This is a genomic window from Pseudomonas sp., from assembly GCF_048265905.1.
Lineage (GTDB): Bacteria > Pseudomonadota > Gammaproteobacteria > Pseudomonadales > Pseudomonadaceae > Aquipseudomonas.
Genome location: NZ_JBLXAP010000012.1, coordinates 57672 through 115342 on the forward strand (window position 1 = coordinate 57672; position 57671 = coordinate 115342).

The window sequence follows — 57671 nt, forward strand, 5'->3', positions numbered from 1 at the left end:
TGCTGGTTGGTTTTCTGAAGTAGCCGCAACCTGTTGCTCTTTACCGGTTTTGTCAGTGGCAGTTGGCGCTTCAGCGGTTTTTGCTACTTCTGTGTTCGCTGGTACAGGTTCAGGCGCTTGTGGCTCAGGAGCAACCTCGGCCACGTCTTGTGGGGTTTCAGCCTTGTTTGCTGCTGCGTCAGATGGTTCGGCGGTTGTCGCAGCGGCTGGTTTTTCCGGGGCCTTTTTAGGCTCGGGTTGGCTGGCAAAGAGTTTTTGCCAATCCAGTTCGCCATCGGCTTCACGACTGGCCCAGGTTTCGAGTTTCTGGCTGCGAATCTTGCCAACCACAACCTCTTGTTTAACCAAATCCAAGGTTGTATCGCTAACTTCAAGGTTCTCAAGATTGACCAGCGGACGCCCGTCCGGTGCTTTGATGGCGAAAGGGGAGACCTTTAGTTCGAGATTGTTCAGGCGCAGCTCTGTGCTTTTGGCCAGATCAAGCGTGTAGTCACTCGACAGATTAAGCACGCCTTTTTCCAGATCAAGCGGCACGGCATCACGCACGTATGGCCAGAAGCCTTTCATCTGCGCATCGGTGACTTTAATGCTGCCTGTTGACGTGATGGGCACCAAGCTGACTTTACCGGTCCAGTCGATGCGGCCGCCCCGTGGCCCCGTGGCTGACAACGTCATCGCTGCGTTGTCGTCGGGCAGGGTGCTGAGGTTGTTCAGCTCAAGGTTTAGCGCGTCGTAAACAAAGTTGATCGGCTCGCTTGGGCGCAGGTCCTGAAAGTGTACATAGCCATCAACCAGCTTGATCCGGTCGATACGCACCGGGAAAGGTTCGCCAGCTGGCTCTTCGGTTGCAGGTTCTGGGCTTTCAGGCAGTTTGAATAACTGCGTCAGGTTGAGCCCGCCCTCTTTGTCGAAAAGAATTTCGCTGTGGGCTTTATCCAGTTCAATGTCGGCAAGGTGCAGCGCTTTAGTCCATGCGCTGTCGGTTTCGACATTGGCATACAAGCGCTCGAAGGCAATGTGCTTGGTTTCACCGGCACCAACGCTCATGCCCCAAAGTTTCAGCTCCAGGCTGAACGGGTTGAACTGTATGCGTTCAAGCTTGGCCGGTTGTGTGGCGTACTGCGCCAGCTGTTGATTGATCACGCGCAGGCCAACGCCAGGGATGACCAAAAAGCCCAGCAGGGCATACAGGCCAATGCCAAAAATCAGGGTGCCAGCGGTGTATTTCAGTCCTTTGTACATAGCTAAGCGTCATCTATCCCGACAAGAAATGCTTTTGAGTATGGCACGCTTGGATGGGTTGAATGAAGTCAGTGCGAGTTTGCCAAGTGATGCAATGCCCTTAAAACTGCAAAATCAGGGTTTTCAACGGTGGTTGGCCATCGTTTGATGGGAAGTCAGCAGCCGGGCTGATTACTTGCCAGTCACGCACGGGGCGCCCCAGTTTACTGGCGCAGCGCAGAACTTGTTCGCGCCAGTCGCTGATCGCCACTTTGGCCAGATTGTTACAGCAGATAAGTACACCTTCGTCTGCAGTGGCCAAAATGGCAGGCTTTAGCAAGCTTTGGTAATCACGCAGCAGATCGACTGTGCCGAATGCGCTTTTCGCCCAGGCTGGTGGATCAAGCAATACTAAATCGAACTGCTGTGGGGCGAGTCGTGGATAGCTCGGTAGTTTTTGCCCGCGCCGCTGGGCAATAGGTAAGCCGGCGAGTTGGCGGATAGCTGGAAAGTAGTCCGATTGGATAAATTGCATCGGTACCAGTTCTGGATTGAGTGCGCTATTTTCACGGCCAACAGCAAGGTTGCCTTCAGCGAAATCAAGATTGGTCACCGCATTAGCGCCACCAGCAGCAGCCGCTAAACCCACGCCACAGGTGTAGGCGAATAGGTTGAGCACGCTTTTACCCGCGCTGTGTTGTTTGACCCAGCCGCGAGCATTACGCAGGTCGAGAAACAGCAGCGGGTCTTGCCCTGCGTGGCGTCCGCGCACTCGGTACTTAAGGCCCCATTCATGGCCGACCAAGTCTTCTAGTGCTGCGTCTTGTGCTTTATAAACGGGGTCTTGGCGGTCGATCCGCGAATTGCCTTTTGAGCGATCGTTGTAGACCAGCAGCAGTGGCTGCTCAAGGAATTCATTGCACTTATCAGCGAGCTGTAAAAGCTCTTCTGTGGTCAAGCTCTGATGAAAACTCTGAACCAGTAATTGCGGGCCGTAACGGTCGATGGTCAAACCGCCTGCACCTTCTTGGCTGCCGTGAAACAAACGATAGCAATCTGTGCCTTGGCTGTGCAGCTGTTCGATTAGCGGTTTACGGTTTGCCAGTGCGGCGCGCAGCGCCAAGATGAGAGCGGACATGCGCGACGACTCAAGAGGGGAAAGTGAGCTAGTTTATCAATAAAAATGCCGGTGCTGAGTAACAGCACCGGCATTTAGGGGGAGGAGGGCGTTAGTTAATTGCGCTCAATGGCAAGTGCAACACCTTGGCCGCCACCAATGCACAGAGTGGCCAAGCCTTTTTTCGCATCACGCTTGATCATTTCGTGCAGCAGGGTGACCAGCACGCGGCAACCGGATGCACCAATCGGATGGCCGAGGGCAATGGCGCCGCCGTTAACGTTGATCTTCTGAGCATCCCAACCCAGCTCCTTGTTAACCGACAGAGCTTGCGCTGCAAAGGCCTCGTTGGCTTCGATCAGGTCGAGGTCTTCAATTGCCCAGTTGGCTTTCTCCAGGCAGCGGCGAGTTGCGGAAACCGGACCGATACCCATGATCGCTGGGTCGACACCGGCGTTGGCATAGCTGGCAATACGCGCCATAACGGGCAAGCCGAGCGCCTTGGCCTTGTCTGCGCTCATCAGCAGTACCGCAGCGGCGCCATCGTTGAGGCTGGAAGCATTACCGGCAGTCACGGTGCCATCTTTTTTGAATGCGGCCTTGAGTTTGCCCAGTGATTCGGCAGTTACCCCGGCGCGTGGGCCTTCATCCTTGGCGAAGGCAATAGGGTCGCCTTTGCGTTGAGGGATCATGATCGGGGTGATTTCAGCGTCAAAGCGCCCGGCTTCAGCGGCCGTCACGGCTTTTTGCTGTGACGCGGCGGCGAAAGTATCTTGCTGTTCACGGCTGATGTCGTATTTTTCGACCAGGTTCTCGGCGGTTATGCCCATGTGATAGTCGTTGAAGGCATCCCACAGACCGTCGGTAATCATGCTGTCGATGATTTTCGCGTGGCCCATACGCAGGCCCGTGCGTGCAGCCGGCATGACGTATGGCGCGAGGCTCATGTTCTCCATGCCGCCAGCGATGATTACATCGGCGTCACCGCAGCGAATTGCCTGTGCGCCCAGGTGCAACGCCTTGAGGCCAGAACCGCAGACCTTGTTCAGGGTCAGCGCCGGTACTGCATTTGGCAGCCCGGCAAGGATCGACGCCTGACGAGCCGGGTTTTGGCCGGAAGCTGCGGTCAATACTTGGCCGAGGATGACCTCGTCAACTTCAGCCGCATTAATGCCGGTTTGCTCAAGTAGACGGCGAATAACCGCTGCGCCCAGTTCTGGCGCTGGAATGCTCGACAGCGCCCCTTGAAAGCTGCCAATTGCGGTACGTGTGGCGGCGACTATTACGACTTCTTGCATGGTTCTGTCCTCATCCTCAAAGGGTGAACAAGGTGATGCTTGTCCACCATAATTGCGCGACTAACCTAGGTGTTCGCAGGAGCAAATGGGCCATATCTTGGCATACTGCTCGGCGATGCGACCAGCCTTAGACTTATTTGACAATGCCCAAGCGGCGGCGAGCGCGATGGATTGAGCCGTTGCGCACAGCCCAGCGCAGCAAGGGTGCAAGCCGGTTAATGCGCAGACGAATCCAACGGCTGCGCCGCTCGCTGATAGATTGTCCAAACATGGTTTGCGCCCAGTCTGGCAGTAAATCAATGCCGCCTTGCATAAACAGCTTTGCGACAATCCCGGCCAGCATGTTTGGTGCGGGGGCGTTGAGTAAAATTCGCAAAATTTCCCTTGAGCGCTCATCACACAACAACTGCGGCTGCATTTTGTCGAGGTATTGGCTGATCTCTGCTCGCGAGCGCGGCACATTAATGGCACCCAAGCGTTCGGCAATCTGCGCAGTTTCGGTGTAATAACGATCCTGATCCGCGCCCGATAATTCTGGGTTGCGATAGCGCAGATGCGACTGCAGAAAGCTGTGCACTTCGGCCACATGAACCCAGGTCAGAAGCTCTGGGTCGCTGGCTGCGTAAGGGCGCCCATCCGGGGCAACGCCGGTGACTTGCAAGTGAATGGTTTTGACCTTTTCGATCAACCAGTCGGCATCGGCTTTGGCGCCATAGGTGGTGCCGGATATGAATAGCCCGGTACGGCGCAAACGGCCGAGCAAGTCTTCACGAAAGTTCGAGTGATCCCACACCCCAGCCAGTGCCAGCGGATGCAGCGCCTGCAATAACAGGGCGCTGATACCACCGACCAGCATGCTGGTGAAGTCGCCATGAATCTGCCAACTGACTGACTCTGGGCCAAATAAACCGGGGTCGCCTTTTGGCTTTTCAAAGTCAATTTGCCTCAGCGCGAGACCGCTGAGTGCTAAAACCTGACTTTCGATTTTTCGGCGAATATATTCCATGGCGCGAGTGTGCGGCTTATATGCCTGAGCTACAAGATAGGCCTGTAACCCGGTGTGCCGCTTAAGACCTGATCCCCTTCACGGCCGGTGACGGATTGGAAGGGGATCATATGCCCAGCTTTAGCGATTGAGACGCTTATCGATCAAGTCATCGACTACCGATGGATCGGCCAGAGTTGAGGTGTCGCCCAAGGTATCAAGCTCATTGCAGGCAATTTTACGCAGGATACGCCGCATGATTTTGCCTGAGCGGGTCTTCGGCAAACCTGGCGCCCACTGCATCAGTTCTGGCTTGGCGAAGCTACCGATTTCTTTGCTGACCAGGGCCAGCAATTCCTGCTGCAGGGCGTCGCTGACTTCGACTCCGTTCATTGGGGTGACGAAGGCGTAGATGCCCTGACCCTTGAGGTCATGGGGATAGCCGACGACTGCGGCTTCTGCGACCGCGTCGTGCAATACCAGTGCGCTTTCGACTTCTGCGGTACCAATGCGATGGCCGGAAACATTGATCACGTCATCGACTCGCCCGGTTATCCAGTAATAACCATCTTCATCTCGACGGGCGCCGTCACCGCTGAAGTAATAGCCGGGATAGGCTGAGAAATAGGTATCGATCATGCGTTGGTGATCGCCGTAGATACTGCGAATCTGGCTCGGCCAACTGGCTTTGATCGCCAGAACCCCTGAGCCTGCACCGTCGATCTCCTTGCCTTGCTCATCAAGCAAAACCGGCTGTACGCCAAAGAATGGTCGTGTAGCTGAGCCGGGCTTGAGATCAGTCGCCCCCGGTAGCGGCGTAATCATTATGGCGCCGGTTTCGGTTTGCCACCATGTATCAACTACAGGACAGCGCTGGTCACCGACCACATTGAAATACCACTCCCAAGCTTCAGGGTTGATCGGCTCACCCACGCTGCCAAGCAACCGTAAGCTGCTGCGCGAGGTACTTTTGACCAGATCGTTTCCTTCACGCATCAGCGCGCGCAGGGCGGTTGGTGCGGTGTAGAAAATATTGACCTGGTGTTTGTCGATCACTTGCCAGAAACGAGAGGCATCAGGGTAATTGGGTACGCCTTCGAAAATCAGGCTGGTTGCAGCATTTGCCAGTGGGCCGTACACGATATAGCTGTGGCCTGTGACCCAGCCAACATCGGCGGTGCACCAGTAAATCTCGCCCGGGTGATAATCAAACACGTATTTGTGGGTCATCGCCGCTTGTAACAAATAGCCGCCGGTGGTGTGCAGCACGCCTTTGGGTTTACCTGTGCTGCCGGAGGTGTAGAGGATGAATAATGGGTCTTCAGCATCCATCGGCTCTGGCGGGCAGTCCGCGCTCGCGTCGTGCATCGCTTCGTGATACCAGATGTCGCGGCCTTTAACCCATTGCACATCGCCTTCAGTACGTTGTGCGACGACCACGGTTGAGACGTTCGGGCAACTTTGCAACGCTTTGTCGACATTGGCTTTAAGTGGAATATATTTCCCGCCGCGCACCCCTTCGTCAGCGGTTATTACGGTACGGCAGTCTGCATCGAGAATGCGGTCGCGCAGGGCGTCCGGGCTAAAACCGCCGAATACCACCGAGTGCACGGCGCCAATCCGTGTACAGGCCAGCATGGCGTAGGCAGCTTCCGGGATCATCGGCATGTAGATACACACCCGATCACCTTTTTCCACGCCGCGGCTCTTCAATACGTTGGCCAGGCGGCAGACGTTATGGTGCAGTTTGTTGTAAGTGATATTGGCCGACTCTGCGGGGTTGTCGCCTTCCCAGATCAGCGCAATTTGCTCGCCGTGCTTGGCAAGGTGGCGGTCAATGCAGTTGAAGCTGACATTCAACTTACCGCCCTTGAACCAGCTGGCATGGCCCTTACGCATGTCAACTTTATGCACGCTTTGCCAAGGCTCGAACCAGTCGAGGAAAGTCTTGGCTTGCTCGGCCCAGAAGGTTTCAGGCTCATCGATTGATTGCTGGTACAGGCGCAAGTAGTCGTCGTTGTTGATGTGTGCACGCAAGCGAACATCATCGGCAACCGGGTGGCGAGTGATCTCAAACATGGCGGGTTCCTTATTTTGTATATCCGCGACTGTTTTAGGTTAGCACCCCATGGCTGGTGATTGTCGATGTGCGCCGCGCTTCACGCTAAGTGGTAGCGTCTGGGTACAGGCTCAGCGCAGATAGCAAAACCCCGGCAATTGCCGGGGTCTGGATTGACGCAAATACCGCTTTTAACCGCGGTGGCGGGCGCGGAAAAAGTCGATCAAGCCTTGAGTTGATGGGTCTTCAGCGACGTTTTGCTCGGCGCCTGTGAGGCGTGAGTAAACTCCTTTGCCGAGTTCTTTACCCAGCTCTACACCCCACTGATCGAAGGCGTTGATGCCCCAGATCACGCTCTGGGTGAAAACCTTGTGCTCATACAATGCAACCAGCGCGCCGAGGCGACGAGGGCTGATACGCTCCAGCACCAGCGTGTTACTCGGGCGGTTGCCGGGAATCACCTTGTGCGGTGCCAGCTCGGCAACTTTATCTTCGCTCAGGCCTTGGTTGCGCAGCTCCGTTTGGGCTTCGTCAAAGCTCTTGCCGAGCATCAGCGCCTGGCTTTGCGACAGACAGTTGGCGTACAGCCATTGGTGATGGTCGGCTACAGGGTTGTAACTGACCACCGGCACAATGAAGTCAGCTGGGATCAGTTGTGTGCCTTGGTGGAGCAACTGATGGTAGGCATGCTGGCCATTACAGCCAACGCCACCCCAGATCACAGGTCCAGTCGCGCAGTTTACCGGGCTGCCATCTTGCATCACCGATTTACCGTTGGACTCCATATCGAGCTGTTGCAGGTGCTTGGTGATGTTTCGCAGGTAATGGTCGTACGGCAGAATCGCTTGGCTCTGGGCGTCCCAGAAGTTGCCGTACCATACGCCTAGCAGCGCCAATAGCACCGGCATATTTTCTTCAAAAGGTGCGGTCTGGAAGTGCCGGTCCATGCTGTAAGCGCCGGACAGTAATTCCTTGAAGTTGGACATGCCGATGGTCATCGCAATGGGTAAACCAATCGCCGACCACAGCGAGTAACGACCGCCCACCCAATCCCACATCGGGAAAATATTCTCTTCGCGAATACCGAAGGCGACTGCCGCCGTGGTGTTACTCGACACTGCAATAAAGTGCCGGTAGAGCTCGGCCTCACTGCCGCCCTGCGCCAGATACCAGGCGCGCGCTGCTTGTGCGTTCTTCAATGTTTCCAAAGTGCTGAACGATTTTGACGAGACGATAAACAGCGTGGTTTCGGCGCGCAGTTTGGCGGATAACTCGTGAAACGAGCTGCCGTCGATATTGGCTAGGTAATGGCAGCGCACGCCGCGCTGAGCGAAAGGTAACAACGCTTCGGACACCAGTTGCGGGCCAAGGAAGGAGCCGCCGATGCCGATGTTGACCACGTCGGTGATCGGTTTGTCGGTGTAGCCGCGCCACAGGCCGTCGTGCACGCTGCCGACCAGGGCTGTCATTTTGTTGAGTACCTGCTGAACCTGCGGCATGACATCGACGCCGTCGACCATGACCTTGTCGCCAATTGGGCGGCGCAGGGCGGTATGCAGGGCCGGACGACCTTCGGAAGCATTCAGGTGCTCGCCACAGAACATTGCGTCAATGGCCGCTTGCAGATCAACATCGCGCGCCAGTTTCACCAACAGGTCGCGCGTTTCAGTGGTCATCAGGTTCTTCGAGTAATCGAGGAACAAACCGCATCCGCTCAGGCTAAAGTTTTCAAAACGCTGAGGGTCATTGGCAAATGCATCGCGCATGCTGAAGTTCTGCAAGCTGGCTCGATGTGCCTGAAGTGCTTGCCAAATGGGCTGGGCAGTAACATCGAGGGGCTGCTGATAATACGGCATTTGCGCGGGCTTCCTTTTATGATGGTTGTAGATTTGTCCACGGTTGGCGGTAGCAGGTTCAACGCGTCACGCTAAACCCAGCCAACTCCGAAGTTACTACGTTACTGCTAGAGCAGGGCGTGTTACCAGCAGCATACGCGGCTTTTTCGTCTGAGTTTGTTTGCGGTACAGCCGTTGAAATGCTGACGGGGCTCATCCATGAGCCGGCAAGGCGAGTCACGTAGGTGTGGCTCGGGAGTTATGCAGGCTTGTCCAGATCAACCAAAAGGTTGTCGATCAGCCGGGTGTTACCGATAAATGCAGCCACTAAAATAACCAGATGACGATCTTCTGCTGTTACCGGGCGCAGGCTGTTCGCTTCGCGTATCTCAAGGTAGTCAGGACGAAAACCTGCCGCCGCATGTTGGCTTTGCGCGTGTGCAATCAACTGCGCGTGATCATGCTCGCCGTTTTTCAGGCCGTTCGCAATTTCTTGCAGTGAACGATAGAGCACGGTTGCGGCATTGCGTTGTTCATCATTCAGATAACCGTTGCGAGACGACAGCGCCAAGCCATCTGCTGCGCGTACTGTAGGCTCACCAATAATCTGGATCGGCATATTCAGGTCGTTGACCAGTGTGCGGATGACCGCCAGTTGCTGGAAATCCTTTTGACCGAAGATCGCCAAGTCAGGCTGTACCATGTTGAACAGTTTACTGACCACGGTCGCGACACCATCAAAGTGCCCAGGGCGGCTGGCACCACACAGGCCTTCGGATACACCAGGCACGCTGATCCGGGTCTGCATGTCCATGCCGTGCGGGTACATCTCTTCAACGCTGGGCGTGAACAGCAAGTGGCAACCGGCTTTGACCAGTGTTTCTTGGTCAGCAGCGAGAGTGCGCGGGTACTTGTCGAGGTCTTCGTTGGCCCCAAACTGCATCGGGTTCACGAAGATGCTGGTCACTACAAAGTCGCTACGTTGAGCGGCTTTTTCGACCAGCGCTGCGTGGCCAGCATGCAGGTTGCCCATGGTTGGGACCAGACTGATGTGTTTACCTTCAGCACGCGCCGCTGCAACAGCAGCGCGTAATTCGCGGACGGTTTTAACCGTGTTCATGCAGAGAATCCATGTTCGGTAGTTGGGAAACTTTGGTCTTTTACAGCCCTGACGTAGGCGGTAAGCGCACCTTGAATAGAGCTTTGCCCAACCATGAAGTTCTTCACGAACTTTGGCGTGCGGCCCGTGAGGGAAAGGCCAAGCATGTCATGTACAACTAACACTTGGCCGTCTGTACCACCGCCAGCGCCAATACCGATTACTGGAATATTGACCGCTTGAGTGATCTCAGTCGCAAGTTCACTCGGTACGCATTCGAGCACCAGCATCGCCGCGCCAGCTTGCTCAAGAGCCATGGCATCAGCCCGCATTTGCCGAGCCTGTGCTTCCTGGCGGCCTTGCACCTTGTAGCCGCCCAGAACGTTTACCGCTTGCGGTGTAAGGCCCAGGTGGGCGCATACCGGAATGCCGCGCTCGGCTAAAAGACGGATCGGTTCAGCCAGCCAGACCGCACCTTCGAGCTTGACCATATGCGCACCGGCTTGCATTAGGGTTGCTGCATTGCTCAGGGTTTGCTCAATGGTGGCGTACGCCATGAACGGCAAGTCAGCGACAATAAGCGCGCCTTGGTTGCCGCGTTTGACACTGGCGACGTGGTACGCCATTTCAGCAGTGGTCACAGGCAGCGTGCTGTCGTGTCCTTGCAGGACCATTCCCAGTGAATCGCCAACCAATATCACATCAACGCCAGCCTGGCAGGCGGCGTGAGCGAAGGTCGCGTCGTAACTGGTCAGCATGGCGATTTTTTCGCCACTTTGCTTGAGGCTTTGCAGGGTAGTCAGGGTTATATCAGGCATTTAGATTGTCCTCACTCAGGCATTATTAAGCAGAAAGCTGCTCTAATTTGGCCTGCATTGGCCTCGGTTTGCACCGGTGCTGGGCAACGGGACGCCTATAGTCCTGATGACGAAGCGTTAAGTCAATTGCAGGTGTTACCGTCTTGTTACCGAGGCGCATCGCACGGAATGGCTTTAACCGGTCTGAACGCCAGAAAAACTGCTTGTACAGGGCGTTACCTTCGTCTGTGTTATAGGTAATAGAGCGGTAACAACTTGCTTGGGCTTAGCCTGCGTTGTTCAGGCGTTCAAGACCTTCGAATGGGCAGGCTGCCAGCAAATCTTGTAGCGTTCGACCGTCGGGAAGTTGCAACCCCGGGGCGATTTCGGCAAGTGGATAAAGGACAAATGCGCGTGCATGCATGTGATAGTGCGGAACCACTAGGCGTGGTTCATTAAGCACCTGTTGACCAAACAGCAAAATGTCCAGATCAAGTGTGCGCGGTCCCCAGCGCTGTTCTTTACGCTCGCGACCTTGTTCAAGTTCTATCGTTTGCAGGGCGTCGAGTAACTGCAGAGGGCCCAGTTGGGTGTCCAGTGCTGCGACAGCATTGAGGTAGCGCGGCTGGTCTGCTGGGCCGAGTGGGTCGCTGGCATAGAAGCTTGATTGTGCGACCAAACGCGTTTGTTTAATCCCGGCGAGCGCCGACAACGCAGCATTTAGCTGCTGTTGCGGCGTTGCCAGGTTACTGCCCAGGCCAATATAAACGCGTGTCATTAGTCGTTGCTTGGGGTTGGGCTGCTGTCGGCCGCTGGGCTGCGCTTGCGGCGATTGTTGGTGCGCCGACGTTTGCGCGGTGCGCTGGCGCTGTCATCTTTGCTGCTGAGGTCGCGAATCATGTTGCGGCGTTCGCTGTCACTTGCATCCTGATAAGTCGTCCACCAATCGCCGAGGCCATTGGTTTGCTCGCCCGCGCTTTCACGCAGGAGCAAGAAGTCATAGCCAGCACGGAACCGAGGATTTTCGAGCAGGGCGTCAGCGCGTTTACCGCTGCGGCGCGGCAAGCGTTCCTGCATGTCCCATATTTCGCGGATCGGCATGGTGAAGCGTTTTGGGATAGCAATGCGCTGGCATTGCTCGGCGATCAACTCGTGAGCTGCTTCTTGCATTGCCGGAATCGGTGGCATGCCACGTTCCTGCAAGCGCAGTACCCGAGCTGGTAATGCAGGCCAGAGCAAGGCTGCAAAGATAAATGCAGGGGTAACCGTTTTGCCCTGTTTAATCCGCAGGTCGGTGTTGACCAAAGCATTGTGGATCAGGTTATCGGTGTAATCCGGGTCTTGTTTAAGTGCAGCGGCAGCGGCCGGGAACAGTTGGCCAAACAGGCCGTAATCCACCAGTAATTCGTAGGTGTACACCGCGTAGCCTGCGAGAAATAGCTTCAGCACTTCATCAAACAGCCGTGCAGAAGGGATTTCATTCAGCAGTGGCGCCAGTTTGTAGATTGGCGCGGCGCTGTGCTTCTCGATGTCGAAGTCCAGTTTGGCGGCGAAGCGAATCGCGCGCAGCATGCGCACTGGGTCTTCCTGATAACGTTGAGTCGGATCACCGATAAGGCGAATCAGGTTGTTGCGAATGTCATGCGCACCGTTGGCGTAATCAAGAATCCGCTCGTTTGACGGGTCGTAGTACAGCGCATTAATGGTGAAGTCGCGGCGCTGAGCATCGTCTTCAAGATTGCCGTACACGTTGTCACGCAGAATTCGCCCGCTCTCGTTGCGCGAAGACAGGTTGCTGTTTTCCTCCTCGTCACCTTGTGGGTGATTTGCACGGAAGGTCGCAACCTCAATGATCTCGCGGCCAAAGTGCACATGCACCAGTTTAAAGCGACGACCAATGACTCGGGCGTTACGAAACTCGGCACGTACTTGCTCAGGCGTGGCACTGGTTGAGACATCGAAGTCTTTCGGGTCGACATCAAGCAATAAATCGCGGACACAGCCCCCTACCAAAAACGCTTGATAGCCAGCGTTTTGGAGGCGCTCGACAACACTGATCGCGTAGCGGCTGATTTGTTTGCGCTCGATAGGGTGTTGGTTGCTATTGAGCACAACGGGAGTGCTGTGCGCTTGCTTGGCATGGCGCACTGGTGGGCGTAACGACTTGAACAGCTTTTTCAGCATGGGATGCACTGTATAACGAAATGGCCGGCCAGAATTAATGATGACCGCAGGAGTGGCGCGGATTCTAGCATTATGCGGGGATATGGTGTAGGAGAGAGGTGAATCATTCTGGAATCCCAGAAAGCACTGAGGGAGCCGAAGCTCCCTCTTAAATTGTTGCGTGCTTTATTTTTATTATTATTTCGGGCTTGTTGTTTTTGTTGAATTGCCCGTTCCTTCTGGTCAAAGACCTTAGGAAAACCTCTCAAGTTGAGAGTTAATAGCAAACGGATTTCTTTGGATGCTGACAATGCGATGATCATTCCGTGACCCAACCAGTTCAGGTGCTGCCTAAGAGCAGTTTTGTTGTTCTCTACCTGGTCGCGGGGCAAGCCCCAAAAGCATATCCTCTACCAAAAGAATCAGTTTTCTGCGCCTCCTGTCCTATTGTTTTTATTGTACTGGAGTCGTTACGTTTTATTTTTATTGTCTTGTTTGCTGCTTGTTATTGTTGTTGTGCAATAGATAAAGCATTCGCCGTGCCAGTTTTTTCAAAGCCTTTAAAATCAACGACTTAGAGATATTTGAGATTCTTGGTAGGCAGAAAAAAGCCGGGTGACGTTACCGTAACTCCCGGCTTTTGTTACTAAGTATTGAAACGGTAACAGTCTGTGGATCCCTTTTGCTGCTCCCGTGTCACGCAGGGTCGAGCCTGTTACTCGCTGGTCGCACCGGATTTGCGCCGTGGAATGCCGAGGCGTTGTCGACGCTCCCACAGGCATTTGCGACTTATACCCAATTTGCGCGCCAGTTCGGTTTCGGTCATGTGGTCTTGATGTTCCAGTACGAAGTGCTGGAAGTAGTCTTCCAGCGACAGGTCTTCGGTTGGTTCATGACTGTTGCTACTAGGCTGGCCGTTGCTTTGCAGGTTGCTGGAGAAGTCATCGTCTTCCATGTCATCCAGTTCAACATCGATACCGAGCAGTTCTGCAGTAATCAGTGGGCTTTCGCAAAGGATCACCCCACGCTCGATAGCGTTTTCAAGCTCGCGCACGTTACCCGGCCATGGGTATTGGCGAATGGCGTGCTCGGCATTCGCTGCAAAATGCAGGTCTGTGCGGCCAATGCGAGTGGACTGGCGCTGGAGAAATGCCTGGGCGATTTCGAGTACGTCTTTGCCGCGTTCACGCAGAGCTGGAAGCTTGAGTGCAATGACATGCAGGCGGTAATAAAGGTCTTCACGAAATTGGCCGGTTTTAGCCAGGGTTTTCAAATCGCGGTGGGTCGCTGCAATCAGGCGTACATCAACCTTTTGCGATTGCACCGAGCCAACTCGGCGAATCTCGCCCTCTTGCAGTACCCGTAATAGTCGCGCTTGAGCCTCAAGCGGCAACTCGCCGATCTCATCGAGGAACAGGGTGCCGCCGTCAGCCGCCTCAACCAAACCTGCACGTGCTGCACTGGCGCCGGTGAATGCGCCCTTTTCGTGACCAAAAAGCTCAGACTCGATCAGGGTTTCAGGAATCGCCGCGCAGTTAACCGAAATCAGCGGTGCCTTGGCGCGCTTGGATAGGTTGTGCAGGGCGCGGGCGACCAGTTCTTTACCGGTGCCCGATTCGCCCTGAATCAATACATTGGAGTCAGTCGGCGCGACCTTGCGGATCTTGCTGTAGAGCTCAAGCATGGATGGCGATGAGCCAATGATGCCGATCTCGCCATTACTGTTGTCGGCGCTCTTGTCGGCAGTGGATGACGCGCCAGATGTGCGTATAGGAGCGTTACTCAGATGGCTTTTGAGTGCCTGGTGGTCGCGTAAAATCCGTGCGACGGCCTGAAGCATTTCGTCATGGTCAAATGGTTTGGCAATGTAGTCGACGGCCCCCATCTTCATCGAATCGACAGCGGAGCGCAGGCTCGCGTAGCTGGTCATGATGAGTACAGGTGTGCCTTCTCCGAGTTTTATCAACTCGGTACCGGGTGCGCCGGGCAGGCGCAAGTCACTGACAATCAGGTCAAAGCTGGGAATACTGAAGCGCTCTTGCGCTTCTTGTACTGATCCGGCTTCGCTGACTTCATATTGGTTGCGCTCGAGTAAACGGCGCAAGGCAGAGCGGATAATGGTTTCGTCTTCGACGATCAAAATATGAGGCATTAATTCGGTCTCTCGACGGTCTCAGGTCGCTGGTTTAAGTCGCTATTGACGTCGCTTCAACATGCCGCGGCAGAGTCACCCTGATTCGGGTACCCCGTTGCAGTTCGGTATCAGCCGGGCTGTCGATTGTTATTTGTCCATAATGCTCTTCCACGATGGAATAGACCAGTGCAAGGCCAAGTCCAGTTCCACTGCCTGGGTCTTTGGTCGTGAAGAATGGCTCGAATAAACGGTCCATTATCGCCTTGGGAATGCCGCTGCCTTCGTCCTCTACGATCAGGTCCACGGTATGCTCGAAAGCCTCGCTCTTGACCCGGATAGCGGTGTTCGCGGAGGAGGCGTCGCGGGCGTTGGATAATAGGTTGATCAGCACCTGTGCCAGACGTTGCGGGTCACCCACGACCCAGTGATCGGAATCGCATAAATTATAAAAATGTACTTCAACACTTTGCCGGTTTAATGAGAGCAAGCCAATGGCATCTTGCGCCACTTCGGCTAAGCACACCGGCTCGTCGGCGTGTTGATGGGAGCCTGAGTGGGCAAAACTCATGAGTGACTGAACAATTCTGGACACGCGCTTGGTTTGCTCAATGATTTGTTGGCTGATCTCGGTCAGCTCATCATCATCTTCGCGCTCTTCACGCAGGTTTTGCGCCAAGCAAGCGATGCCGGTGATCGGGTTGCCAATCTCATGGGCTACGCCAGCGGCCAGCCGACCAATACTGGCCAGGCGCTCGGAGTGCACAAGTTTGTCTTCAAGCACCTGGGTGTCGGTCATGTCTTCCAGCAGGATCACCAGCCCACTGTTACCGGGAGCAAGGGGTTCGATAATTGCGGCTTTGTGCAGGCTAAGCCAGCGGATCAGGCCGTCCTCACTTAAGCGGTGTTTGTGCAGGTGCTGGTCGGGCAGGTCGACGAAGTCCATCAGCAGACTGCGCCAAGGTTCACTCAGGGTGCTAAGGCGTGAACCGACCACGCGCTGCGCCGGGATATCCGTGAGCTCCTCCATGGCCTTGTTCCACATCAGGATTTCTTGATCCTTTGCGAGTGAACATACGCCCATTGGCAGTTCTTGCAGAGTTTGCCGGTGGTAGCGGCGTAAGGCATCAAGCTCGGCTGCCAGCCCGGTAAGCCGTGAGTGGTAGTCTTCCAGCCGACTCTCTATAAAGTGTATGTCTTCGGTCACATAGGCTTCGCTGCCAGTCTTGAAAGGCAGAAAGGTTTCGACGATATCCTGTGACACGCTCGGGCCCATCAAACCAGATAAATTGGCTTCAATGCGGTCACGCAGGCGGCGCAAGGCATATGGGCGGCTTTCATCGAAAGGCAGATGCAGGTCGCGTAGTGCTTGTTCAATTTCACGTTGAGCCGTCTTGGCGCCTAGCGGCTTGGCCAACTGGGTTGCGAATTCTTGTGGCGATGTAGCCAGCAGTTCACGCCGCTGCGGGCGGCGCACGTTGTCTACTGCACAGGCCTGGGCAGCACTTTTTTCTTCTTCACTGGCATCGCTGAACAATGAAACCAGAGTGAATACCAGCACGTTAGCTGCGAGTGAGCCGGTAGCGGCAAGGTGCCAACTACTGTCGTTGAGCACATAAACCATATTGACAATAGGCAGGTAAATGTTCTGCAAGTTGCCGAGTAGCGGCATCAGCATGCTGACCGCCCAGACTGCGATACCTGCAAGGAGCCCGGCAATGAAACCGCGTCGATTGGCTGTTGGCCAGTAAAGGACCGAAAGCACACCCGGAAGGAACTGCAAGGTGGCGACAAAGGCCACAATGCCCAGATTGGCCAGGTCTTGTTCGGCGCGAAGCAGGGCGTAGAACCCGTAGCCGGCCATGATGGTGACGACTATCAGTGCGCGCCGGGTCCATTTCAACCAACGGTAGATATTGCCCTCAGCCGGTGGCTGGTACAGCGGTAACACCACGTGGTTGAGCAGCATGCCCGAGAGGGCTAGTGTGGTCACAATGATCAACCCGCTGGAGGCTGATAACCCACCGACATAGGCGATCAAGACCAGCACCGGGCTGTCCACCGCCATGCCCAGGCCCAGGGTGAAATATTCCGGGTTGGTGGTTACACCGAGCCTTAACCCTGCCCAGAGAATTAACGGCACTGCCAAACTCATCAACAATAGAAACAGCGGCAAGCCCCAACTGGCGCTGACCATCGCCCTTGGGTTGAGGTTCTCGGTAAAGGTCATGTGATACATGTGCGGCATGACAATCGCAGAGGCGAAGAATACCAACAGCAAGGTCCGCCACGGCCCTTCTTGCAGCGGCGTGTGCAGACTGGCTAGCGCAGCCTGATTCTGTACCAGCCACTGTTCAAGGTCATGAGGACCATTAAACACGCCATATAGGGCATAGAGCCCGATGGCGCTGATTGATACCAGCTTGACCACTGACTCAAACGCAATCGCAAAAACCAGGCCTTCGTGTTTTTCACGTGTTGCGATGTGGCGTGCACCAAAAAGAATGGTGAAGAGGATCATCAGCACACAGAAACTGATCGCAACGCGGGCCTGCATGGGCTCGTGGGTGAGAATGCTGATGGTGTCCGCAACAGACTGAATCTGCAGGGCAAGCAGAGGTAACACCCCAATAAACATGAACAGGGTGGTCAGTGCGCCAGCCCATGTGCTGCGAAAGCGAAAGGCAAACAAGTCTGCAAGCGATGACAGCTGGTAGGTCCGGGTGATGCGTAAGATCGGGTAGAGCAGCACCGGAGCCAGCAGGAATGCGCCAGACACACCTAAATAGCTGGCTAAAAAACCGTAACCATATTGGTAGGCAAGGCCGACTGTACCGTAGAACGCCCAAGCGCTGGCATAGACTCCCAGCGACAGCGTGTAGGTCAGCGGGTGACGGATGATTTTGCGCGGGATCAATCCGTGTTCACTGGCCCAAGCCACGCCAAACAGCATGAGCAAATAAGCCGCACTGATGAGTATCAGTTGGCTAAGACTAAAGCTCATCGGCATCTCGCTGACTCTGCAGAATAAATGTCACCACGATCAGAATCAGCCAAAGCAGATAAGGTCGGTACCACGCACCATTGGGGTCAATCCACCAATCCATGATGGCCGGGGAGAATAGGTAGATCCCGACCACCAGAATCAGCACGAGTCGATAGATATACATGCCGCGTCTCTTTTCGTGAGTGTGCTGATGTTACCGGATGCGTGAGCGGCTGCGTAGTTTGCTGGTGCCTGATTGCTCGCTCGTTCAAGGCGCAGGCTTGAATAATCTGCGGACAATCTTTTGTTGAGAGTGTTGCGACAGACGTTGGACCCTAATTTGTGCGTATGATCGGTAGCAGATGTGTTGCTGCGCGATTCTGGTGCTTGATGGATTAGCCCTGGGCTCGAACCCCAAGTGAATAGGGCTCTGGCATAAGTTTTGCGCAGCGTGTTTATCGCTCAGGCAAGCAGGAGGCCCGCTGTGTCGATCCATATCGCATTACATCACGTTACCCATTACCGGTATGACCGAGCCGTCAAGCTAGGTCCGCAAATTGTGCGTTTACGTCCAGCGCCGCATAGCCGGACCCGGGTGCTGTCTTATGCGCTGAGCGTCGAGCCGGGCGAGCACTTCATCAACTGGCAGCAAGATCCACAGGGCAATTACCTCGCGCGCTTGGTGTTCCCGGAGAAAACCCGAGAGTTGAAAGTTGAGGTTGATCTGGTCGCTGAGATGGCGGTCTTCAACCCGTTCGACTTCTTTCTGGAGCCCTACGCGGAAAAAATCCCGTTCAACTACACCGAGAGCGAACAGCGCGAGCTGGCTCCGTATCTGGTGACCTTGCCAGGTACGCCGCTGTTCGATAAATACTTGGCGGGTATTTCTCGCGAGCCGCTGCCGAGCATTGATTTTCTGGTGGCGATCAACCAGCGCCTGGCGGGTGATATCAAGTATCTGATCCGGATGGAACCGGGGGTACAGACACCTGAGCAAACGCTTAAAAATGCCTCGGGCTCATGCCGCGACACCGCTTGGCTGATGGTGCAACTGTTGCGCCAACTGGGTATGGCTGCGCGCTTTGCTTCAGGTTATCTGATTCAGCTCACGGCTGATGTGAAGTCGCTGGACGGGCCTTCGGGTACTGATGTCGACTTCACTGATCTGCACGCATGGTGCGAGGTTTATTTACCAGGTGCGGGCTGGGTTGGCTTGGACCCTACCAGCGGCTTGTTTGCTGGCGAAGGGCATATTCCATTGGCTTGCAGCCCTGAACCGTCATCAGCTGCGCCCATAAGTGGCGGGGTCGATGAATGTGAGTGCGAGTTTTCTCACGAAATGCGCGTCGAACGGATCTGGGAGGCACCGCGTGTCACCAAACCCTATAGCGAAGCGCAGTGGCTGGCTATTAATAGCCTTGGTAAACAGATAGACACTGAGCTTAAAGACGCTGATGTGCGTTTGACCATGGGCGGTGAGCCGACGTTTGTGGCGCTTGATTATCCAGATGATGCTGAATGGAATACCGCGGCGCTGGGGCCGAATAAGCGCTTACTGGCGGCTGATTTATTCCATCGGCTGCGCGAGCATTACGCGCCGCATGCGTTGGTGCATTTTGGCCAGGGTAAGTGGTATCCGGGCGAGCAATTGCCGCGTTGGTCGTTGAATTGCTTCTGGCGGCGTGACGGTCAACCAATTTGGCGCGATGCCAAGCTGTATGCTGACGAACATCGTGATTACGGTGCGGATGAAGCGCTTGCTGCGACGTTTTTGCAGACGCTTGCCAAGCGCCTGGGTATTTCGGCAGAGCACCGTTTCCCTGCGTATGAAGATGGTTTCTACTACTTGTGGCGTGAGCGCAAGTTGCCCAGCAACCTTACGCCGGACGACCCACGCCTGGCTGATCCATTGGATCGCGAGCGCTTGCGCAAGGTTTTTCAGCAAGGTCTGGATAAGGTCATCGGTCATGTCTTGCCATTGGCGCGTAACGCCGCTGAAACCGAGTGGCTGACCGGCAGTTGGTACCTGCGAGAGGAGCATTGCTGGCTGATTCCCGGTGATTCGCCATTGGGTTACCGCTTGCCGTTGGAGTCTCAGCCTTGGGTCAGCAAAGCTGATTATCCCTATGTGAATCCAGTCGATCCTTCGCAGCGCTTGGCGCCTTTGCCAGCAGCTGCGCAGGTTCAAAGCCAACTGCGCGGCGTGTGGCAAGGCGGTCAAAAGGCTCCGGCAAAGCGTCCGCAGTTGAACACCTCGGCCGACGATATTGTGCGCACCGCTTTATGTGCAGAGCCACGTGAAGGTCGGCTGTACCTGTTTATGCCGCCATTGGTGCGACTTGAGGATTATTTAGAGCTGGTGGCAGCCATTGAAGTAACTGCCGCTGAGCTTGATTGCCCAGTGGTACTTGAGGGTTATGAGCCGCCAAATGATCCACGCTTGCAGTTTTTCCGGGTAACCCCAGACCCGGGCGTAATTGAGGTCAATATTCATCCGGCTGCGAGCTGGGATGAGCTGGTCGAACGCACGGAGTTTCTCTATGAGACAGCGCGCCAGTGTCGCCTGAGTAGCGAAAAATTCATGATTGATGGTCGTCACACCGGAACCGGGGGCGGAAATCACTTCGTTCTGGGTGGTGCGACGCCGCCGGACTCACCGTTTTTACGTCGCCCTGACTTGTTAAGAAGCCTGATCAGCTATTGGCACAATCATCCGTCGCTGTCGTATCTGTTTTCGGGTTTGTTCATTGGCCCGACATCGCAAGCGCCCCGTGTGGATGAGGCGCGTAACGATGCGCTGTATGAGTTGGAAATTGCCTTTGCGCAAATGCCCGAACCGGGCAAAGACTGTGCACCGTGGCTGATCGATCGCTTGCTGCGTAACTTGCTGGTCGACGTTACCGGTAACACCCACCGTTCCGAGTTCTGCATCGATAAGCTCTATTCACCAGATTCCGCCTCGGGACGCCTCGGTCTGCTGGAGCTACGCGCCTTTGAGATGCCGCCCCATGCGCAAATGAGCTTGGCACAGCAGTTGTTGCTGCGTGCCTTGATCGCGCGTTTTTGGAAGCAACCTTATCAACCTGCAAGATTGGTGCGATGGGGCACTGAGCTGCATGATCGGTTCTTGCTCGCGCATTATGTTGAGCAAGACTTTAATGATGTATTGCAGGAGTTGGGCGCAGATGGCTACAAATTCCGCGCCGAGTGGTTTGCGCCGCACTTCGAGTTCCGCTTCCCGAAAGCCGGTGACTTTAATGTCAAAGGCATCGACTTGGAGTTGCGTCAGGCGCTTGAACCTTGGCATGTATTGGGCGAGGAAGGCACGGCAGGCGGCACTGTCCGCTATGTCGACTCATCCCTTGAACGCATGCAGATCAAGGTGCGCGGCATGGCTCCGGATCGCTATGTGATTACTTGTAATGGCGTGCCTGTGCCGCTGCACTCAACCGGCAAGGTGGGAGAGTATGTCGCAGGTGTTCGTTATCGTGCCTGGCAGCCTGCCAACTGTTTGCAGCCGACAATTGGCGTGCATGCGCCATTGGTGTTCGATGTGTTCGATACCTGGATGAATCGCTCATTGGGTGGCTGCCAATATCATGTTGCCCATCCGGGGGGGCGCAATTATGAAACCCTGCCGGTTAATGCATATGAGGCTGAAAGCCGGCGCTTAGCGCGTTTTTTCAGGCTCGGCCATAGCCCGGGTAAGCGTGTGCCAATGCCGGTGGTTGCAAACGGTGAGTTGCCGATGACTCTTGATCTGCGGCTAAGCCCAGCAGGCCGCAAAGACTAGCGTATAGGCAGGTCTGAACTTTAGATATATGCAAAACACTCAGGTCGGTTGCTGGGATCTGAGTGTTTTTCAGGCCAATCGCAATGATTTCAGCCAGCGTCGTCTTTCTAGCTAGGGCGCATCTGGTTAAGCAGGCGCATGTCTGTTGCTGAATTCTGTACAAGCCTCAAACCTAACGACGCGCAAATGCTAAAGTTTGCGCATGTAAATGACTGCCCGAGATTTTGATGGCTGACCTACTTGCCGATTTTTCGCCCAATGATGCGGTTTACCATGAACTGCTCGATACCGACGGGCAGGTTCGCCCGCATTGGCGGCGCATCGTCGAGCAATTGCAGCGCAATACGCCGTTTCAGTTGCAGCTACGTCAGGATCTGCTGTCACGGCAAATTCAAGAAAACGGCATCACTTACAACGTGTATGCCGACCCCGATGGCGCAGATCGGCCTTGGGAATTGGACCTGCTGCCGAATGTGATCGCTGCAGATGAATGGCAGGTAATTGCCAAAGGTGTTGCGCAGCGTGCTGGCCTGCTCAATCAGGTTTTGGCTGATATTTACGGCTCGCAAACCTTGCTTGCCGATGGTCTGCTTCCGCCCGAGTTGGTCTTTGGCCACAATAACTTCCTTTGGCCTTGCCAAGGCATCGACGTGCCGGGCGACACGTATCTGCACATCTATGCAGTTGATCTGGTGCGCGCCCCGGATGGTCGTTGGTGGGTCACCGCTGACCGGACTCAGGCTCCCTCTGGCGCAGGCTATGTACTGGAAAATCGGCAGATTGTTTCACGCGCATTCCCCGATATCTTCCGAGATATGCGTGTGCAGCACCTCGCGAGCTTCTTTCGCACATTGCAAGAAACCATCGCTCGGCAAGCCCCAGCTGATGGCGAAACGCCGTTGGTGGTTGTGCTAACTGCGGGGCGACACAACGAAAGTTACTTTGAGCACCTGTATCTTGCCCGGCAACTAGGTTATCCATTGGTTGAAGGCACTGACCTGACCGTACGCGATGCCACTGTTTACCTGAAAACCTTGGCCGGATTACGTCGAGTCCATGCGATTTTACGTCGTCTGGATGATGACTTCTGTGACCCGCTGGAGCTGCGCATCGACTCGGCACTTGGTGTGCCTGGTCTGCTCGATGCAGTGCGTCAGGGACGTGTGCTGGTCACCAATGCATTAGGTAGCGGTGTACTCGAGTCACCCGGTTTTTCGAGCTTCTTGCCAGCCATCAGTGAAAAATTACTGGGTGAGCCTTTATTGCTGCCGAGCATCGCCAGTTGGTGGTGCGGAGAGCAGGCGGTGCTTGAAGAGGTGCTCAATAAGCTACCCAAATTATTGATTCGCCCCAGTTTCCCCTCACAAAGTTTCACCTCCGTATTTGCAGGAGATCTTGATGGGCCGCAGCGAGAAGCGCTAGCGCAACGCCTTAAGGACAGGCCTTACGCCTACGTTGCGCAAGAAGTTGCAGAGCATTCGTTGGCGCCGGTTTGGCAGAGTGAAAAGGGCTGCTTGCAATCGCGCGCCATAGGCATGCGCGTGTTCGCTGTCGCTGGGCCAAACGGATATTGGGTAATGCCGGGTGGGCTGACGCGGGTTGTTGCGCAAGGGGATGCGGACGTTGGATCAATGCAACGTGGCGGCGCCAGCAAAGACACTTGGGTGTTGGGCAGTCGCAACCATGACAGCGAATCCTGGCAGGGCGCTCGACCTTTAGGTGTTGCCGATCTGGTGCGCAGTGACCCTTACTTACCCTCGCGGATAGTTGAAAACCTATTCTGGTTTGGCCGTTATAGTTCTCGCTGCGAAGACAATGCGCGTTTGTTGCGGATCATGCTGTCACGCTATGTCGACGATGATGGCGACCCGCGTGCGCTCGACGCTGCATTGAATCTGGGTGAGAGCCGGGGTTTGCTGCCGTCTGCCGAAGACGGCGACAGCTTGGAGCAGAGGCTCGAACAGGCTTTGCTTGGTGATGAGTGGCCGGCTAGCCTGCGGGCAAACTTACAGCATCTGATTTGGACTGCTGGTAGCGTGCGCGGCAAACTTTCTCAGGCTAACTGGCAGGCTTTACTGGAACTACAAATGGAGGCACAGGAGCTTGAGGTTCAGCAGGCTGACTTTGGTGAAGCGCTGGATTTCCTCAATGGTTTGGTGATGTCGCTGGCAGCGCTTTCAGGCTTTGCCTTGGACGATATGACCCGTGATGACGGCTGGCGCTTCCTGATGATCGGTCGCTGCATCGAGCGCCTGCAGTTTATGAGCGAGAGTATTGCCAGCTTTATTCGCAGCCCAATGGCTGATGATCAGTCTGCTCTGGAATGGTTACTCGACTTGGGTAACAGCAGTATCACCTACCGTACCCGCTACCTTGCGACTGCCCAGTTGATACCGGTTCTGGATCTGCTGTTACTGGATGATCAGAATCCGCACGCGGTGTTGTTTCAACTGCGAACCCTGCTTCACTCGCAGGCGAGATTGGCCGAACGCTTCGACCTACCTGTCGCGTCACGACTGGCTGGCTTGGAGCGTCAGCTCAGTGGTTTTGGTCTTGCCTCCTTGGAGAACTCTTTGTTTGGACCCAGCAGTGTGCGTGCGGTTTTGAATGGTTTGGCGCAGTTGCTTGAGACCATCGCTCAAGCCAGCGCGGAGACCTCTGATCAGTTGGCGCTGCGCTTCTTCGCGCATGTTGATGCCAGCCAGCGGACGCAGTCGTCATGAGTGCAAAGCAGATGCCCAGTGAAGCACATCAGGTAAAGTTGGCGCGCTATCAGATTATTCACGATACGCATTACAGCTACTCGGCTCCGGTCTCACTTGCGCAACAATTGGCGCACTTAGTGCCGCGCGATTGTGCTTGGCAGGTTAAGCATCAATGCCAGCTTGAAGTCAGTCCTAAGCCATGCATGCGTCACGAGGGCCTGGATGTATTTGGCAACCCGCTGACACGCTTGGTTTTTGAACGACCACATGACTCATTGAAAGTCAGCGCACAGATGCGTTTGGATGTATTGGCTCGTCCGACTATTGCCTTGCAAGACTCGCCTGCGTGGGAGGATGCCTGTGCAGCACTGAGTTACCGCGCCGCGCCGCTTTCCGCTGATTTGCTTGAGGCCAGCAAGTTTCGCTTTCAGTCGCCTTTTGTCCAGGTGAAGCATAATTTCGCTAAATATTCGGCAGATTGCTTTCCTCCACGCAAACCGCTGCTACTGGCCGCCCAAGCGTTGATGAGCAAAATATTCACTGAGTTTACCTTCGACGCAGTGGCCACGCAGGTGGCAACGCCGTTGCTACAAGTGCTTGAAGAACGGCGCGGGGTTTGTCAGGACTTTGCACACCTGATGCTCGCCTGTTTGCGCTCGCAAGGCGTGGCAGCTCGTTATGTCAGCGGTTATTTACTGACGCAGCCGCCACCGGGACAGCCTCGATTGATCGGGGCAGATGCCTCTCACGCATGGGTTTCGGTGTATTGCCCGCGTCAGGGCTGGGTCGATTTTGATCCGACCAATAACATCCGACCAGCGCTTGAGCACATTACCTTGGCTTGGGGGCGTGATTTTGCTGATGTCTCGCCATTGCATGGTGTGATTCTTGGTGGCGGAAACCATGACCCGGATGTGCAGGTGACAGTGCTGCCGCTCACGGAAGACGGTGCGATCGCGCAGGCCTGATGCAATATTCCAGCAAGTTTTTTTCCGCGTGCTAGCTTTTTTAAGGACTGTTGTACCTATTCCTTAATGGAGCACGACCATGGACGATACAACCATCGTTAATGTTGGCACGGAAAAAATGAACGCGTTGTACAACCTGGTGACGCAGTACGGCGCCGCATTTGCCATAAAGATCCTTTCAGCTGTCGCCTTCTGGGTGATTGGCCGCTGGCTGATTGGCTTTGCAGTAGGTTTGGTGCAAAAAGGCCTGGGGCGCCAGCATGTTGACCCGACTGTTCTGCGCTACGTCGGCAACTTCATCACGGTAACCCTAAATATTCTTCTGGTGATCGGTATCCTCGGCTTCTTCGGGGTGCAGACCACAACGTTTGCTGCGTTGATCGCCGCGATTGGCCTGGCCATCGGTATGGCTTGGTCAGGCTTGCTGTCAAATCTTGCAGCAGGCGGCTTTATTATCATCTTGCGGCCGTTCAAGGTCGGCGACTTTATCTGTGCCGGCGGTGTAACGGGGACTGTTACCGAGATTGGCTTGTTCGTCACCGCCATCAATACTCCAGACAATGTGCTGACGCTGGTGGGCAACAATAAGATCTTCAGCGACAACATCCAGAACTTCTCGCACAACGCATTCCGCCGGGTAGACCTCAAAGCTCAGCTTTCAGGTGCCGCCGACTATAAAGCGGCGGCAGCGCTACTCAAGGAGCGAATTTCTGGGATTGATAATGTGCTGGCCGAGCCTGCGGTTGAAGTTGAGATTCTTGAGTTCAACTTGGTCGGGCCAGTGATGGCAGTGCGACCGTATTGTCACACTGACCACTATTGGCAGGTGTACTTCGACACCAACAAGATGATCAAGGATGCTTTGGGCGAGGCGGGCTTCCCGGCGCCAATGCCAGCGCAAACGGTGATCATGCAGCAAGCCAGTTGAGTCTAAGGCTGGGTGAGCCTGTAAGCACTAGGGCGGATAACCTATTTTATCCGCCACTGGGGCCTGCGAGGACTTGGACGATTGGCTCATCCGGAGGGCAAGCTGCGCGTTGCCCTCCCTACAAATGCCTGCGAGCGGCAGCGTTAGCAATTCCTTAGCCTTTTACGGCCTTCCACAGTTTGCCCGCCAGCGTTACAACCACCAGCGCGATCGCGCCCGCAATAATCCCCGCTACACCGTTTATCAGCACCGGTGCTGCACTGCTCATCAGTTCGATGCCAGAGCTGGCGGCCAGGTGCTCGGATGTCTGTTCCACCCAGTGATGAACCGCTGGCACACCGTGGGTGAGAATGCCGCCACCGACCAGGAACATCGCAGCGGTGCCGATAACCGAAAGGCTCTTCATCATGTACGGCGCTGCGACCAAAATGCCGTGACCAAAGCTGCGCGTGGCGCGGGTGAACAAGCCTTCTCCTTCGCGCTGATTCAAATAAAGCCCGGCGTCATCGAGTTTGACAATGCCCGCGACCAGACCATAGACGCCAATGGTCATCACCAGCGCAATGCCTGCTACCACGATAATCTGTTGTGTCAGCGGTGCCCCAGCGACCGTGCCCAGGGTAATCGCAATAATCTCGGCGGAAAGAATAAAGTCGGTGCGAATGGCACCGCCTATTTTTTCTCGCTCGAATGCTTTTACTTCTTCAGGTGATTTGCTCGCCGCCTCAAGCAGCGCGGCTTTTTCTTGCTGGTCTTCTTCCTTTGAGTGCAGAAACTTGTGGGCCAGCTTCTCGAAGCCCTCAAAGCATAAAAAAGCACCACCGAACATCAGCAGCGGGGTAACGGCCCAAGGCGCTAAGGCGCTGATGACCAAGGCGGCTGGCACCAAAATAAACTTGTTGCGCATCGAGCCCTTGGCTACAGCCCATACAACGGGTAGCTCCCGGTCAGCGCGTACGCCGCTCACCTGCTGGGCATTGAGTGCCAAATCATCACCCAATACACCTGCGGTTTTCTTGGCTGCCACCTTGGTCATCAACGACACATCGTCGAGCACGGTTGCAATGTCATCCAAAAGGGTTAAAAGGCTGCTGCCTGCCATGCAAGTGATTCCTTTAGTCTGCGAGGCTTGAAGTATCTGGGCAATACCATAGCCCAGCAAGCGCTTGGGCTTAAGTATTAAAACGTTGTGGCATCCGTTGGATGTGTTTTAGTCCCATATTGTTGAAGTACTGCAAGCTAACGACACGTAAGCATTGTCCTATGGCGTTGCGTACGGCACTCTTGGGCCTCTTATATAAACCATGGACGGAGGTTCGGCACGATGGATGCCAATCAAGCGCATATTTCGCTGACAGTTTCAGGTTTCTCCACAGACTTGCAAGTGCTCAAGTTCGACGGTTCTGAGGCGCTCAATGAACCTTACGAGTTCGACATTGAACTGGTTAGCGAGAAGCCTGATCTTGACCTCAATGGCTTAATCAATCAGCCCGCCTACCTAAGCTTTGGACCTGAGCAGAAGGGCGTCCATGGGGTTATTTATTCAGCGCAGCAGGGCGACTCCGGCAAACGGCTGACCCGTTATCGCATCAGCCTCATGCCGCAGCTCGCGTATTTGATGCACAGCACCGATCAGCGCATCTTCCAGCACATGACCGTGCAACAAATCATCAGCGATGTGCTCAACAAGAACGGGATCCAAGCGGATGCCTATCGCTTTCAGCTTGGGCCGTACGTCTATCCTGAGCGCGAGTATTGCGTGCAGTATAACGAAACCGACCTGCACTTTATTCAGCGCCTGTGCGAAGAAGAAGGCATCAGCTTCCACTTCCAGCACAGTGCCGACAGCCATGTGCTGGTGTTTGGCGATGACCAAACAGTATTCCCCACGCTTGCGCCCCTGGCCTATCACCCCGACAGTGGCATGGCCGCGGCCAATGCGGTGATCAAGTCGCTGTTGGTCACCTTGGAAACCCGCAGCAGTGCGGCCAGCTTCCGTGACTACAACTTTGAAAAGCCCAAGCTAACTCTCGACGGTGAATACCAAGCCGAGTTCTTGCCAGAACTTGAGGTTTACGAATATCCGGGGCGTTTTACCGAGCGTGCGCGCGGTAAGCACCTGGCCAAGCGTGCGCTGGAGCGCTTGCGCATGGGTTACGAAGTGGCTGCCGGGCGCAGTGATGCAAGCCTGCTCAGCGGCAGTTTCCTCAGCTTGAGCAACCATCCGCGCGCGCAATACAACGATTTGTGGCTGATCCACAGCGTCGAGCACCAAGGCCGTCAGCCACAGGTGCTTGAAGAGTCGGTCAGCAGCGATGCTAAGGCTGAAGACGGCTTCACCCAGGGCTATCGCAACAGCTTTGTCGCCACCCCGTGGGACATTCCTTTCCGCCCGGCGCTCAAACATCGCAAAGCCAAGGTCCAAGGCGCGCAGCGAGCGATTGTCACCGGCCCCAAAGGCGAAGAGATTCATTGCGACGAATACGGCCGGGTCAAGGTTCAGTTCTTCTGGGATCGTGTTGGCCAGGCCGATGAGCAAACCAGTTGCTGGTTGCGCGTAAGTAACAGTTGGGCAGGTAACGCCTATGGCGCCGTGACCATCCCACGCATCGGCATGGAGGTGTTGGTGAGTTTTTTCGAGGGCGATCCCGACCAACCCATCGTCAGCGGTTGCCTGTATCACAAAGAAAACGCCGTGCCTTATGCGCTGCCTGAACATAAAACCCGCAGCACCTTCAAAACCAACAGCAGCCTTGGCGGTGGTGGGTTTAATGAGCTGCGCATTGAGGACAAGGCCGGTCAGGAGCAAATCTTCGTCCACGCCCAGCGCGATTGGGATCAGCGGGTCGAAAACGACCAGAAAATCCGTGTCGGCAACGAGCGTCACGACACAGTCGAAGCCAACAGCTACAGCGAATTCAAAGCCGAAGAACAACGCACGACCCACCTCGACCGCAAGACCTCGGTCGACGCCAGCGATCACCTGAATGTCGGCGTGACCCAACATGCGAAAGTAGGCGTGGGCCAGTTCGTCGAAGCCGGTACAGAAATCCATTATTACGCGGGTAGCAAAGTCGTCATCGATGCAGGCATGGAACTGACCGCCAAAGGTGGCGGCAGCTTTGTCAAAGTCGACCCAAGCGGCATCACCTTCAGCGGCGCAACCATCAAAATCAACTCCGGCGGCGCCCCGGGCGTCGGCTCCGGGATTGCCTTGCTGCTGCCTAAAATCGGCCAGCCAGCGGATCAGGCGATGCCGGGGGAGTTGCCCATGGCGCTAACGGCTCGCCAAGTCGGCGCTAGTCGTTGTCCTATCTGCGAGGCGTGTGCTGGAGGTGTCTGTGAAACCGGCGTTGCCTCATGAACACAGTGGTGAATGACTGGCTGATTGAGCAGCGACGGCAGCAGCGCGAATTCATATTAGTGATCGACAGCATGGCTGACCCAGATCCTATCAAGTACTTGTTTGGGGCAGATGTCATGCACGACTACACGCGGGTTTATGCGAGTAGTGCGCTGGCAGGCTTTATTGACGCTAGCCCTTGGTTGGTGCGATTGAGCGGGCAGCAAATAAACTTGGTCAAAGAGTTGCTGACAACGCCTGAAAACAATTGGGGGTGGATAGCGAGTGCTACGCAAACTGATCTCAATTTGCATACCCAGCATTGGCTGGACCGCGCTTTGATTGAAGATGGTGCTCAGCGCTCGCTGTATCGCCTACAAGATAACCGCGTCATGGCCCATCACTTAAGCACGTTAGAAGCTGCGCAGCGTCCATTGCTACTGGGCTTAATGGACAGCGCAATTTGCTGGGACGCAGAAAAGTGGGTCGCTTTTGATAATCCGAGGCCTGACTTTTATCCCAAGCCTTTTGCGACTCCCTGGCTGGATATTGCTGAACCAGAGTCAGTAACCGATGCCATCGTCCGCCACAACCTCAAGCAATGGTTGTGGGAAGAACATCCTCACGCAACCAGTGCGCTAATTGAAACCCAACCCCTCGACCCTTGGCTGGATGAGCAATTGCAATTAGCAAAAGCCTGGGGCTGGAGTGAACCTACGCAACTTGAGTTCTTGCTTATTCACAAAATGCATCCCACTACAGCGGGTCTATCGGTTTGGCCCCGACGCGATGACGAAACTGCTGCACAACATTATGGCCGTTGTGTAGATGTTTTGAGCGCAGCTTTGCGATCCGAGTAATTGCACCTGTGTCATCACTCAGTTTGTTTATGGAGTACATCAGATTGAACGTTATTTATCGCTTGCAACGTGGCTTATTGATTTTTATCAGTGGTTTTACTCTGGCGAGTTGTAGCCTTGCGGGCGATGCAGCAAAGGAGGGGGCGTTATCCCTTGTTTCATTTGATGGGGCGGACACCTTTACTTTGCGCGGTACGCTGCCCGCCAACTTTAAAATAAAAGCCGAAGCCTATTATGGTTCAACCGATGGTGCATGCAGCGCACGCGGTGATGGAAATACTTATAAAAGTACACAGGATAAAGCCCCACACAGTTATGAGTTTAAAATCCCTGTTAATTATCACAAAGGCTTATGTACGCTAACACTTGCGCGGGTGGCGCTCTATACGACAGGTCGGTACGGAGAAAAGGACTGGCAGCAAACCTATGATAATGGCGGCTTAAGGGTTGTTGATAAATTGCCAGCCAAAGCCCCTGACTTTAATGCGCAGGGTGAGTTAGTCAAAGAAGCTCAGTGTACGTGGCTATTTCAAATGAGTAAAATATTTGGCGAATTAAGTAAGCTTTTAAACTGCACTGGTGATGGTGCCTATGTTGTTACTGAAACTCTCCCGGGTAAAATTTTGACTATAAATATTAATGAGAATTCGGAGGAAGAACCTGCGACTGGTGATACATGGATTAAATTTCCACAGGGCTGGCGACCATGCGCGGAAAAGAAAACTGAGTCTGGCACGTGGTCGTGGTGTGAAACACCTCCTGAGTTTAGAACGTTTAAAATGGGTGATAAAACCTGTACTTACTATCCAAATTGTACGGAGTAGTCACGGATGACTGATTATAGAAAAGTTGAGATGCTTAATTGTCCGCAGCGTAAATCCTGGGTGAGCTTGCGCCTACTAGATGAATTTGGAAATGGCGAGTCCTATGCAGGGCTTGTATATACGCTTAAAGACTCCGCCGGCAAACAGTATAGCGGAGCGCTAGATTCAGATGGCTATATGAAATTAGAAGGCTTGCAGGCAGGACTATTTGCTGTAGGCTTTGCTGGTAAATACAAAGGGACTGATGATTGGTATAAATTACTTTCTGAGCGGATAAAATTCAAAATTAAAATTTCTGCTCTGCAGGCAGCAGCAGAGCAAACTAAGTTAGGGCCGCGCTCGGCAAACCAAAAAACCTATTTGGCTGAACAGCGTGCTGCTGAGGAAAGTGCAAAGTTTTACCGGATTGAAGTTCGTGATTTTACCGAGCATACCGGACATCTTCCTGATGCTGATTCCGTGTGGGGGCCTAAACCCTCAGTTAAGGTAGTGCAGGCCAGTAATTCAGCCACTGAAAAGTGCGTGGTTTTACAACCCTGCCAGCACCATGTATTTGAAGTAAAGGCACTACGTGCCTACAGCCCATTATTATCTCGAGATAAAGGATTTTGCGCATTAAACGCCTATCATCTGGCGGTGATGACCACATTTGTCTATGCACCCTTTAGCACTGAAGTTGACCCTTATAAGTCAGCGCCGCCTCCCTATAAGCAACAAGGTTCTATTGGCAATGTGTTGCGTGAGCAGCTGGCTGCACTGAAAAAAGCCCAGCAATTTAATGATGCAGGCCCTTACAACTTGCTTTATGAAGAGGTGCCCTACTCAAAGCGCTTAGAGGTGATGCCTTATGACCCTGCGCTTTATACAGAAGAGGCAGCAGAAGGGTGGGAAAACCCCGAAGATGTACATTTTCTGTTTGAAAGAGAGACTGAAAGCCAAGCGCTTATTACTCACAATGACAAGGTAGTTTTAATCTCTGTAAGGGGCACAGCTAGTGGGGCCGATGGGCTGCGCGATATGGACGCCCGGCAAGTGCCCTATGCAGAAGGTGAAGGACAAGCACACCGAGGTTTTTATAATGCGTTTTTAGCCGTAAAACCATTTGTTGAGCGTTATCTCGACGCATTCTATACAGGAGAACAGACAATTATTGTCTGCGGTCACAGCTTGGGTGGCGCGATCGCTCTGTTACTCGCTGAGTACATAAGGCGCTTGCCAGTAGCACCTGATGTGTTGCTTTACACCTTCGGCTCCCCTCGTGCAGGGGATCAAGGCTTTGTTACCGGTGCCAGCGCGCTGACTCACCATCGCTTGGTTAACCACAATGATCCGGTGCCTTCTTTGCCAACAACCTGGATGGACGCTGAGTGGAAAGTCGCACTGGCGGGTACTGTTGTATTGTTCAGTTCGCCGCCAGTTGGCGCAGGTTTATTGCTGGGTGGCCTGATCAACCTTGAAGGTGATAACTACGAGCACCATGGGCAACAGCGTCACTATATGCCGCGTAAACCCAAGGGCGGCAGTGAGGCATCGATTCTTTGGCAGCCGGGGTGTGAGTCTATTGATCAGCAGGCCTGCGCCGAGTTTGCAGGACGTATAAGTTTGGAAGGCGATATGCCCAAACGCGGTGGGTTTATCAGGCAAGCAATTGGTATTTTTGAGCACTCCAGTGACACAGGTTATAGCCGGGCAGGATTGACCACACTTGTACGCTGGTATGCCAGTGCGACCGAGCGTGAGGGTGCCTTGTTTACCCCGCAAGAACTTAAAGACTTAGAACCGCAGATCAAGCAAGTCGAGCAACAAGTAAACGCTTGGCAAGCCAACTCTTTCCTCAGCTTCAAGCGTGCGACGCGCAACGATATGCGCTTTTATCGCAAAACCGATTTAGAATTGCTGGCGATGTATAACAACGGCATCTCCGAAGCGAAGTCATTGCAAGCTGTACAAAGCAAAAAGCTCAATCAAGTGCGTGCCCGGTTACTGGCAGAAGCTCAACGAGTGGTCACCTTGCAGAGTGTTTTTGGTGAGCACGCTCAACGCGCGGATATGGCTGGGCTGATGGCCGAGTGGCGTGAACTTAAAGAAATCCAGGAAGCTGAGCGGCTGGCTCAAGTTGCCCCAGCCGCGAGTAATGCACCACGGTATGCGTAACTTTGCGCATTCAGTAATTTGGCTTGAGAAGGGATGCTGCTAACTCCACTTGCTGCTTGAGGCATTGATTGATGCCCCGGAAGTAGCTGCAAGTGGGGCGGGTCAGCCCGAGATTATCTTGGGTGCCGATTGGCTCCACTGAAATCTCACCAGTGCTTTCAAACTTTGTGAACAGTAGCAAATTGCTGGCACTGTGATGAATTAGAATGCCCGCCCGCTGCTGGCGACGGAATGTTTATCCCCTTGCATTCACGCACGCCCATTTCATAAGAACAATACAGCGTCCTCTGTCCTCATAGCGCCCTCGCTTGCGTTGTGATCGATGTTCTTTTGATGTTCGCTTGAAGGCGAAGTAAGGAATTTCTTGTATATGAAAGGTTTTATGCGTGCGTTGCTGCTCGGCGGCAGTCTATTGATCAGCTTTGCAAGCTGGGCACAGATGGCGACCCTGGAAGCGATGAATATGGCTGGCCTGCAGCGCAGCCTTGGGCAGATTATCGCCAAGGATTACATGATGATCGGCTCCGATGTGAAGGTGACGTCTGCCACGCGCCAGCGGGACGAGAGTATTGCGCTGTTCGAGAAGCATCATCAGCAACTTAAAGACTACGCCCCAGATGATGAGATCCGCGCCTCTCTGGCGAAGGTTGAGGCGATCTGGGTTGAATACAAGCCACTGATCACTGCGCAACCGGATAAGGCCCAAGCCGCGCTTGTGTTGGCCACGGCCGAGAAGCTGGTAAAGGAATGCCAGCAGATGGTCGATCTGCTAGAGAAGCACAACGGTGACGCAGCCTCTCACGCAATCAACCGCAGCGGCTGGAACCGTGTGCTGACCCAACGCACAGCGATGTTCTACATGGCTCGCGCCTGGGGTGTGACGGCAGCGAACCTGGATGCCGAGTTTGATGCGTCCGTGAAGGAGTTTGGCAGCATCATGCAGGAACTTCAGGCCAGCAAAGCACCTAATCCGGAGATTGCCGAAGCGCTGCGCAAGACCGATGCTAAGTGGCAGTTCGCGAGCAAGGCGCTTTCCTCCAAGGATTTTGTGCCAACCATTGTTGCGATCAATGCAGACTCGATGTTCCGTCAGCTCAATGAGATGACTCGTCTGTACGCAGGCTTGGCTACCGACAGCCTCTAATCGTCGCGCCCCGTTTGAATACGGGGCGCAGTGATCTAGTAAGAGTCTTAGTTCGGCTTGCTGTCCTGCCAGCGCGGCGCTTCCAGAGGTTGCCAGTTTTGCAGCAGCTTTAGCAGTTCACCGGGTGTTTCGCTGAGTTGTAGCATGGCGCGGTGATTGGCGCGCACAAACTGCTCTTCTACCAACTGGTCGAGAAAATCTCCCAGCTTGCTGTAGAACCCCTTTACGTCGAGTAGGCCCAGCGGCTTGTTGTGGTAGCCAAGTTGCGCCCAGGTCCAGACTTCAAATAGTTCTTCAAGAGTGCCAAGCCCGCCGGGCAGTGCGATAAAGGCGTCGCTAAGCTCAGCCATGCGTGCTTTGCGCGCGTGCATGCCATCAACCACTTCCAGCCGGGTAAGACCTTGGTGGCCAACTTCTGCGCGTTTCAGGCTCTGTGGAATGATGCCGATCACCTCTCCGCCAGCCGCCATTGCAGCGTCTGCCACAACTCCCATCAGGCCGACAGCACCGCCGCCGTATACAAGACGGATATTGTGTTTGGCAAGGTGTTGGCCAAGCTTTATTGCTGCTTCACGGTAGACCGGATTGGCCCCGGTACTCGCGCCACAGAACACACAGATCGAACGCAGACTCATGACATGACTCCTGAACAATTAGCTGCTCAGGTTAGCCGTTCTGGCTGGGCAAGACCAAGGCTGTGCAGTGTTAGTCGACGCTAGCCCCGCTATTTCCACCGGCATAGGCGGCAAGCAGGCTTTGTAGCAACTGACTGAGGTGGCTCTGTTGGTTATTCATAATCTTGCTCCTGGCTGATAGAGCAAGCTTAGGCTCGGCAACTGGGATTGGCTTGTTGATTGAATTGATCGCAGTGATAGCTTTCAGCACAGTTGCACACAAAGACTGTGGAACGAGCTGTGGGTAACATGGGCGTATGCCGCTGCAGCCCAGTTAAATCGGGCGTTTGCGGTGGTTGTGTGTTTTTTGATCAGCTTATTGGCTATTTGATGTGTGTAAGTCTTGAATGAGTTATCCACTTGCTGTTTCAGCGTATCAAGTTGTCCACGGCTACTGTGGGTAGCCCTGTAGATAACTATTGTATGCATTGCTACAGGCTTCTAAATACTTGACGTTCAGGGAGTTGGTTGTTTTTTGAACAGCGTTTTCGCCGGGTAAATTCATTGGTTTTTACTGTGCAGAGTCAAGTAAATCTTTAGCTATTTCAGTTTGTGCAGAGGTTGCTATGCACAGTTATCCAACTTCTCTGTGGAGTGTCCTGTGTATAAGCTGCGAGCTAAGCAGTAGAAGCCACGAAAGACTAGGGGCGCAGGGAAGTGTATGTTTTTTGATCGATACTGATTAAATAGCTGGCTCAGTGAGTTAATAACAACTAAATGAATAGCGTAACGATAATCCACAGTTGTCCACGACTACTGTGGGCAGGCTTGTTGATAACTCTTGTATGCATCGCTGAAGCCCAATGAAATAAGGCTTTTGCAAGTTCTGGTTGTTTTTTGATCAGTTGTTTTCCGGGCCATAAAACTTGCGCCAAAGGCCAGATAGTCAAGCTTTTCTTTAGTTATTTGAGGCTCTGTCGTAGGTGGTGTGCACAGTTATCCAGTTTCTCTGTGCAGCATTCTGTGGATAAGCTGCGTGCTAAGTCGTGGGAGCCTTGCAAGACTAAGCTTACGGCGTCCTGTACGTTTCTTGATCAACACTGATTAAATAAGCAAATCAGTGAGTTATATAAGTTGAGATAGGGTTGATGTCGGCAGGAACAGTTGTCCACGACTACTGTGGGTAGGCTTGTTGATAACTATTGTATGCATTGTTGCAGGCCAATGAAATCAGGCCTTAACAGCTGTTGGTTGTTTTTTGAACAGCTGTTTTGGCGCAAATCTGGCTTGCCTTCAAGCCTTGATAGTCAAGAAATAATTCAACTATTTCAGTGGCTTGGCGATCAGGTGCGCGTAGTTATCCCAGTTCTCTGTGTGTGGTTCTGTGGATAACCTGCGTGCTAAGCGGTGTAGGCCACGTAAGACTAAGCGTGGCCGAAGTTGTACGTTTTTTGAGCAGATATAAGCAGCGAGCTCTTAGCTTATTCGCTGAGTGCGCTAATGCGTGTAGGACGCCCTAATAACTGCAGGGCACGGTCTGGATAGTCGGTAATCAAACCCTGAGCGCCGAGGTTCAGCATTTTGCGCATTACTGGCTGCTCGTTGATTGTCCACAGTTGTACGCTCAGGCCACGTGCTTTAGCCGACTCGAACAATGCGCTACTGGCAAGCTCAACTCCGCTGTGGCGTGGGGGAATCTGCAGTACCTGATAAGACGGGGAAAGTACGCTGCTTAGCCCTAGCCAGTTCATGGCAAGCAATAAGCGTATTGAGCTGGGGCTGGCTGAGGTGGCTACACCGGGGCAACGTTCACGCAGCCGCTGCAGGCTCGATTCATAGAAGCTGGCAATAATCACCCGGTCGCGCTGTGCATAGGCTTCCAGGCTTTGGCACAGTTTGTCCACAAGGGCGTTATCAGCAACCTTCAATTCTATGACCTTGGCGATTGCTGGCTCGGCTTGCAGTACGGCTTCTAATTGCGGAATAACGATGCCTTGATTGCGATATGGATAGCTCTGGCCACCATCGGCAGTCCAATTGTAGCCTGCGTCCAACTGTTGCAGTTGCTCCAGGGTAAAACTGTCCACAAGGCCTTCGCCATCCGTGGTCCGGTCGACGCTATCGTCATGAATAACCACGATCTGTTGGTCGCTGGTTAGCCGCACATCCATTTCCAGCATATCCACACCCAATGAGCTGGCGCGCTGAAAGGCGAACAGGCTGTTTTCTGGCCACAATCCGCGGCCGCCACGGTGGGCAATAACCAGAGGTTGCGAGCCAAGTGAACTGAGTACTTTTGGCGTTTGTGCAGGCTTGCTAGTTAGCGTCAGCACGGTGAGGGTGATGGCGACAAGCAACGTGGGAGCAATTAGAAAGCGGACGACGCGCAGCATGATTATTCCGTCTGGTCTGAGTTATCACATTAGGGAGGCTGACTATGACAGAGCCGATACTATGTGGATGACGACCCAGAGCACAGTTGCGCGTGTTGCTGAGGAAAACCTACAGCCGCGCGGCTGTAGGTTTAGTGGCGTTAGGCCGGCTGGGACTAGCTGGCAAGCAACCAGGCACCGGTTAGCGCGGAGGCTGCGCCAGCAATGCGTACCAGAGGTGCTGCTGCCTGTGGCAAGAAGCGCACAACGGCATAACCGCTGGCGTGCAGTGCTGCGGTGGCTGCAACAAAACCAATGGCGTAGGTTGCAGGGCTCGTCAGGGCAGGCAGTTCAAGGCCATGGGCAATGCCGTGGCTGAGGCCAAAGACCGCAGTGAGCGTCAGGGCGAAGGCGGCTGGCAGGCGGGCAGCAACGGCAACCAGCACGCCGAACGCAAGAACTGAGCCGGCGATTGCGGTTTCCATCAGGGGCATCTCGACACCGTTAAAGCCCAGTACGCCGCCGAGCAGCATGCTGCTGACAAAGGTTACCGGCAGGGTCCAGCGCGCTACGCCCTGTTGCTGCGCAGCCCACAAACCTACAGCGAGCATGGCCAGTAGATGGTCAAGGCCAAATATTGGATGGGTCAGGCCAGCCATCAGCCCGGACTCGTGATGGCCAGGGTGAGCAAAAGCCAATGCGGGAGTGAGGAACAGGGCAAGGCTAAACAGGGATTTACGCATGTTCATGATAAGCGTCCTTGTGGATATTCAATTCAGGCAGCGTTGAGCATGCCGTGGCGTTCGATGAAAGCGATGATGTCTTCGAGGCCCTGACCAATCTTTTGGTTGCTGAAGACAAAGGGTTTGTCGCCGCGCATTTTTTTTGTGTCGCGGTCCATGACTTCGAGCGATGCGCCTACCAGTTGGGCCAGGTCGATTTTATTAATCACCAGCAAGTCAGACTTGCAGATGCCGGGGCCGCCTTTGCGCGGTAACTTGTCACCGGCGGACACGTCGATTACATAGATGGTCAAGTCAGAAAGCTCTGGACTAAAAGTAGCCGACAGGTTGTCACCGCCCGACTCAACCAGAATGATGTCGAGGCCAGGAAAGCGCTTGTTCAACTGATCAACCGCTTCAAGGTTGATCGAGGCATCTTCGCGGATCGCTGTATGTGGGCAGCCACCGGTTTCTACGCCGATGATTCGCTCAGGGGCCAGCGCCTCGTTACGCACCAGAAACTGGGCGTCTTCCTGGGTGTAGATGTCGTTGGTAACCACGGCGATGTTGTAACGTTCACGCAGGGCCAGGCACAACGCTAAAGTCAGCGCGGTTTTGCCGGAACCGACCGGGCCGCCGATGCCGACGCGCAAAGGTTGGCTATTCATGTTGGGGTTTCCTTTTAAGAGCGAAATAGTCGGCTGTACTGGCGCTCATGCGCCATGCTCGCAAGGGCAAGGCCAAACGCGGCGCTGCCCCAATGAGCGGATTCAGTTTGATTACACTGGTGTTGGGCGTGCTCTAACACCGGCAAGTGTGCTGATGTCAGGCGCTGCGCGGCTTGTTGCCCGAGTGGCAGGGTTTTCATCAGCACCGCCAATTGGTTCTCAAGCCAGCCCCAAAGCCATGCGGCCAAAGCATCTTGCGAGTCTATTTGCCACGCCCGGGCAGCCAAGGCCCAACCGAGCGCTAGCCCCGGCTCTTGCAGTGACTCGAACAATTCACGGGCCGGCGCATCCAGTTCAGGCAGGCCTTGCAAGAGTTGTTGGATTGAATAACCCATCTGCCGACTTTCGAGGCGCAGTTCGCGGGTTTCGCGACTGGCTTGGTGCTGCTGCGCAAGCGATTTCAAGGCATCCCAGTCATCGCGCTCTGCTGCCCGACAGTGGGCGAGCAATAGCGGCGCTTCGAAACGTGCGAGGTTGCACAGCAATTGATCGCTGATCCAGCGTTGAGCGCTGGTTGCATCCCTGACGATGCCTTGCTCGACCGCCATTTCCAGGCCCTGTGAGTAGCTGTAGCCACCGATAGGCAGTTGTGGGCTGGCTAAACGCAATAGCGCCCAGGCTTTATTCACTTGCGCACACCAAACTGGTGCAGGCGCGGTGCATAGCTGAATTCGGCATCGCCTGCATGGGAGTGATGATGTCCTCCGCCATAAGCGCCGTGCTCAGGCTGATAAGGCGCTTCGATCAATTCAACGTTGGCGCCAAGTTGTTCGAGCATGGCCTTGAGTACGTAATCATCGGGCAGACGCAACCAACCATCACCCAGTTGCAAGGCAACGTGACGATTGCCTAAATGATAGGCCGCGCGCATCAGCTCAAACGGGCTGTTACAGGTAACGTGCAGCAGTTGTTCGGCACGGGCACCAACGCGTATTACACGTCCGTCCTGGGCTTGCAGGCATTCGCCATCGTGCAGGGGCGGTTGGCCGCGATCGAGAAACAGGCCGACGTCTTCGCCGGTTGTCGTGAAGCAGCGTAGGCGGCTTTTACTGCGAGCCTCAAAGGTCAGCAGCAGTTCTGCGTCCCATTTTTCCTGGGGCTTGATACGTTGATGAATCACCAGCATGCGTTGTGTTCCAGCAGGACAGTTCAGCGTTATAGAGCAAGGGGCTTGCCAATGCGGTATAGCGCAGAAATGGTGCGGGCTGTAGCGAGGCTATGGTGATTTTTGATGCGTTAGACAGGTTTTATTTGGTGCGTGGATTATTTCATTGCGCCACTTTGGTGCGCCTGATGTGTCTGGCCAACGGTTGGGAGCCGGGCACGTGCCAGTATTTTGCGCCAATGAATATTACCCGCAGTTGCTCAATCATCTTGGCAGCAGGCTGCAGGTGAGCCGGTAGTGGGTTTTGTGGGGTGTCAATCAGCTCTGGCAGGGTGGCAAAAACCGTTTTAACAATCATGTCGGCGAGCAGCTCAAGCTCTTCGCTGCCGTGATGTTGGTGCTTAGGCATAAGCGCCAGGTCGGTAGCGAGGTCAGCCATGATGCGTCCGCGCAGAGTCCCGATGGCTTGACGCACCGGCAGCGAGCCACCGAATTGCTCACGGGCAAGGAAGATAAACTGTGGCCGGTTGGCATCAACCGCATCAAGGAATATACGCACGGAGGCGTCGATCAGGCCGCCTAGTTCGAATTCGTTGTGGCGCACCTTGCGAATGGTGCTGCGAAAGGTCTCGCCGACCTCAGCAACCAGCGCCAGACCCAGTGAGTCCATATCTTGAAAGTGGCGATAAAAGCCGGTCGGCACAATACCAGCTGCGCGTGCGACTTCGCGCAGGCTTAGGCTGCAAAAGCCACGACCACCCGCCATTAGGCTGCGTGCCGCGTCCATTAGAGCGTGGCGGGTTTGCAGTTTTTGTTCGGCGCGAGGTTGCATCAGCTAAGACTTCCGGAAGATTGCAGCCCACTTTAACAAATGGCTCGCAAGGGCGTCGATTCTAGCGTGCTTGTGTTTGCTGCGCGCATTAAACGCATTACCTATGAAACGGTTTCCCGGGGCTAAGATCGCGACGGATCAGTAACCAAGGACGCGTGCGCGGGCACGTGCATTTTCTTCCATTTGCTGACAGCTCATAAAACCTTTGCCATCGACCCGGTCTGCCGAGTTGAAACTGACGTAGTAGGGCTGCTGATGACCCTCGTTATTGAGGATGTAGTTGTTACAGGTGCCTGGTTCGACACTGCGGGTGATCTCGGTTGAGGGTTGGCCGCCAACCTGCAGCACTTCCTTTTTAGTCATGTCATCTACCACATCCCTAACCAGAGGCTGGTCATTGAAGGTGAAGTAGTCAACCGGGTTTTCAGGCTTGTCTCCAGCGCAACCTGACAGTACAGCTAGAGCCGTCAGTGCGCACGCAACGCCTAGAACTTTATTCTTCATGGTGTTTCCCTTCGAAATCAGCAGTTATTTATTATTAAGTTCACCAGTCTTATGACTGTAGATTGCTTTAGAAGTTGTGTTGCCGATTTGTTATGTTGTCGAGTGCGCCGCAGGTATGCTTGCAGGCTCTCTAGCTCGGCACGTCAGGGCGCGTCAGGCGGTTATCTAGTAGTTGAGGAGCCTTGGGGATATGCCAGCTGTTCTCGCAATTTTGCCAATCTTTGGTTTGATCGTACTTGGTTACCTTTTGGGTTGGCGCCAGTGGTTGAGTACTGAAACTGCCGCCGGGCTGGCCAATATCACCTTCAAGCTGTTTATGCCGACGTTATTGTTTGCCGGCATTGCCAAGGCACCACTGGCTGATGGTTTGTCGATAACACTGCTGCTCGCTTATTTTTTACCCGTGGTCGTGGTGTTCTGCGCAGTCAATTTTATCGTCCATCGCCAGCGTGGCGTGGCGACGCCGCTTGGTTTGGCTGCGACCTTCTCCAATAACGTGCTGGTCGGCATCCCTATCGTTACTACTTTGATGGGCCATGACGGCCTGGTTTATCTGTTCGCCATTCTGGTGTTTCACAGCCTGACGCTGTTTTCGATGCAGAGCTTTTATGCCGCGTTCGGCAGCCCTGAAAAAGTCAATGTACGAGCACTGCTGAAGAACTTGGCGAATCCGATGATTATTGGCTTGCTACTAGGCGCGTTGCTTAACCTGTCAGGTTGGACTGCGCCGGAACCACTGTGGAAGATGGTCACCTGGCTGGGACAGGCAGCATTGCCCTGTGCGTTGATTGTTCTCGGGGCGAGCTTGTCGCGCTTCCGTTTGCGTCCGAGCAGCAGTGTGTTGGCTCTGACGACAATCAAGCTAATGGCTTTTCCGGCATTGGTATGGTGGTTCAGTAGCCTGTTGCCGCAACTGAATGAGGGCGCACGAAGCGTGCTGGTGTTGATGGCTGCATGCCCGAGTGGGGTGAATATTCTCGGTTTTGCAAAAACTCAGGACGATGTGCGCAGCGTCAGCTCCACGGTATTTCTATCTACCGTTCTCGGAGCTTTGACGCTGCCTGTTTGGGTTCTATTGGTCATTTAGCGGTTAGCCTCGTAGCACAAGTATCAGCCAGTGGTGCGGGCATCTAACGTGCGCTGAGCGCCACCCTCGGCGACACGAAATTTCGCGCCTGGAGTACGTGACGAACCGTTCTCAGCCAATGGGTCCAGAATATTAATTACCTCTGGGGCGTCTTTCAGTTCAGTTAACAGCGGTTGTGGGCTGGAATTTGGCAAAGCGAATGCGTTTGCGGCGAATAGGCTTAGTGCCAAGCTGATAGCGAGTTTGCTTTTCATGACTGACTCCTTAAATAGGTGTGTGATGCTTACGGGAGTCAATACTAGAGATATGGCTAAAAATAAGAACTTGAGCGCTTTAATAGTGTTCATCGATTGTGCTGATGATGGGTGCGGAACATCCACAAACCTGCATTAGACATACTGTTTTAGCCCGGTCGGCTAAGCTGATTCGTTTAGTGAGCCGGTGCACGGGTGTATCACCGTGACTCTTTCAATCAGATGAAACAAGGAAGTCAGTTGATGGCCCCATCTGCGACTGTGCGCTATCCGATGATTTTGGTTCCAGGAATGTTGGGCTACGTGAGTTTGCTCGGGTATCCCTATTGGTATGGGATTGTCAGCGCGTTGCGTGCCGCAGGCGCCAAAACCTACGCGGTTCAGGTTTCGCCGCTGAACTCTACCGAGGTACGCGGCGAGCAGCTATTGGCACATATCAGTGATGTATTGGCCAAAACCGGTGCAGAGAAAGTACATCTTCTAGGGCACAGTCAAGGGGCTTTAACGGCACGCTACGCGGCAGCCTTACATCCTGAGTGGGTGGCTTCTGTAACCTCAGTCGCAGGGCCAAATCACGGCTCAGAGTTGGGCGATTATCTAGCCTATAAAGCGGCGGCTGGCAGCTTTACCGAGAGGTGTCTGAGGCTGTTGCTACGTGGCTGTGTCCGGGTGATGAGATGGCTGGAGCAAGGTTATAAAGGGCCACCGTTGCCTGTGGATATCGCAGCGGCACATGGCTCATTAACCAGCGCCGGGGTGGCGGAGTTCAACCGCAAATACCCGCAAGGTTTGCCACAGACATGGGGCGGTGAAGGCGCGGCTGAGGTCAATGGGGTTCGCTATTATTCGTGGTCTGGCACTTTGCAGCCAGGTATCACCAACCGCGGCGGTAACCGGTTTGATGGTCCAAATGTGGCGTGCCGAGTCTTCGCCAGGACCTTTCGCCGAGAAAAGGGCCAGTGTGACGGCATGGTCGGTCGCTACAGCTCGCATTTGGGCACAGTTATTGGTGATGATTACCCGCTGGATCACTTCGATATCATTAACCAGACCTTTGGTCTTGTCGGTAAAGGTGCCGACCCTGTACGCCTCTACGTTGAGCATGCGCAGCGTTTGCGTGACGCTGGGTTATGACGGGATGAATCACCGCCACGTGCTTTGCTGATAGCCGCGAGGCTGCGCCCGCAAAGCCCCGGAACAAGGATAAATAATGCGTCGCCTTATGAAGTTGTTGCGCGGTGTTGTGCTGGCATTAATCCTGTTTATCTGCGGGTTTGTAGTGTTCAACTGGGCCCCGGATCTGCCGCTCGATGAACTGAAAGCGCGTTGGGCACCGCCACCTTCGATGTTTGTGGATCTCCATGGTATGCAGGTGCATATACGTGATCAGGGACCGCGAGATGATCCGGAGCCGCTGTTATTACTGCATGGCACGTCTGCAAGCCTGCACACATGGCAAGGCTGGGTTGAGCAACTTGAGCAAAAGCATCGAGTGATCAGTATTGATCTACCGGGTTTTGGCTTAACCGGCCCATTCCCAGACGGCGATTACACGGTCGAGCATTACCAGCGCTTTCTGGAGCAGTTATTGGCGCAGCTTAAGCTGCAGCGGGTGACCCTGGTCGGCAATAGTTTTGGTGGCCAGTTAGCCTGGCTGTATGCGCTCAAACAGCCGCAACAGGTTGGGCATCTGGTATTGGTTGATGCTGCTGGTTACCCGCGCCAATCGAATTCAGTACCGTTGGGTTTTCGACTGGCGCAAAACCCGATCCTAGCGCCATTGATGGGTAAAATTTTGCCATACAAAATGATCGAGTCCAGCGTCCGCAATGTCTACGGCGACCCGTCCAAGGTCACGGATGAACTGATTGATCGTTACTACCAGCTCACCCTGCGTGAAGGTAATCGCCAAGCGCTGCGCGAGCGGTTTGATCAGGTCAAGAACACCGGTTATGCGCAGTTAAAGCAACTGCAGGTGCCAACTCTGATTATCTGGGGCGGCGAGGACCGTCTGATCCCTGTTTTCAATGCTGAGCGATTCGCTACAGATATTGCCGGTAGCCGTTTGGTGATATTTCAAGACCTCGGTCACGTTCCGCAAGAAGAAGATCCTCTGCGCACCAGCGCTGCGCTAAGCACCTTTCTGGGTGATTAAGCGTCCCGTATCACCGTATTGGCTCTGTCCGGCGTCTGAAACCTGCCGAGATCGTATCTGGCTGCTCGCGTATCGAGCGACCCGGGTTGGTTTTATCCGATCTTCGACTAGGCTGACGAGATAACTATGAGAAAGCAGGGATTGCCATGCGCAGGCTTATCTGTGGTTTTGTCAGGGGGGTGGAGAAAATCAATCGGCTGGTTGGCCGTTTTGCGATGTACTTGATTTTCGCCATGTTGGGTGTCCTGTTGTATTCATCATTCAGTAAGACCTTCTTCCAGCCGGCTGAGTGGACGCTAGAGAGCGCGCAGTTTTTGATGGTCGCTTACTTTTTGCTTGGCGGCGCCTATTCGATGCAGCTTGATGCACATGTGCGCATGGACCTGATTTACAGTCGTTGGTCGCCAGCCACGCGGGCACTGGTTGATGCATTCACCGTGCTATTGCTGATCTTCTATCTGGTGTTTTTGCTCTACGGCGGCATTTCATCAACGATGTATGCCCTCGAATATAAGGAAACAAGCTATTCCGCATGGTCGCCACCTATGGCGCCGATCAAGATCGTCATGTGCATTGGTGTCTTCCTGATGCTATTGCAGGCAATCGCCACCTTCTTCAAAGATATCGCTGCAGCGCGTGGGGAGACCTTGTAATGGGGTATGAACTCATCGCCCTGATGATGTTTTCTTCAATGATGTTGTTACTGCTGACCGGTAAGCGGGTATTTGGCGCTATTGGCTTTGTCGCTGTTGTGGCAGCGTTGATGCTTTGGGGCGACGGGGGTTCTGAAGTGGCGTTCAGTGCAGCCATGAAGCTGATGAAGTGGTATCCGCTACTGACCTTGCCGCTGTTTGTGTTCATGGGCTACATGCTTTCTGAATCCGGTTTGGCTGATGATCTTTACCGCATGTTCCATGTGTGGATGGGGCCGCTCAATGGCGGTCTGGCGATTGGCACCATTGCCCTGATGGTGGCGATCTCGGCAATGAACGGCTTGAGCGTTGCCGGTATGGCGATTGGCGCCAGCATCGCGCTGCCCGAGCTACTGCGCCGTGGCTACGACAAGATTATGGTCACCGGGGTTATTCAGGCTGGCAGTTCATTAGGTATTTTGATTCCGCCGAGTGTGGTGCTGGTGCTTTACGGCATGATCGCCCGCCAGCCTGTTGGGCAATTGTGGCTGGCCGGTGTATTTCCCGGCTTGCTGATGGCCGGGCTGTTTGTCTTGTACATCGCGATTCGTTGTCGCTTGCAGCCTGAGCTTGGCCCGGCACTTAGCGAAGAAGAGCGCAAGGACATTACCTGGGGTGAGAAAATTCGCTTGTTGCAAGCCGGGATCGTGCCGCTATTCATCTTTTTCAGCATGACCGGTTTGTTCCTGATGGGCATCACCAGCCTGGTCGAAAGTTCTGCGGTGGGCGCTGCGGCTGCAACGCTGGCGGCACTGTTCAAGCGCCGCTTGAACCGCGTGGTGATGGAAGAGACGATGCGCAAGACCTTGGCGATTAGCTGCATGTTCATGTGGATCATTCTTGCAGCGCTGTGCTTCGGCGCAGTGTTTGATGGTCTGGGTGCGGTCAAGGCGATTGAAGCGTTCTTTATTGACCGCATGGACCTGAGCCCTTGGCAAGTGCTGATCATGATGCAGGTCTCATTCATCCTCATGGGTATGTTTCTCGACGACACAGCGATGCTGGTGATTGTCGCGCCGTTATACGTGCCTCTGGTCGGCGCATTAGGTTTTGATCTGGTCTGGTATGGCGTGCTCTACACCATCACCTGCCAGATTGCCTATATGACGCCACCATTTGGCTACAACCTGTTTCTGATGCGCGCCATGGCGCCGCCTGAAGTCACCTTGCGGGATATCTATGTCTCCGTCACTCCGTTCGTGTTGATCATGGTACTGGCGCTGGTGTTGGTGATGGTGTTCCCGCAAATAGCCTTGTGGCTGCCGCAATGGCATTACGGGCGTTGAGGTGTGCATCAGTTAAACCGTGCGCGTTGTTCAGGTTGTGCGCACAACCAGGTTAGCGAGTATTCGCGAGCCTGATAAAGCGCGCCCACCGCAAGAGTGGGCGCCGATCTGCGGTTGTATTGCATCTGAATCGACACTATTGGAGAGCACAGCATGAGTACGAGACGCGATTTTCTGAAGACCGCTGCGGTGACTACCGGCGCAGTTGGGGCTACAGCGCTGGGTTCGGCCCATATTTACGCAGCCGAACCGAAAAAGATCACCTGGCGATTGCAAACCTACGCTGGCCCGGCACTGGCTGAGCACGTTATCAAACCGTCCATCGACGCCTTCAACAAAGCCGCTAACGGGCAGATGGAAATCCAGTTGTATTTTGCCGACCAGTTGGTCCCTACGGGCGAGTTGTTTCGCGCCATGCAGCGCGGCACGATTGACGCCGTGCAGAGTGACGATGACTCCATTGCGGCGCCAGTCGATGTTGCGGTGTTTGGTGGTTACTTCCCGTTTGCCACACGTTACAGCCTGGATGTGCCGGTGTTGTTTGAAAAGTACGGGCTCAAGGAAATCTGGGAAGAAGCCTACGGTGAAGTTGAGGGCGTGACCTGGCTCGGTGCTGGTGCATGGGACCCGTGCAACTTTGCCACGGTTGAGCCGATCAAGAGTCTGGACGATCTCAAAGGTAAGCGTATTTTTACCTTTCCTACCGCCGGGAAATTCCTCTCCCGCTTTGGTGTGGTTCCAGTGACCTTGCCTTGGGAAGATGTTGAGGTAGCCGTACAAACCGGTGAACTCGACGGTATTGCCTGGTCCGGGATTACCGAGGATTACACTGTTGGCTGGGCTAACGTCACCAAGTACTTCCTGACCAATAATATTTCTGGCGCCTGGTGCGGCTCCTACTTCGCAAACTCTGAAAAGTGGGCCGAGGTGCCGGAGCATCTGCAAACCCTGTTCAAGCTGTGCATGGACAGCTCCAACTACTACCGCCAACACTGGTATTGGGGTGGTGAAGCGCAGTTGCGGGTTGAGGGCAGCAAGTTGCAATTGACCAGTATTCCACCGGAGCAGTGGAAAAAAGTTGAAGACGAGGCACAAGTGTTTTGGGATGAAATTGCCAAGACCAGTCCGCGCTGCGCCAAAGTGGTCGAGATATTCAAAAAATACAATGCACTGATGGCCAAGGCTGGCTCGCCGTATCGCTAAGCATCAAGCGCAAGCGCCTGAGCCAGCGTTTAAGCCGGCTCAGGCGTTGTGCGTTTAAGGCTGTTTGCGATTGATTGGTAGCCAAAATAATTCGACAGGGGGTGTCATGCTCAATCCGCGTGATGTGAAAACCATCGAGGATGCCAAGCGCATTATCGAGGAGCGAAACCTGAGTCATATCAAAGTCGGTCTGTTTGATAACGACGGCGTCATGCGCGGTAAATACATGAGCCGCAGCAAATTCTATTCATCGCTGGAACATGGGTTTGCATTCTGCGATGTAGTGCTCGGCTGGGATGTCAAAGACCAGCTTTACGACAACGCCAGCTACACCGGCTGGCACACCGGTTACCCCGATGCGCCGGTGCGCATTTTACCCAATACGTGCCGCGATATTCCGTTCGAGAACGGCATGTTGTTGTTCCTTGCAGAGTTTGATCAGCAAGCTGAAGCAGTCTGCCCGCGCGGCACGTTGCGCAAGGTTATCAAGCGCTGCCAAGACATGGGTTATGACCCTTTTGCAGCGCTCGAATATGAGTTTTTCATGTTCGATGAAACGCCCGAGTCGGTGCGCGAAAAGGGCTATCGCAACCTCAAGCCATTCACGCCGGATTGGTTTGGTTACTCGATGGTTCGTAACTCGGTGCACGCTGAGCTTTATCATCAGATTCTCGAAATGTCGGAGATCATGGACTTCCCTATCGAAGGCCTGCACACCGAAACCGGGCCGGGCGTGCTCGAAGCCGCGCTCGCTTATGACCATGCCGCAGATGCTGCCGATAAAGGCGCGCTGTTCAAGACCTTTATGAAGGTCTTGGCTCAACGTAACGGCTTGATGGCGACCTTTATGGCCAAGTGGTCGGGAAAGTATCCGGGGCAGAGCGGGCATATTCATGTTTCGCTGCGTAACCGCAGCGATGGCAAGTCGGCATTTTTTGACCCTAGCCAAGATCACAATATGAGTGAGCTGCAGCGTCACTTTCTGGCGGGGCAGCAACGCTTGATGCCGGAGTTTTTGTGCATGGTCGCGCCTACGCTCAATAGCTACCGGCGGATGATTCCTGGTTTCTGGGCGCCGACCGATGCGACCTGGGGTGTCGAGAATCGTACCGCTGCGTTGCGGGTCATCCCCGGCGGCGATAAATCCCAGCGCCAGGAGTACCGCCTCGGTGCAGCGGACGCCAATCCTTATCTTGCTTTATCTGTGGCTCTGGCGTCGGGCCTCTATGGCGTCATGCAAAAGTGGCAGCCGACCGACCCCATCGTGGGTAACGCCTACGAGCAACAGCACCCTGAACACTTGGCCCTGCCGCGCACCTTGTGGGACGCGGCCCAGCGCTTAAAAGCCTCCAGTGCTGCCCGTGAGATGTTTGGTGATGCCTTTGTCGAGCACTTTGCGGCAAGTCGTGAGTGGGAGGAGCGTGAGTACCGTCGCCATGTCAGCGACTGGGAGCTGGAGCGCTACTTCGAAATTATCTAACACAGGCAAAGACTGCTTACCCTTGCTCCAAGATGGCAAGGCTTGGTGAATGTTTGGAGTGTTTTATGACGACCTTGAAATGTATTTCACCCATTGATGGCTCGGTCTATGTCGAGCGAGAACTGGCGACGACCCATGAGATAGGCGCAGCAGTGGCGCAGGCTGAAAAAGCCCAGTTGCACTGGAAACAGACGCCCTTGAGCGAGCGCATTGCTATCGCGCGCAAAGCGATTGAGGCTTTCAGCGCTAAAGAAGGCCTGCTGGCGCAAGAGTTGTGCTGGATGATGGGCCGTCCAATCCGCTACGCCGCCGGCGAGATCAAAGGGTTTGTCGAGCGTGCCACTTACATGGCCGATATTGCCGAGCAGGCACTGGCGGATATTCAGTTACCCGAGAAAGATGGTTTCATTCGCTTTATCCGCCGTGAGCCTCTGGGCGTTGCCTTGGTTATTGCTCCCTGGAATTACCCCTATCTCACCTCGGTAAATGCGGTGCTTCCGGCATTGTTGGCCGGTAATACGGTATTGCTTAAACATTCTGCGCAAACGCCGCTGTGCTCAGAACGCATGGTGGCGGCGTTCCATGAAGCCGGGCTGCCTAAAGGGGTCTTCCAATATTTGCACCTGAGCCACGCAGACACCGAAAAACTGATACAAGCACCCGCCGTACAGCACGTGGCGTTTACCGGTTCGGTGCCGGGCGGGGCGATGGTCGAGCGTGCTGCTGCCGGACGCTTCATCAGCACCGGACTGGAGCTTGGTGGCAAAGACCCCGCATATGTGCGCGCCGATGCAGATTTGAGCCATGCAGTGGAAACCACCATTGACGGTGCCTTTTTCAATTCGGGGCAATCCTGTTGCGCGATTGAGCGCATATATGTGCATGAGTCGCTGTATGAAGACTTCGTCAAGCAAGCAGTGGCGCTGGTTAATACCTACAAGCTGGGCCGTTCCGATGACCCGGAAACCACCTTGGGGCCTTTGGTAAAACCCCAGGCGGCTGATTTTGTCCGTGGGCAAATAGAGGAAGCGACCCGACAGGGCGCTACTGCGCATATTGATCCGGCAGACTTTGCCATGGATAAGCGCGGCACCGCCTATTTGGCGCCGCAACTGCTGACCGATGTTGATCACCGTATGCGGGTGATGACCGAGGAATCATTTGGCCCGGTGGTGGGGGTGCAGAAGGTCAAGGATGATGAGGAAGCCTTGGCCCTGATGAACGACAGTGAGTTTGGCTTGACCGCGGCAATTTTTAGTCGCGATATAGACGGGGCAATGGCGCTGGCCGATCAAGTCCATGCAGGGACTGTGTTTCTCAACCGTTGTGACTATCTGGACCCTGCACTGGCCTGGACCGGAGTGAAGAACTCTGGGCGTGGCTGCACCTTGTCCAGTGTCGGCTTCGAGCACCTGACCCGGGCAAAATCCTTTCACTTCAAAACCGAATTGTGAGGTCGATATGAGTCTTGATCAGTACCGGATGAACTGGAACTACCCGACCGCCATGCGCGTCGGTGTCGGGCGTATCGCCGAGCTGGCGCAGGCTTGCGATAGTCTTGGTATGCACGCGCCGTTGATCGTGACCGATCCCGGTCTTGCTGCATTACCGATGCTTGAAGCCGCGCAGGCGCAGTGCCGAGATGGTGGGCTGAAAGTTGGTGTGTTCTCGGCGATAAAGGGTAACCCGACCGGTGACAATGTCATGGCTGGCGTCGCCGCGTTCAAAGCTGGCGGACACGACGGAGTGATTGCCTTTGGCGGTGGCTCGGCCTTGGATGCCGGTAAAGCCATTGCACTGATGGTCGGGCAAGACCGGCCGCTCTGGGACTTCGAAGATATTGGCGACAATTGCAACCGGGTGAATGTTGCGGGCATGGCGCCCGTGGTTGCGGTACCGACCACCGCTGGCACCGGCAGCGAAGTCGGACGTGCATCGGTGATCACCGATGCCGATGCCCATATCAAACGCATTATTTTCCATGCTCGAATGCTCCCGGCCGTGGTGATTCTCGATCCGGAATTAACCCTTGGCTTGCCTGCCAGAATCACTGCCGCAACGGGCATGGATGCGCTGTCACACAATCTTGAAGCCTATTGCTCGCCGCTGTTTCACCCAATGGCTGAAGGCATTGCGCTTGAAGGCATGCGCATGGTTCAGCAATTTCTACCTCGAGCGGTCGCGCATGGAGATGATGTGGAAGCACGTCTGCAGATGCTGGTGGCATCGAGCATGGGCGCGACGGCATTTCAGCGTGGGCTGGGAGCCATGCATGCCTTGGCGCATCCGCTCGGTGCCCTGTATGACGCGCACCATGGTTTGCTCAACGCCGTGCTGATGCCCTATGTGCTGCAAGCGAATAAGGTCCAAATTGCGCCGCAGATGGATAAGTTGGCGCGCTATCTGGATTTGCCGGATGTGGGTTTCAACGGTGTTCTTGACTGGGTGCTGGCGCTGCGTGAGGAGGTGGGCATTCCGCACAGCTTGGCCGAGATTGGCATCGATGATACGCAGATCGAACGTGTCGGTACTATGGCTCAAGCTGATGCCTCGGCAGGCACCAACCCGATTGCGTTCAGTGCAGCGCAGTACAGCCAATTATTCCTGCGAGCGCTGGACGGCAAGTTGTAGCTTGTTTGGCAATACCGTTGCGCCGACTTATGGTCGGCGCGACGCCGTTTATTGCTCAGCTTGCGCCGCTTTCAGGGCTTCATAGGCCGGCGCTGCATAGATCCCGGCGTCAACCGCCAAGGCCATGACGCGCTCAAGGTCAGTGCTGTAAACCAGCACCGCCTGCAACTCGTCATCCAAGGGTTCGCTCAAATCAAGCAACACATAACCCTTGGTTTCCGGGCTCAGGCTGCTGAGCTGTACCTGGATACGGTTAAGCGCTTTTAGCGGCTCGACTTTCACCAGTTGCTTGGGCTTGAGTACAAAGCTGACCTGCGGCCCGAACGAGTCGACAATCTGCTGGAACAAGGCGTCGTAGCTGTCGGCCTGAAACAGCACGGTTTCCGGCAGACTGCCGATCACCACCCACTCGCCCAGCGGGATAGGAAAGCTGTCGTCATAGTTGATGTCTGGGTTAGCGGCCAGAAACGCCTGCGGGTCGGCATAGGCCTGCGCCGCTTCATCGGCAACTTTTGCCACTTCTTCAGGAAGCATGCAACCCGAGCTAATTTTACTGATCAATTCTTCGAGCTGAGCTTTCATTTGGGGTCCTGTGAATGCATGGGAACAAGGTAAGTACGTTGCGCATATCTAGCGCAGTTCGGCCTCAGCCAGTGTGAGCTTGCGCGGTATCAGGTTGCTGTCCCAATGCTGGATCGCCCATTTGAGTAGCTCTTGAGGCCGCGAGTCTGCTGCATCAGCTGGTGTCGCTTGGCCCAAGGCGCGCATGGCGCGTAGCAGTTGCGCAGTTGCCTGATCAGCTTTTAACGGCGGCGAGCGATAAGACTTACCCAGTTTATGGCCATCAGGCTGAATAATCAGCGGCACATGTAAGTAACGTGGCTGAGCGAAACCAAGTAGTTCCTGCAAATACAGCTGGCGCGGCGTTGAGTCGAGTAGGTCTGCACCACGCACCACATCGGTAATCCCTTGCCATGCATCATCGAGAACCACTGCAAGTTGGTAGGCATACAAGCCATCGCGACGGCGAATCACCATGTCACCGACTTCCTGGCCGAGGTGCTGGTTAAACTCACCCTGCACACGATCGGTAAAGTCATACATCAGTTCAGGCACACGCACGCGTATTGCTGCGTTGTCGAGTGGCTTGCCTAAGTTGCGACAAAAACCCGGGTATATCCCGTTGTAAGCTTCCAGCTGCTTGCGTGAGCAGGTGCAGGCATAGGCCAGACCTTTGCTGAAAAGGTCTTCTAAAACATGCTGATAGTGTTCATGGCGCTCGCTTTGGCGCACCAATTCACCGTCCCATTCGAATCCGTAGTTCTCCAGCGAGGTCATGATTGCCGCCTGCGCGCCAGGCATTTCGCGAGGAGGGTCGAGATCTTCCATGCGTACCAGCCAGCGTCCACCGACTGCGCGCGCGTCGAGATACGAGGCAAGGGCTGCGACGAGAGAGCCGAAGTGTAGGTAACCGCTAGGCGTGGGGGCGAAACGCCCGATGTAGGCAGAATTATTCATGCTAACGAGCCAGGTTTAGACAAGCTAATGCATGCGAATGTGCGCGATAGAAACGGCACAGGATAGAAACAAAACGGGGCGCCTTAGCGCCCCGTTTTTCAGATCAGGAACCGACCTGTTTTTCTTTGATTTCCGCTAACGTTTTGCAGTCAATGCAAAGCGTTGCGGTCGGGCGGGCTTCAAGACGGCGGATGCCGATTTCAACGCCGCACGACTCACACCAGCCGTAATCTTCGTCTTCGATTAACTGCAGGGTTTCGTCAATCTTCTTGATTAACTTACGCTCACGATCGCGGGCGCGCAGTTCCAGGCTGAACTCTTCTTCCTGGCTTGCACGATCTGCTGGATCAGGAAAGTTGGCTGCCTCGTCCTGCATGTGATGCACTGTACGATCGACTTCTTGCATCAACTCCAGCTTCCACTTGTTGAGGATGCCGGTGAAGTGCGCACGCATAGGCTCACCCATGTACTCCTCACCCTTACTCTCTTGGTAGGGTTCGAAGCCACGAATCAGTTGACCGCTTTTTGCTTTTGCTTTGGTGGGCATGGATGACCGCCTCTCACTTTCTCAATTCTACTGCGCAGGATGATATCCCTTTGCCGATTTTCGGTCGGCCCTGCGGCTGCAAGCGGGCGAACTTACCAGATCAATACCCATCGCGCTACTCCCGGTTGTCTAGCATATTGCGGTTTTGAGTAGTAGAACGGTTTATATGAACCTGTTTTTATTGGTAATCCGACCTCGCGTCAGCAGTAAAAGCCTGTATTAGGTGGCTTCTGGCTATTTTCTGCGCCTGCTTAAATAAGTTGGTAATAAACCGCGGATTTAAATGATTTTATTTCATTGAAGACCTTTCAATGTGAGCTCACTGCCGTTTTAACTGCTGGTTGGTTAGAATCCACCGTTTGTTTACTTGCCAAGGCAGTTTCATGGCCCAGCCATACAGTGCACGCAGCCGCGCGATCGAACCCTTCCACGTGATGGCGCTGTTGGCCCGCGCCAATCAGTTACAAGCTGAGGGGCATGATGTTATTCATCTTGAAATCGGCGAGCCGGACTTCACCACGGCCGCGCCCATAGTTGCTGCTGGGCAGGCTGCCTTGGCGGCGGGGCATACTCGTTACACCCCGGCCCGCGGGATACCGCAATTGCGTGAGGCGATTTCGGCTTTTTATGCCCAGCGTTATCGGCTGAATATTGATCCGCAGCGGATTCTGATTACCCCGGGCGGCTCCGGCGCATTGCTGCTGACCAGCAGTTTGCTAGTTGACCCAGGCAAGCACTGGCTATTGGCAGATCCCGGCTATCCCTGTAACCGGCATTTTTTGCGTTTGATTGAAGGCGCCGCGCAGTTGGTGCCGGTCGGTCCTGATGTGCGCTATCAACTGACGCCCGAGTTGGTTGCACGGCATTGGGACAGCTCAAGTGTTGGGGCTTTGGTGGCATCACCGGCTAACCCTACTGGGACTATCTTGCAGCGCGAAGAGCTGGCCGGTTTATCGCAGGCCGTTAAGCAGCGCGGCGGCCATTTAGTGGTGGATGAGATTTATCATGGCCTGACTTACGGTGTTGAGGCGGCCAGTGTGCTTGAGGTCGATGATGACGCCTTCGTACTCAACAGTTTCTCCAAGTACTTCGGCATGACCGGGTGGCGCTTGGGGTGGATGGTCGCGCCTGAAGCGGCTGTGCCTGAGCTTGAGAAGTTGGCGCAGAACCTCTACATCAGTGCGCCAAGCATGGCGCAACATGCTGCGCTGGCCTGTTTTGAGCCAGCAACTATCGAGATTCTTGAGCAGCGTCGTGAGCAGTTTGCCAAGCGGCGCGACTTCTTGCTGCCAGCGTTGCGCGAATTGGGCTTTAAAATTGCGGTTGAGCCAGAGGGCGCCTTCTATCTATATGCAGATATCTCGGCTTTCGGCGGCGATGCCTTTGCTTTTTGTCAGCACTTTCTTGAAACCGAGCACATCGCTTTCACTCCGGGTTTGGACTTTGGCCGTTATCAGGCCGCGCAACATGTACGTTTTGCCTATACGCAAAGCTTGCCGCGCTTACAGGAAGCGGTCGAGCGTATTACTCGTGGCCTGAAAAGCTGGAGTGCACATGCAGTTTGATCCACCGCTAGAAGAAGGGCGATTGCTGCGCCGCTACAAACGATTTTTGGCAGATATCGAAACCAGCAGCGGCGAGTTGCTGACGATTCATTGTGCCAACACAGGCTCAATGCTTAATTGCATGAGTGAGGGCGCGCGGGTCTGGTTTAGCCGTTCCAATGACCCGAAGCGCAAGTTGCCGGGCAGTTGGGAAATAGGCGAGACCCCGCATGGCCGTCTGGCCTGTATCAACACTGGGCGAGCGAATGCCTTGGTTGAAGAAGCGCTTGATGCTGGGCTGATTAGCGAGCTAAACGGCTTTACCGCACTCAAGCGCGAAGTGCCTTACGGGCAGGAGCGCAGTCGGATTGATTTTCGGCTTGAATACCCTTCAGGCTTCGCCTTTGTCGAAGTTAAAAGTGTCACCTTGGGCTTTGCCGATACTGATGTCGCGGCATTCCCCGATGCACGTACCGAGCGCGGCGCCAAGCACCTGCGTGAATTGGCAGCTCTGGCCAGAGACGGCGTGCGCGCCGTGCAGCTTTATTGTGTGAACCTGTCTGGGATCACGGCGGTGCGCGCGGCCAGTGAAATTGATCCGGCTTACGCAGCGGCCTTGCTTGAGGCCAAACTGGCAGGCGTTGAAGTATTGGCTTACGGTGTGGATATCAGCCCGGCTGGAATTCGTGTCGCGCGGCGCTTGGCCCTGATGCCTTAAAGGCTCATACAGGCTGTGCGGTGATGTCGACCCAGATTCCTTGGGCGTCTTCCTTACAGTCCAGGGCATCCAGAAATTGACCTGCGCATGGCCCGGCGACGCATTCGCCAGAGTCGATAAGGAACAAGGCCCCGTGGGTGGCGCATTGGATCAAGCTGGCGCTGCTGTCGAGAAATTGGTTGGGCTGCCATTCCAGTGGGACGTCGCGATGCGGGCAACTGTTGTAGTAGGCAAATACCCGAGCGTCTTTACGCACGACCAGTAACTTCCGCTCGGCAACTTCAAAGCCCAGGCTCTGGTTTTCTGCAAGCGCCTCGCTGGCGCATAGATATATCATCAGGCTCTCCACAATTAGTCCGCATTATCGCGTAACGGGTGGCGAGCAAGATAGGGGCGCATCCCTGCGCAATTCGAAAGCTGGGGTGGCGTCTTGGTGGACAAGCTTCGCGTTGTCACACCCTACCGGAGGCACCTTGGTTGATCGTTAAGTCGGGTAGGGTGGATAGCGCTTTTTTATCCACCACTTTTAGACTTATAAACAGAGCGCTCCGGTTGGACGTTTCGGTGTTGCGTCTTGGTGGACAAGCTTCGCGTTGTCACACCCCACCGGAGGCACCTTGGTTGATCGTTAAGTCGGGTAGGGTGGATAGCGCTTTTTTATCCACCATTTCTCAGTGGTTCATTAGTACTGCCAAGAGGCTGACACCCGTACACTGCGCCCGACTTCGCTGTAGTAATCGTCAGGCTGGACGAGCGCGCCATCCGGAACGTTCAGTGCATTCCAATACTTTTTGTCGAGGATGTTGAAGACGCCCGCTTGCAGCTTGACCCCGTCCAAGGCTGCTGGCTGCCAATAGGCGGTCATGTCCACGACACCGTAGCCAGGGGCTTTAAAATCAGCGTCTGTCTCGACCTTGTCCCGAGCGCTGGCGGCGGTCAGCATCAAGTCACTGCCAAAGCGCTCATGCTCGTAGCTCAGGCCGATTGTGCTGGTCAGTGGCGCTACCGAGTTCAGGTCTTGATTGGTTTTACGGTCTTTACCGCGTGCCCAGGCCACAGCGCCCCAAAGTTTCCAGTCTTGAACAAAGCCCCAATGGGCGGTCGCTTCGGCGCCGTAGATGCGAACTTTGTCGCGGTTTTCAGTGCGCGTTACCCCGAATGGATAATCCGCCGCATCGAGCCCGAGTTCGGCGATTTGCTGGCTGTCGAGGGTGACGCCTTCATCAATAAAGTTCTTGTAATGGTTGTCGAACAGGCTCAGCGAGCCGC

48 protein-coding genes (2 of these 48 cut by a window edge) are annotated in these 57671 nt (G+C 54.7%); 20 read left to right on the plus strand and 28 right to left on the minus strand.

Annotated elements, in window-relative coordinates; all coding sequences use genetic code 11:
• From ACN0UH_RS15560 to ACN0UH_RS15620, 13 genes are all read right to left on the minus strand, one after another.
• Nucleotides 1–1242: the beginning of a DUF748 domain-containing protein gene (locus ACN0UH_RS15560; RefSeq protein WP_417662907.1), read on the minus strand. Its footprint begins 1857 nt before the window's first position; the window shows 1242 of its 3099 coding nt (coding positions 1–1242); its start codon is at nucleotides 1240–1242; its stop codon lies beyond the left edge, outside the window.
• A gap of 100 nt (nucleotides 1243–1342) precedes the next feature.
• Nucleotides 1343–2359, minus strand: coding sequence for a class I SAM-dependent rRNA methyltransferase (locus tag ACN0UH_RS15565; RefSeq protein WP_417662908.1), 1017 nt, complete (start codon nucleotides 2357–2359; stop codon nucleotides 1343–1345).
• A 95-nt stretch (nucleotides 2360–2454) separates the two neighbouring features.
• A complete protein-coding gene (locus ACN0UH_RS15570; RefSeq protein ID WP_417662909.1) occupies nucleotides 2455–3636 on the minus strand; it encodes an acetyl-CoA C-acetyltransferase in 1182 nt (393 codons plus the stop codon).
• Between the two features lie 133 nt (nucleotides 3637–3769).
• A complete protein-coding gene (locus tag ACN0UH_RS15575; protein WP_417662910.1) occupies nucleotides 3770–4642 on the minus strand; it encodes an oxygenase MpaB family protein in 873 nt (290 codons plus the stop codon).
• Nucleotides 4643–4762: 120 nt separating this feature from the next.
• Nucleotides 4763–6700 (minus strand): acetate--CoA ligase, encoded by a 1938-nt coding sequence (gene acs, locus ACN0UH_RS15580; RefSeq protein ID WP_417662911.1) that lies wholly within the window; start codon nucleotides 6698–6700, stop codon nucleotides 4763–4765.
• A gap of 171 nt (nucleotides 6701–6871) precedes the next feature.
• A complete protein-coding gene (pgi, locus tag ACN0UH_RS15585; RefSeq protein WP_417662912.1) occupies nucleotides 6872–8536 on the minus strand; it encodes a glucose-6-phosphate isomerase in 1665 nt (554 codons plus the stop codon).
• Between the two features lie 238 nt (nucleotides 8537–8774).
• Nucleotides 8775–9635, minus strand: a complete 861-nt coding sequence (gene panC / locus ACN0UH_RS15590) for a pantoate--beta-alanine ligase (protein WP_417662913.1) — start codon at nucleotides 9633–9635, stop codon at nucleotides 8775–8777.
• On the minus strand, nucleotides 9632–10432 hold the full coding sequence (gene panB / locus ACN0UH_RS15595; protein WP_417662914.1) for a 3-methyl-2-oxobutanoate hydroxymethyltransferase: 801 nt from the start codon (nucleotides 10430–10432) through the stop codon (nucleotides 9632–9634). The genes panC and panB overlap by 4 nt, the downstream gene beginning before the upstream one ends.
• A gap of 265 nt (nucleotides 10433–10697) precedes the next feature.
• The gene (gene folK, locus ACN0UH_RS15600) at nucleotides 10698–11189 is read right to left on the minus strand and encodes a 2-amino-4-hydroxy-6-hydroxymethyldihydropteridine diphosphokinase (RefSeq protein ID WP_417662915.1); all 492 of its coding nucleotides are present in this window, start codon (nucleotides 11187–11189) and stop codon (nucleotides 10698–10700) included.
• Nucleotides 11189–12595: a polynucleotide adenylyltransferase PcnB gene (locus ACN0UH_RS15605; protein ID WP_417662916.1), complete on the minus strand. Its 1407-nt coding sequence runs from the start codon at nucleotides 12593–12595 to the stop codon at nucleotides 11189–11191. The genes folK and ACN0UH_RS15605 overlap by 1 nt, the downstream gene beginning before the upstream one ends.
• A gap of 694 nt (nucleotides 12596–13289) precedes the next feature.
• Nucleotides 13290–14726 (minus strand): sigma-54-dependent transcriptional regulator, encoded by a 1437-nt coding sequence (locus ACN0UH_RS15610; protein ID WP_417662917.1) that lies wholly within the window; start codon nucleotides 14724–14726, stop codon nucleotides 13290–13292.
• 34 nt (nucleotides 14727–14760) lie between these two features.
• Nucleotides 14761–17715: a sensor histidine kinase gene (locus tag ACN0UH_RS15615; RefSeq protein ID WP_417662918.1), complete on the minus strand. Its 2955-nt coding sequence runs from the start codon at nucleotides 17713–17715 to the stop codon at nucleotides 14761–14763.
• The gene (locus tag ACN0UH_RS15620; protein WP_003244646.1) at nucleotides 17699–17875 is read right to left on the minus strand and encodes a hypothetical protein; all 177 of its coding nucleotides are present in this window, start codon (nucleotides 17873–17875) and stop codon (nucleotides 17699–17701) included. The genes ACN0UH_RS15615 and ACN0UH_RS15620 overlap by 17 nt, the downstream gene beginning before the upstream one ends.
• Nucleotides 17876–18175: 300 nt before the next feature.
• Here ACN0UH_RS15620 and ACN0UH_RS15625 point away from each other — a divergent pair, with 300 nt between their 5' ends.
• From ACN0UH_RS15625 to ACN0UH_RS15640, 4 genes are all read left to right on the plus strand, one after another.
• Complete coding sequence (locus ACN0UH_RS15625; RefSeq protein ID WP_417662919.1) at nucleotides 18176–21484, plus strand: DUF2126 domain-containing protein; 3309 nt, start codon at nucleotides 18176–18178, stop codon at nucleotides 21482–21484.
• 227 nt (nucleotides 21485–21711) lie between these two features.
• Complete coding sequence (locus ACN0UH_RS15630; RefSeq protein ID WP_417662920.1) at nucleotides 21712–24207, plus strand: circularly permuted type 2 ATP-grasp protein; 2496 nt, start codon at nucleotides 21712–21714, stop codon at nucleotides 24205–24207.
• Nucleotides 24204–25157, plus strand: coding sequence for a transglutaminase family protein (locus tag ACN0UH_RS15635; RefSeq protein WP_417662921.1), 954 nt, complete (start codon nucleotides 24204–24206; stop codon nucleotides 25155–25157). Before ACN0UH_RS15630 ends, ACN0UH_RS15635 begins: the two co-directional genes overlap by 4 nt.
• Before the next feature lie 79 nt (nucleotides 25158–25236).
• The gene (locus tag ACN0UH_RS15640; RefSeq protein WP_417662922.1) at nucleotides 25237–26085 is read left to right on the plus strand and encodes a mechanosensitive ion channel family protein; all 849 of its coding nucleotides are present in this window, start codon (nucleotides 25237–25239) and stop codon (nucleotides 26083–26085) included.
• A gap of 154 nt (nucleotides 26086–26239) precedes the next feature.
• Here ACN0UH_RS15640 and ACN0UH_RS15645 read toward each other — a convergent pair whose 3' ends face one another.
• On the minus strand, nucleotides 26240–27187 hold the full coding sequence (locus tag ACN0UH_RS15645) for a DUF808 domain-containing protein (protein WP_417662923.1): 948 nt from the start codon (nucleotides 27185–27187) through the stop codon (nucleotides 26240–26242).
• 222 nt (nucleotides 27188–27409) lie between these two features.
• Between ACN0UH_RS15645 and ACN0UH_RS15650 the strand changes: the two genes are divergently transcribed.
• The 5 genes from ACN0UH_RS15650 to ACN0UH_RS15670 all read left to right on the plus strand — a co-directional run bounded on the left by ACN0UH_RS15650 (nucleotide 27410) and on the right by ACN0UH_RS15670 (nucleotide 34410).
• Nucleotides 27410–29449 (plus strand): type VI secretion system tip protein VgrG, encoded by a 2040-nt coding sequence (locus ACN0UH_RS15650; protein ID WP_417662924.1) that lies wholly within the window; start codon nucleotides 27410–27412, stop codon nucleotides 29447–29449.
• Nucleotides 29446–30288 (plus strand): DUF4123 domain-containing protein, encoded by an 843-nt coding sequence (locus ACN0UH_RS15655; RefSeq protein WP_417662925.1) that lies wholly within the window; start codon nucleotides 29446–29448, stop codon nucleotides 30286–30288. The genes ACN0UH_RS15650 and ACN0UH_RS15655 overlap by 4 nt, the downstream gene beginning before the upstream one ends.
• Before the next feature lie 44 nt (nucleotides 30289–30332).
• Complete coding sequence (locus ACN0UH_RS15660; protein WP_417662926.1) at nucleotides 30333–31112, plus strand: hypothetical protein; 780 nt, start codon at nucleotides 30333–30335, stop codon at nucleotides 31110–31112.
• Nucleotides 31113–31118: 6 nt separating this feature from the next.
• Nucleotides 31119–33266, plus strand: coding sequence for a lipase family protein (locus ACN0UH_RS15665; RefSeq protein ID WP_417662927.1), 2148 nt, complete (start codon nucleotides 31119–31121; stop codon nucleotides 33264–33266).
• Nucleotides 33267–33636: 370 nt separating this feature from the next.
• Nucleotides 33637–34410: a type IV pili methyl-accepting chemotaxis transducer N-terminal domain-containing protein gene (locus ACN0UH_RS15670; RefSeq protein WP_417662928.1), complete on the plus strand. Its 774-nt coding sequence runs from the start codon at nucleotides 33637–33639 to the stop codon at nucleotides 34408–34410.
• Between the two features lie 47 nt (nucleotides 34411–34457).
• On the opposite strand, the gene ACN0UH_RS15675 is transcribed toward ACN0UH_RS15670, so the two are convergent.
• From ACN0UH_RS15675 to osmE, 8 genes are all read right to left on the minus strand, one after another.
• Entirely contained in the window at nucleotides 34458–35045 is a 588-nt protein-coding gene (locus ACN0UH_RS15675) for a TIGR00730 family Rossman fold protein (RefSeq protein ID WP_417662929.1), read from the minus strand.
• A 1460-nt stretch (nucleotides 35046–36505) separates the two neighbouring features.
• The gene (locus tag ACN0UH_RS15680; RefSeq protein ID WP_417662930.1) at nucleotides 36506–37417 is read right to left on the minus strand and encodes a glycerophosphodiester phosphodiesterase; all 912 of its coding nucleotides are present in this window, start codon (nucleotides 37415–37417) and stop codon (nucleotides 36506–36508) included.
• 155 nt (nucleotides 37418–37572) lie between these two features.
• Complete coding sequence (locus ACN0UH_RS15685) at nucleotides 37573–38145, minus strand: HupE/UreJ family protein (protein WP_417662931.1); 573 nt, start codon at nucleotides 38143–38145, stop codon at nucleotides 37573–37575.
• Between the two features lie 26 nt (nucleotides 38146–38171).
• Nucleotides 38172–38786: an urease accessory protein UreG gene (ureG, locus tag ACN0UH_RS15690; protein WP_417662932.1), complete on the minus strand. Its 615-nt coding sequence runs from the start codon at nucleotides 38784–38786 to the stop codon at nucleotides 38172–38174.
• 14 nt (nucleotides 38787–38800) lie between these two features.
• Nucleotides 38801–39475 (minus strand): urease accessory protein UreF, encoded by a 675-nt coding sequence (locus ACN0UH_RS15695; RefSeq protein WP_417662933.1) that lies wholly within the window; start codon nucleotides 39473–39475, stop codon nucleotides 38801–38803.
• On the minus strand, nucleotides 39472–39972 hold the full coding sequence (ureE, locus tag ACN0UH_RS15700; RefSeq protein WP_417662934.1) for an urease accessory protein UreE: 501 nt from the start codon (nucleotides 39970–39972) through the stop codon (nucleotides 39472–39474). Before ureE ends, ACN0UH_RS15695 begins: the two co-directional genes overlap by 4 nt.
• A gap of 142 nt (nucleotides 39973–40114) precedes the next feature.
• Nucleotides 40115–40783: a TetR family transcriptional regulator gene (locus tag ACN0UH_RS15705; protein WP_417662935.1), complete on the minus strand. Its 669-nt coding sequence runs from the start codon at nucleotides 40781–40783 to the stop codon at nucleotides 40115–40117.
• Between the two features lie 138 nt (nucleotides 40784–40921).
• Nucleotides 40922–41287: an osmotically-inducible lipoprotein OsmE gene (gene osmE / locus ACN0UH_RS15710; protein WP_417662936.1), complete on the minus strand. Its 366-nt coding sequence runs from the start codon at nucleotides 41285–41287 to the stop codon at nucleotides 40922–40924.
• A 190-nt stretch (nucleotides 41288–41477) separates the two neighbouring features.
• Between osmE and ACN0UH_RS15715 the strand changes: the two genes are divergently transcribed.
• Nucleotides 41478–42374 carry an AEC family transporter gene (locus ACN0UH_RS15715; RefSeq protein ID WP_417662937.1) on the plus strand — a complete coding sequence of 299 codons (897 nt, stop codon included), beginning with the start codon at nucleotides 41478–41480 and terminating at the stop codon, nucleotides 42372–42374.
• A 23-nt stretch (nucleotides 42375–42397) separates the two neighbouring features.
• Here the strand turns inward: ACN0UH_RS15715 and ACN0UH_RS15720 are convergent, their stop codons facing one another.
• The gene (locus tag ACN0UH_RS15720; RefSeq protein WP_417662938.1) at nucleotides 42398–42628 is read right to left on the minus strand and encodes a hypothetical protein; all 231 of its coding nucleotides are present in this window, start codon (nucleotides 42626–42628) and stop codon (nucleotides 42398–42400) included.
• A gap of 243 nt (nucleotides 42629–42871) precedes the next feature.
• Here ACN0UH_RS15720 and ACN0UH_RS15725 point away from each other — a divergent pair, with 243 nt between their 5' ends.
• The 8 genes from ACN0UH_RS15725 (at nucleotide 42872) to ACN0UH_RS15760 (ending at nucleotide 52075) form a co-directional block, all read left to right on the plus strand.
• On the plus strand, nucleotides 42872–43762 hold the full coding sequence (locus tag ACN0UH_RS15725) for an esterase/lipase family protein (RefSeq protein ID WP_417662939.1): 891 nt from the start codon (nucleotides 42872–42874) through the stop codon (nucleotides 43760–43762).
• 76 nt (nucleotides 43763–43838) lie between these two features.
• On the plus strand, nucleotides 43839–44783 hold the full coding sequence (locus ACN0UH_RS15730; protein ID WP_417662940.1) for an alpha/beta fold hydrolase: 945 nt from the start codon (nucleotides 43839–43841) through the stop codon (nucleotides 44781–44783).
• Nucleotides 44784–44929: 146 nt separating this feature from the next.
• Complete coding sequence (locus ACN0UH_RS15735) at nucleotides 44930–45436, plus strand: TRAP transporter small permease subunit (protein WP_417662941.1); 507 nt, start codon at nucleotides 44930–44932, stop codon at nucleotides 45434–45436.
• A complete protein-coding gene (locus tag ACN0UH_RS15740; RefSeq protein ID WP_417662942.1) occupies nucleotides 45436–46761 on the plus strand; it encodes a TRAP transporter large permease in 1326 nt (441 codons plus the stop codon). Before ACN0UH_RS15735 ends, ACN0UH_RS15740 begins: the two co-directional genes overlap by 1 nt.
• A gap of 153 nt (nucleotides 46762–46914) precedes the next feature.
• Nucleotides 46915–47964, plus strand: coding sequence for a TRAP transporter substrate-binding protein DctP (gene dctP / locus ACN0UH_RS15745; protein ID WP_417662943.1), 1050 nt, complete (start codon nucleotides 46915–46917; stop codon nucleotides 47962–47964).
• Between the two features lie 106 nt (nucleotides 47965–48070).
• On the plus strand, nucleotides 48071–49444 hold the full coding sequence (locus tag ACN0UH_RS15750; protein WP_417662944.1) for a glutamine synthetase family protein: 1374 nt from the start codon (nucleotides 48071–48073) through the stop codon (nucleotides 49442–49444).
• Nucleotides 49445–49509: 65 nt separating this feature from the next.
• Nucleotides 49510–50898, plus strand: a complete 1389-nt coding sequence (locus ACN0UH_RS15755; protein ID WP_417662945.1) for an aldehyde dehydrogenase family protein — start codon at nucleotides 49510–49512, stop codon at nucleotides 50896–50898.
• Between the two features lie 7 nt (nucleotides 50899–50905).
• Entirely contained in the window at nucleotides 50906–52075 is a 1170-nt protein-coding gene (locus ACN0UH_RS15760) for an iron-containing alcohol dehydrogenase (protein ID WP_417662946.1), read from the plus strand.
• Nucleotides 52076–52123: 48 nt separating this feature from the next.
• Here ACN0UH_RS15760 and ACN0UH_RS15765 read toward each other — a convergent pair whose 3' ends face one another.
• The 3 genes from ACN0UH_RS15765 to dksA all read right to left on the minus strand — a co-directional run bounded on the left by ACN0UH_RS15765 (nucleotide 52124) and on the right by dksA (nucleotide 54140).
• On the minus strand, nucleotides 52124–52657 hold the full coding sequence (locus ACN0UH_RS15765) for a hypothetical protein (protein WP_417662947.1): 534 nt from the start codon (nucleotides 52655–52657) through the stop codon (nucleotides 52124–52126).
• Between the two features lie 48 nt (nucleotides 52658–52705).
• Nucleotides 52706–53593, minus strand: a complete 888-nt coding sequence (gene gluQRS / locus ACN0UH_RS15770; protein ID WP_417662948.1) for a tRNA glutamyl-Q(34) synthetase GluQRS — start codon at nucleotides 53591–53593, stop codon at nucleotides 52706–52708.
• A 103-nt stretch (nucleotides 53594–53696) separates the two neighbouring features.
• Nucleotides 53697–54140, minus strand: a complete 444-nt coding sequence (gene dksA / locus ACN0UH_RS15775) for an RNA polymerase-binding protein DksA (protein ID WP_010487649.1) — start codon at nucleotides 54138–54140, stop codon at nucleotides 53697–53699.
• 383 nt (nucleotides 54141–54523) lie between these two features.
• On the opposite strand from dksA, the gene ACN0UH_RS15780 reads away from it, so the two are divergent.
• Nucleotides 54524–55705 (plus strand): pyridoxal phosphate-dependent aminotransferase, encoded by a 1182-nt coding sequence (locus ACN0UH_RS15780; RefSeq protein ID WP_417662949.1) that lies wholly within the window; start codon nucleotides 54524–54526, stop codon nucleotides 55703–55705.
• Nucleotides 55695–56402: a DNA/RNA nuclease SfsA gene (gene sfsA / locus ACN0UH_RS15785; RefSeq protein WP_417662950.1), complete on the plus strand. Its 708-nt coding sequence runs from the start codon at nucleotides 55695–55697 to the stop codon at nucleotides 56400–56402. Before ACN0UH_RS15780 ends, sfsA begins: the two co-directional genes overlap by 11 nt.
• Nucleotides 56403–56406: 4 nt before the next feature.
• On the opposite strand, the gene ACN0UH_RS15790 is transcribed toward sfsA, so the two are convergent.
• Nucleotides 56407–56739 (minus strand): Rieske (2Fe-2S) protein, encoded by a 333-nt coding sequence (locus tag ACN0UH_RS15790; protein WP_417662951.1) that lies wholly within the window; start codon nucleotides 56737–56739, stop codon nucleotides 56407–56409.
• A 345-nt stretch (nucleotides 56740–57084) separates the two neighbouring features.
• A protein-coding gene (locus ACN0UH_RS15795; protein WP_417662952.1) for a TonB-dependent hemoglobin/transferrin/lactoferrin family receptor crosses the window boundary here: on the minus strand, nucleotides 57085–57671 show its final stretch. Its footprint extends 1723 nt past the window's final position; the window shows 587 of its 2310 coding nt (coding positions 1724–2310); its start codon lies beyond the right edge, outside the window — the gene reads right to left on this strand; its stop codon occupies nucleotides 57085–57087.

What these genes read in the sequence shown, in the direction of transcription:
- ACN0UH_RS15565 (WP_417662908.1), bottom strand. Translation starts at nt 2,359, where the DNA reads ATGTCCGCTCTCATCTTGGCGCTGCGCGCCGCACTGGCAAACCGTAAA.
- ACN0UH_RS15570 (WP_417662909.1), bottom strand. Translation starts at nt 3,636, where the DNA reads ATGCAAGAAGTCGTAATAGTCGCCGCCACACGTACCGCAATTGGCAGC.
- ACN0UH_RS15575 (WP_417662910.1), bottom strand. Translation starts at nt 4,642, where the DNA reads ATGGAATATATTCGCCGAAAAATCGAAAGTCAGGTTTTAGCACTCAGC.
- acs (WP_417662911.1), bottom strand. Translation starts at nt 6,700, where the DNA reads ATGTTTGAGATCACTCGCCACCCGGTTGCCGATGATGTTCGCTTGCGT.
- pgi (WP_417662912.1), bottom strand. Translation starts at nt 8,536, where the DNA reads ATGCCGTATTATCAGCAGCCCCTCGATGTTACTGCCCAGCCCATTTGG.
- panC (WP_417662913.1), bottom strand. Translation starts at nt 9,635, where the DNA reads ATGAACACGGTTAAAACCGTCCGCGAATTACGCGCTGCTGTTGCAGCG.
- panB (WP_417662914.1), bottom strand. Translation starts at nt 10,432, where the DNA reads ATGCCTGATATAACCCTGACTACCCTGCAAAGCCTCAAGCAAAGTGGC.
- folK (WP_417662915.1), bottom strand. Translation starts at nt 11,189, where the DNA reads ATGACACGCGTTTATATTGGCCTGGGCAGTAACCTGGCAACGCCGCAA.
- ACN0UH_RS15605 (WP_417662916.1), bottom strand. Translation starts at nt 12,595, where the DNA reads ATGCTGAAAAAGCTGTTCAAGTCGTTACGCCCACCAGTGCGCCATGCC.
- ACN0UH_RS15610 (WP_417662917.1), bottom strand. Translation starts at nt 14,726, where the DNA reads ATGCCTCATATTTTGATCGTCGAAGACGAAACCATTATCCGCTCTGCC.
- ACN0UH_RS15615 (WP_417662918.1), bottom strand. Translation starts at nt 17,715, where the DNA reads ATGCCGATGAGCTTTAGTCTTAGCCAACTGATACTCATCAGTGCGGCT.
- ACN0UH_RS15620 (WP_003244646.1), bottom strand. Translation starts at nt 17,875, where the DNA reads ATGTATATCTATCGACTCGTGCTGATTCTGGTGGTCGGGATCTACCTA.
- ACN0UH_RS15630 (WP_417662920.1), top strand. Translation starts at nt 21,712, where the DNA reads ATGGCTGACCTACTTGCCGATTTTTCGCCCAATGATGCGGTTTACCAT.
- ACN0UH_RS15635 (WP_417662921.1), top strand. Translation starts at nt 24,204, where the DNA reads ATGAGTGCAAAGCAGATGCCCAGTGAAGCACATCAGGTAAAGTTGGCG.
- ACN0UH_RS15640 (WP_417662922.1), top strand. Translation starts at nt 25,237, where the DNA reads ATGGACGATACAACCATCGTTAATGTTGGCACGGAAAAAATGAACGCG.
- ACN0UH_RS15645 (WP_417662923.1), bottom strand. Translation starts at nt 27,187, where the DNA reads ATGGCAGGCAGCAGCCTTTTAACCCTTTTGGATGACATTGCAACCGTG.
- ACN0UH_RS15650 (WP_417662924.1), top strand. Translation starts at nt 27,410, where the DNA reads ATGGATGCCAATCAAGCGCATATTTCGCTGACAGTTTCAGGTTTCTCC.
- ACN0UH_RS15655 (WP_417662925.1), top strand. Translation starts at nt 29,446, where the DNA reads ATGAACACAGTGGTGAATGACTGGCTGATTGAGCAGCGACGGCAGCAG.
- ACN0UH_RS15665 (WP_417662927.1), top strand. Translation starts at nt 31,119, where the DNA reads ATGACTGATTATAGAAAAGTTGAGATGCTTAATTGTCCGCAGCGTAAA.
- ACN0UH_RS15670 (WP_417662928.1), top strand. Translation starts at nt 33,637, where the DNA reads ATGAAAGGTTTTATGCGTGCGTTGCTGCTCGGCGGCAGTCTATTGATC.
- ACN0UH_RS15675 (WP_417662929.1), bottom strand. Translation starts at nt 35,045, where the DNA reads ATGAGTCTGCGTTCGATCTGTGTGTTCTGTGGCGCGAGTACCGGGGCC.
- ACN0UH_RS15680 (WP_417662930.1), bottom strand. Translation starts at nt 37,417, where the DNA reads ATGCTGCGCGTCGTCCGCTTTCTAATTGCTCCCACGTTGCTTGTCGCC.
- ACN0UH_RS15685 (WP_417662931.1), bottom strand. Translation starts at nt 38,145, where the DNA reads ATGAACATGCGTAAATCCCTGTTTAGCCTTGCCCTGTTCCTCACTCCC.
- ureG (WP_417662932.1), bottom strand. Translation starts at nt 38,786, where the DNA reads ATGAATAGCCAACCTTTGCGCGTCGGCATCGGCGGCCCGGTCGGTTCC.
- ureE (WP_417662934.1), bottom strand. Translation starts at nt 39,972, where the DNA reads ATGCTGGTGATTCATCAACGTATCAAGCCCCAGGAAAAATGGGACGCA.
- ACN0UH_RS15705 (WP_417662935.1), bottom strand. Translation starts at nt 40,783, where the DNA reads ATGCAACCTCGCGCCGAACAAAAACTGCAAACCCGCCACGCTCTAATG.
- osmE (WP_417662936.1), bottom strand. Translation starts at nt 41,287, where the DNA reads ATGAAGAATAAAGTTCTAGGCGTTGCGTGCGCACTGACGGCTCTAGCT.
- ACN0UH_RS15715 (WP_417662937.1), top strand. Translation starts at nt 41,478, where the DNA reads ATGCCAGCTGTTCTCGCAATTTTGCCAATCTTTGGTTTGATCGTACTT.
- ACN0UH_RS15720 (WP_417662938.1), bottom strand. Translation starts at nt 42,628, where the DNA reads ATGAAAAGCAAACTCGCTATCAGCTTGGCACTAAGCCTATTCGCCGCA.
- ACN0UH_RS15725 (WP_417662939.1), top strand. Translation starts at nt 42,872, where the DNA reads ATGGCCCCATCTGCGACTGTGCGCTATCCGATGATTTTGGTTCCAGGA.
- ACN0UH_RS15730 (WP_417662940.1), top strand. Translation starts at nt 43,839, where the DNA reads ATGCGTCGCCTTATGAAGTTGTTGCGCGGTGTTGTGCTGGCATTAATC.
- ACN0UH_RS15735 (WP_417662941.1), top strand. Translation starts at nt 44,930, where the DNA reads ATGCGCAGGCTTATCTGTGGTTTTGTCAGGGGGGTGGAGAAAATCAAT.
- ACN0UH_RS15740 (WP_417662942.1), top strand. Translation starts at nt 45,436, where the DNA reads ATGGGGTATGAACTCATCGCCCTGATGATGTTTTCTTCAATGATGTTG.
- dctP (WP_417662943.1), top strand. Translation starts at nt 46,915, where the DNA reads ATGAGTACGAGACGCGATTTTCTGAAGACCGCTGCGGTGACTACCGGC.
- ACN0UH_RS15750 (WP_417662944.1), top strand. Translation starts at nt 48,071, where the DNA reads ATGCTCAATCCGCGTGATGTGAAAACCATCGAGGATGCCAAGCGCATT.
- ACN0UH_RS15755 (WP_417662945.1), top strand. Translation starts at nt 49,510, where the DNA reads ATGACGACCTTGAAATGTATTTCACCCATTGATGGCTCGGTCTATGTC.
- ACN0UH_RS15760 (WP_417662946.1), top strand. Translation starts at nt 50,906, where the DNA reads ATGAGTCTTGATCAGTACCGGATGAACTGGAACTACCCGACCGCCATG.
- ACN0UH_RS15765 (WP_417662947.1), bottom strand. Translation starts at nt 52,657, where the DNA reads ATGAAAGCTCAGCTCGAAGAATTGATCAGTAAAATTAGCTCGGGTTGC.
- gluQRS (WP_417662948.1), bottom strand. Translation starts at nt 53,593, where the DNA reads ATGAATAATTCTGCCTACATCGGGCGTTTCGCCCCCACGCCTAGCGGT.
- dksA (WP_010487649.1), bottom strand. Translation starts at nt 54,140, where the DNA reads ATGCCCACCAAAGCAAAAGCAAAAAGCGGTCAACTGATTCGTGGCTTC.
- ACN0UH_RS15780 (WP_417662949.1), top strand. Translation starts at nt 54,524, where the DNA reads ATGGCCCAGCCATACAGTGCACGCAGCCGCGCGATCGAACCCTTCCAC.
- sfsA (WP_417662950.1), top strand. Translation starts at nt 55,695, where the DNA reads ATGCAGTTTGATCCACCGCTAGAAGAAGGGCGATTGCTGCGCCGCTAC.
- ACN0UH_RS15790 (WP_417662951.1), bottom strand. Translation starts at nt 56,739, where the DNA reads ATGATATATCTATGCGCCAGCGAGGCGCTTGCAGAAAACCAGAGCCTG.